This is a genomic window from Fusicatenibacter sp. (assembly GCF_050872605.1).
GTDB lineage: Bacteria > Bacillota > Clostridia > Lachnospirales > Lachnospiraceae > Fusicatenibacter.
On sequence record NZ_JBNMHD010000003.1, the window covers coordinates 57672 to 115342 of the forward strand.

General features: G+C 50.3%; 48 protein-coding genes and 1 pseudogene (2 of these 49 cut by a window edge). 40 read left to right on the forward strand and 9 right to left on the reverse strand.

All coding sequences use genetic code 11. The features are described 5' to 3' along the window. From argB to holA, 9 genes are all read left to right on the forward strand, one after another. On the forward strand, nt 1-819 hold the 3' portion of the coding sequence (gene argB / locus ACY2VT_RS01820; protein WP_461873656.1) for an acetylglutamate kinase. Its footprint begins 78 nt before the window's first position; the window shows 819 of its 897 coding nt (coding positions 79-897); its start codon lies off the left edge, out of view; the stop codon is at nt 817-819. Next, nucleotides 806-1996, forward strand: a complete 1191-nt coding sequence (locus ACY2VT_RS01825) for an aspartate aminotransferase family protein (RefSeq protein ID WP_461878663.1) — start codon at nt 806-808, stop codon at nt 1994-1996. The genes argB and ACY2VT_RS01825 overlap by 14 nt, the downstream gene beginning before the upstream one ends. A 149-nt stretch (nt 1997-2145) precedes the next feature. Then, nucleotides 2146-2577, forward strand: coding sequence for a DMT family transporter (locus ACY2VT_RS01830; protein WP_461878664.1), 432 nt, complete (start codon nt 2146-2148; stop codon nt 2575-2577). A 113-nt stretch (nt 2578-2690) separates the two neighbouring features. Then, nucleotides 2691-3395 (forward strand): helix-hairpin-helix domain-containing protein, encoded by a 705-nt coding sequence (locus ACY2VT_RS01835; protein ID WP_461878665.1) that lies wholly within the window; start codon nt 2691-2693, stop codon nt 3393-3395. A 17-nt stretch (nt 3396-3412) separates the two neighbouring features. Beyond that, nucleotides 3413-4102: a response regulator transcription factor gene (locus ACY2VT_RS01840; RefSeq protein WP_055218609.1), complete on the forward strand. Its 690-nt coding sequence runs from the start codon at nt 3413-3415 to the stop codon at nt 4100-4102. Continuing rightward, on the forward strand, nt 4047-5525 hold the full coding sequence (locus ACY2VT_RS01845) for a sensor histidine kinase (protein WP_461873659.1): 1479 nt from the start codon (nt 4047-4049) through the stop codon (nt 5523-5525). The genes ACY2VT_RS01840 and ACY2VT_RS01845 overlap by 56 nt, the downstream gene beginning before the upstream one ends. A gap of 12 nt (nt 5526-5537) precedes the next feature. Continuing rightward, nucleotides 5538-6461 (forward strand): GerMN domain-containing protein, encoded by a 924-nt coding sequence (locus ACY2VT_RS01850; RefSeq protein ID WP_461873660.1) that lies wholly within the window; start codon nt 5538-5540, stop codon nt 6459-6461. Beyond that, complete coding sequence (locus ACY2VT_RS01855; RefSeq protein WP_461878666.1) at nt 6458-8731, forward strand: DNA internalization-related competence protein ComEC/Rec2; 2274 nt, start codon at nt 6458-6460, stop codon at nt 8729-8731. Before ACY2VT_RS01850 ends, ACY2VT_RS01855 begins: the two co-directional genes overlap by 4 nt. Before the next feature lie 71 nt (nt 8732-8802). After that, nucleotides 8803-9786 carry a DNA polymerase III subunit delta gene (gene holA, locus ACY2VT_RS01860; RefSeq protein ID WP_055227342.1) on the forward strand — a complete coding sequence of 328 codons (984 nt, stop codon included), beginning with the start codon at nt 8803-8805 and terminating at the stop codon, nt 9784-9786. Nucleotides 9787-10014: 228 nt separating this feature from the next. On the opposite strand, the gene rpsT is transcribed toward holA, so the two are convergent. Beyond that, nucleotides 10015-10278, reverse strand: coding sequence for a 30S ribosomal protein S20 (rpsT, locus tag ACY2VT_RS01865; RefSeq protein WP_022462214.1), 264 nt, complete (start codon nt 10276-10278; stop codon nt 10015-10017). A 181-nt stretch (nt 10279-10459) separates the two neighbouring features. Between rpsT and gpr the strand changes: the two genes are divergently transcribed. From gpr to ACY2VT_RS01950, 17 genes are all read left to right on the forward strand, one after another. Next, nucleotides 10460-11347, forward strand: a complete 888-nt coding sequence (gene gpr / locus ACY2VT_RS01870) for a GPR endopeptidase (protein ID WP_238033221.1) — start codon at nt 10460-10462, stop codon at nt 11345-11347. 23 nt (nt 11348-11370) lie between these two features. After that, nucleotides 11371-12693 carry a stage II sporulation protein P gene (locus ACY2VT_RS01875; RefSeq protein WP_461878667.1) on the forward strand — a complete coding sequence of 441 codons (1323 nt, stop codon included), beginning with the start codon at nt 11371-11373 and terminating at the stop codon, nt 12691-12693. A gap of 95 nt (nt 12694-12788) precedes the next feature. Continuing rightward, nucleotides 12789-14603 carry a translation elongation factor 4 gene (gene lepA / locus ACY2VT_RS01880; protein WP_022462217.1) on the forward strand — a complete coding sequence of 605 codons (1815 nt, stop codon included), beginning with the start codon at nt 12789-12791 and terminating at the stop codon, nt 14601-14603. Nucleotides 14604-14691: 88 nt separating this feature from the next. Continuing rightward, nucleotides 14692-15825, forward strand: a complete 1134-nt coding sequence (gene hemW / locus ACY2VT_RS01885; RefSeq protein ID WP_461878668.1) for a radical SAM family heme chaperone HemW — start codon at nt 14692-14694, stop codon at nt 15823-15825. Nucleotides 15826-15947: 122 nt separating this feature from the next. After that, nucleotides 15948-18776: an excinuclease ABC subunit UvrA gene (uvrA, locus tag ACY2VT_RS01890; RefSeq protein WP_461878669.1), complete on the forward strand. Its 2829-nt coding sequence runs from the start codon at nt 15948-15950 to the stop codon at nt 18774-18776. A 168-nt stretch (nt 18777-18944) separates the two neighbouring features. Then, the gene (gene mreB / locus ACY2VT_RS01895) at nt 18945-19943 is read left to right on the forward strand and encodes a rod shape-determining protein MreB (protein WP_461878670.1); all 999 of its coding nucleotides are present in this window, start codon (nt 18945-18947) and stop codon (nt 19941-19943) included. A 6-nt stretch (nt 19944-19949) separates the two neighbouring features. After that, nucleotides 19950-22205: an SF1B family DNA helicase RecD2 gene (gene recD2, locus ACY2VT_RS01900; RefSeq protein ID WP_461878671.1), complete on the forward strand. Its 2256-nt coding sequence runs from the start codon at nt 19950-19952 to the stop codon at nt 22203-22205. A gap of 66 nt (nt 22206-22271) precedes the next feature. Beyond that, a complete protein-coding gene (locus ACY2VT_RS01905; protein WP_461878672.1) occupies nt 22272-22991 on the forward strand; it encodes a ComF family protein in 720 nt (239 codons plus the stop codon). A gap of 241 nt (nt 22992-23232) precedes the next feature. Next, nucleotides 23233-23664, forward strand: a complete 432-nt coding sequence (locus ACY2VT_RS01910; RefSeq protein ID WP_227093941.1) for a hypothetical protein — start codon at nt 23233-23235, stop codon at nt 23662-23664. Next, nucleotides 23661-24830 carry a hypothetical protein gene (locus ACY2VT_RS01915; protein ID WP_461878673.1) on the forward strand — a complete coding sequence of 390 codons (1170 nt, stop codon included), beginning with the start codon at nt 23661-23663 and terminating at the stop codon, nt 24828-24830. Before ACY2VT_RS01910 ends, ACY2VT_RS01915 begins: the two co-directional genes overlap by 4 nt. A 56-nt stretch (nt 24831-24886) precedes the next feature. Next, nucleotides 24887-25774 carry a diadenylate cyclase CdaA gene (gene cdaA / locus ACY2VT_RS01920; RefSeq protein WP_330410111.1) on the forward strand — a complete coding sequence of 296 codons (888 nt, stop codon included), beginning with the start codon at nt 24887-24889 and terminating at the stop codon, nt 25772-25774. Further along, entirely contained in the window at nt 25771-27087 is a 1317-nt protein-coding gene (locus ACY2VT_RS01925) for a CdaR family protein (RefSeq protein WP_461878674.1), read from the forward strand. The genes cdaA and ACY2VT_RS01925 overlap by 4 nt, the downstream gene beginning before the upstream one ends. Before the next feature lie 11 nt (nt 27088-27098). Further along, complete coding sequence (locus ACY2VT_RS01930) at nt 27099-27371, forward strand: HPr family phosphocarrier protein (protein ID WP_022462230.1); 273 nt, start codon at nt 27099-27101, stop codon at nt 27369-27371. Between the two features lie 123 nt (nt 27372-27494). Then, the gene (locus tag ACY2VT_RS01935; RefSeq protein WP_461878675.1) at nt 27495-28589 is read left to right on the forward strand and encodes an LCP family protein; all 1095 of its coding nucleotides are present in this window, start codon (nt 27495-27497) and stop codon (nt 28587-28589) included. Between the two features lie 206 nt (nt 28590-28795). Next, nucleotides 28796-31426 carry a L,D-transpeptidase family protein gene (locus ACY2VT_RS01940; RefSeq protein ID WP_461878676.1) on the forward strand — a complete coding sequence of 877 codons (2631 nt, stop codon included), beginning with the start codon at nt 28796-28798 and terminating at the stop codon, nt 31424-31426. A gap of 104 nt (nt 31427-31530) precedes the next feature. Continuing rightward, nucleotides 31531-32370, forward strand: a complete 840-nt coding sequence (gene larE / locus ACY2VT_RS01945) for an ATP-dependent sacrificial sulfur transferase LarE (RefSeq protein ID WP_461873675.1) — start codon at nt 31531-31533, stop codon at nt 32368-32370. After that, the gene (locus ACY2VT_RS01950; protein ID WP_461878677.1) at nt 32367-32879 is read left to right on the forward strand and encodes a dihydrofolate reductase; all 513 of its coding nucleotides are present in this window, start codon (nt 32367-32369) and stop codon (nt 32877-32879) included. The genes larE and ACY2VT_RS01950 overlap by 4 nt, the downstream gene beginning before the upstream one ends. Nucleotides 32880-32959: 80 nt before the next feature. Here ACY2VT_RS01950 and ACY2VT_RS01955 read toward each other — a convergent pair whose 3' ends face one another. Together ACY2VT_RS01955 and ACY2VT_RS01960 are read right to left on the reverse strand one after the other, a co-directional pair. Next, the gene (locus tag ACY2VT_RS01955; protein ID WP_461878678.1) at nt 32960-34108 is read right to left on the reverse strand and encodes a toxic anion resistance protein; all 1149 of its coding nucleotides are present in this window, start codon (nt 34106-34108) and stop codon (nt 32960-32962) included. A gap of 72 nt (nt 34109-34180) precedes the next feature. Continuing rightward, complete coding sequence (locus tag ACY2VT_RS01960; RefSeq protein WP_461878679.1) at nt 34181-35533, reverse strand: 5-bromo-4-chloroindolyl phosphate hydrolysis family protein; 1353 nt, start codon at nt 35531-35533, stop codon at nt 34181-34183. A gap of 246 nt (nt 35534-35779) precedes the next feature. Between ACY2VT_RS01960 and ACY2VT_RS01965 the strand changes: the two genes are divergently transcribed. Genes ACY2VT_RS01965 through ACY2VT_RS01975 form a run of 3 tightly spaced genes read left to right on the forward strand, consistent with a single transcriptional unit; the run spans nt 35780 to nt 39731 of the window. Further along, nucleotides 35780-36898 carry a DUF362 domain-containing protein gene (locus tag ACY2VT_RS01965; RefSeq protein ID WP_461878680.1) on the forward strand — a complete coding sequence of 373 codons (1119 nt, stop codon included), beginning with the start codon at nt 35780-35782 and terminating at the stop codon, nt 36896-36898. 18 nt (nt 36899-36916) lie between these two features. Continuing rightward, a complete protein-coding gene (locus ACY2VT_RS01970) occupies nt 36917-37909 on the forward strand; it encodes an alpha/beta hydrolase (RefSeq protein WP_461873678.1) in 993 nt (330 codons plus the stop codon). A gap of 13 nt (nt 37910-37922) precedes the next feature. After that, a complete protein-coding gene (locus ACY2VT_RS01975) occupies nt 37923-39731 on the forward strand; it encodes a DUF6320 domain-containing protein (protein WP_461878681.1) in 1809 nt (602 codons plus the stop codon). A gap of 119 nt (nt 39732-39850) precedes the next feature. Here ACY2VT_RS01975 and ACY2VT_RS01980 read toward each other — a convergent pair whose 3' ends face one another. Continuing rightward, nucleotides 39851-40282: a MerR family transcriptional regulator gene (locus ACY2VT_RS01980; protein ID WP_461873680.1), complete on the reverse strand. Its 432-nt coding sequence runs from the start codon at nt 40280-40282 to the stop codon at nt 39851-39853. Between the two features lie 244 nt (nt 40283-40526). Here ACY2VT_RS01980 and ACY2VT_RS01985 point away from each other — a divergent pair, with 244 nt between their 5' ends. Further along, the gene (locus ACY2VT_RS01985; RefSeq protein ID WP_461878682.1) at nt 40527-41501 is read left to right on the forward strand and encodes an AraC family transcriptional regulator; all 975 of its coding nucleotides are present in this window, start codon (nt 40527-40529) and stop codon (nt 41499-41501) included. On the opposite strand, the gene ACY2VT_RS01990 is transcribed toward ACY2VT_RS01985, so the two are convergent. From ACY2VT_RS01990 to ACY2VT_RS02005, 4 genes and pseudogenes are all read right to left on the reverse strand, one after another. Next, entirely contained in the window at nt 41437-42162 is a 726-nt protein-coding gene (locus tag ACY2VT_RS01990; RefSeq protein WP_461878683.1) for a P-II family nitrogen regulator, read from the reverse strand. The genes ACY2VT_RS01985 and ACY2VT_RS01990 overlap by 65 nt on opposite strands. A 27-nt stretch (nt 42163-42189) precedes the next feature. Next, nucleotides 42190-43680 carry a DUF1538 domain-containing protein gene (locus ACY2VT_RS01995; RefSeq protein WP_461878714.1) on the reverse strand — a complete coding sequence of 497 codons (1491 nt, stop codon included), beginning with the start codon at nt 43678-43680 and terminating at the stop codon, nt 42190-42192. A gap of 220 nt (nt 43681-43900) precedes the next feature. Continuing rightward, nucleotides 43901-45154 carry an HlyC/CorC family transporter gene (locus tag ACY2VT_RS02000; RefSeq protein ID WP_461878684.1) on the reverse strand — a complete coding sequence of 418 codons (1254 nt, stop codon included), beginning with the start codon at nt 45152-45154 and terminating at the stop codon, nt 43901-43903. Between the two features lie 237 nt (nt 45155-45391). After that, nucleotides 45392-45520 (reverse strand): annotated as a pseudogene (locus ACY2VT_RS02005) (glucuronate isomerase); the annotation flags it as partial. A gap of 622 nt (nt 45521-46142) precedes the next feature. Here ACY2VT_RS02005 and ACY2VT_RS02010 point away from each other — a divergent pair. From ACY2VT_RS02010 to ACY2VT_RS02050, 9 genes are all read left to right on the forward strand, one after another. Then, nucleotides 46143-47381 carry a glutathione S-transferase C-terminal domain-containing protein gene (locus ACY2VT_RS02010; protein ID WP_461878685.1) on the forward strand — a complete coding sequence of 413 codons (1239 nt, stop codon included), beginning with the start codon at nt 46143-46145 and terminating at the stop codon, nt 47379-47381. Between the two features lie 102 nt (nt 47382-47483). Then, complete coding sequence (locus tag ACY2VT_RS02015) at nt 47484-48389, forward strand: transporter substrate-binding domain-containing protein (RefSeq protein ID WP_461878686.1); 906 nt, start codon at nt 47484-47486, stop codon at nt 48387-48389. A gap of 95 nt (nt 48390-48484) precedes the next feature. Then, the gene (locus ACY2VT_RS02020; protein ID WP_461878687.1) at nt 48485-48985 is read left to right on the forward strand and encodes a GNAT family N-acetyltransferase; all 501 of its coding nucleotides are present in this window, start codon (nt 48485-48487) and stop codon (nt 48983-48985) included. A gap of 15 nt (nt 48986-49000) precedes the next feature. Further along, complete coding sequence (locus ACY2VT_RS02025; RefSeq protein WP_461873692.1) at nt 49001-49753, forward strand: amino acid ABC transporter permease; 753 nt, start codon at nt 49001-49003, stop codon at nt 49751-49753. Continuing rightward, entirely contained in the window at nt 49740-50498 is a 759-nt protein-coding gene (locus ACY2VT_RS02030; protein ID WP_461873693.1) for an amino acid ABC transporter ATP-binding protein, read from the forward strand. The genes ACY2VT_RS02025 and ACY2VT_RS02030 overlap by 14 nt, the downstream gene beginning before the upstream one ends. A 158-nt stretch (nt 50499-50656) precedes the next feature. Beyond that, nucleotides 50657-51775 carry a M20/M25/M40 family metallo-hydrolase gene (locus tag ACY2VT_RS02035; RefSeq protein ID WP_461878688.1) on the forward strand — a complete coding sequence of 373 codons (1119 nt, stop codon included), beginning with the start codon at nt 50657-50659 and terminating at the stop codon, nt 51773-51775. A gap of 359 nt (nt 51776-52134) precedes the next feature. Beyond that, a complete protein-coding gene (locus ACY2VT_RS02040; protein ID WP_461878689.1) occupies nt 52135-53109 on the forward strand; it encodes a 1-aminocyclopropane-1-carboxylate deaminase/D-cysteine desulfhydrase in 975 nt (324 codons plus the stop codon). After that, nucleotides 53106-54053 carry a glycosyltransferase family 2 protein gene (locus ACY2VT_RS02045; RefSeq protein WP_461878690.1) on the forward strand — a complete coding sequence of 316 codons (948 nt, stop codon included), beginning with the start codon at nt 53106-53108 and terminating at the stop codon, nt 54051-54053. The genes ACY2VT_RS02040 and ACY2VT_RS02045 overlap by 4 nt, the downstream gene beginning before the upstream one ends. Next, nucleotides 54050-55270 (forward strand): ATP-binding protein, encoded by a 1221-nt coding sequence (locus ACY2VT_RS02050; protein ID WP_461878691.1) that lies wholly within the window; start codon nt 54050-54052, stop codon nt 55268-55270. The genes ACY2VT_RS02045 and ACY2VT_RS02050 overlap by 4 nt, the downstream gene beginning before the upstream one ends. 95 nt (nt 55271-55365) lie before the next feature. Here the strand turns inward: ACY2VT_RS02050 and ACY2VT_RS02055 are convergent, their stop codons facing one another. After that, on the reverse strand, nt 55366-56718 hold the full coding sequence (locus ACY2VT_RS02055) for an MATE family efflux transporter (RefSeq protein ID WP_461878692.1): 1353 nt from the start codon (nt 56716-56718) through the stop codon (nt 55366-55368). A 78-nt stretch (nt 56719-56796) separates the two neighbouring features. Between ACY2VT_RS02055 and ACY2VT_RS02060 the strand changes: the two genes are divergently transcribed. Then, nucleotides 56797-57671 carry the 5' portion of an AraC family transcriptional regulator gene (locus tag ACY2VT_RS02060; RefSeq protein WP_461878693.1) on the forward strand. Its footprint extends 34 nt past the window's final position, so the window shows 875 of its 909 coding nt (coding positions 1-875); it begins with the start codon at nt 56797-56799; its stop codon lies beyond the right edge, outside the window.

Sequence of the window (57671 nt, forward strand, 5' to 3'; positions counted from 1 at the left end):
ATCATTGTCATCAAATACGGCGGAAGCGCAATGGTGGATGAAGAGTTAAAGAGAAACGTCATCCAGGACGTGGTTCTTCTGAAACTGGTCGGCTTCAAACCGATCATCGTACACGGCGGCGGAAAGGAAATCAGCCGCTGGGTCGGAAAAGTCGGCATGGAACCGAAGTTCGTCAACGGCCTTCGTGTAACGGATGCCGATACGATGGAAGTCGCAGAGATGGTGCTGAATAAGGTCAACAAAGAGCTTGTCACCATGATTCAGTCACTCGGAGTTAATGCTGTCGGCATCAGCGGAAAAGACGGCGGACTCTTAAATGTAGAGAAGAAGCTGTCCAAGGGCGAGGATATCGGCTTCGTTGGAAATATCAAGAACGTAAGCCCGAAGGTGCTGTACGATCTTTTAGAGAACGACTTTCTTCCGGTTGTCTGCCCGGTCGGCATGGATGATGATTTCAATACTTACAACATCAACGCAGACGACGCGGCATGCGCCATCGCTGAGGCGTTAAATGCAGAAAAACTGGCATTCCTGACCGATATCGAGGGTGTCTACAAAGATCCGAAGGATCCGGAGAGCCTGATTTCCGAGCTCCACGTACAGGAAGCAAGAGATCTCATCACAAACGGAAATGTCGGCGGCGGCATGATTCCAAAGCTGCAGGGCTGCATCGATGCGATCGAGAACGGCGTATCGAGAGTCCACATCATGGACGGAAGAATCCCGCACTGCCTGCTGCTTGAGATCTTTACGAACAAAGGAATTGGTACGGCTATTTTAGGGGAAAACAAGGAGAAATTCAATCATGAAGACGAATGAGTATATGGAACAGACCGAGCAGTACGTGCTCCACACCTATAACCGGTTTCCGCTCGTGATCGATCACGGCGAGGGAGTTCATCTGTATGACACGGACGGAAAGGCATATCTGGATTTTGCAGCCGGCATCGCGGTGTATGCGCTCGGCTACAGCAATGATGATTATAAAAAAGCAGTGAAAGATCAGATCGACAAAGTGATCCATGTTTCCAACCTGTTCTACAATGTGCCGATGGGCTCTGCCGCAGAAAAACTCGCGAAGGCATCCGGCATGGATAAAGTATTCTTTACGAACAGCGGTACCGAGTCGATTGAGGGAGCCATTAAGGTGGCGAGAAAATACGCCTACTTAAAAGACGGCAGCAACGATCACGAGATCATCGCGATGAACCATTCCTTCCATGGAAGAAGCCTTGGAGCGCTTTCTGTAACAGGAAATACGCATTATCAGGATCCGTTCAAACCGCTGATCGGCGGCATTAAATTTGCGGATTTTAATGATCTGGAGAGCGTAAAGGCACAGATTACCGGCAAGACATGTGCGATCATCATGGAGACTGTACAGGGCGAGGGCGGTATCTATCCGGCAACGAAAGAATTTTTACAGGGCGTGCGCGATCTGTGTGACGAACACGACATTCTGCTGATCCTCGATGAGATCCAGTGCGGCATGGGAAGAACAGGAAAGCTGTTCGCATGGCAGGATTACGGCGTACAGCCGGATGTCATGACGTGTGCAAAAGCACTTGGCTGCGGCGTTCCGGTCGGCGCCTTCGTGCTGAATAAAAAGACGGCAGAGCATTCGCTCGTTCCGGGAGACCACGGAACGACATACGGCGGAAACCCGCTGGCCTGCGCGGCTGTCAATGCTGTATTTGAATGCTATGAGAAACAGCATGTCGTAGAGCATGTAGCAGAGACGGCTCCGTATCTGGAGAAAAAGCTTGACGAGCTGGTGGAAAAATATGACTGCCTCGCAGCACGCCGTGGAAAAGGCTTTATGCAGGGCCTTGTCGTAACGGGCCGTCCGGTCGGAGAAGTCATCAACCGCGCGATTGAGAACGGACTTCTTGTGATTTCCGCCGGAAGCGACGTTCTTCGTATAGTACCGCCGCTTGTAATTACGAAAGATGACATCGATGAGATGATTGAAAAACTGGAGAAAGCATTACAGTAATGTGAAATAGACAGCCGTCTGGTTTCCTGCGCAGGAGACCGGGCGGCTGTTTTCCTGCTGTCCCTGAGTTCTGTATAAAAACGGGGAAAAAAGGAATAGTATAAAATGTACTCCGGGAGTACATAAAAAAACAGCAGGAGGAAAAATCAATGGCGGGAATTTTAACAGCGCTGCTTTCCGGCGCACTGATGAGTATTCAGGGCGTTTTCAACACAGAGGTGACGAAACAGACGAGTACATGGCTTGCGGCCGGCTGGGTGCAGATCAGTGCGTTTGCCGTCTGTCTTGCGGCATGGTGCATCACCGGGAGGGAGCCCATCGGGGATCTGTTCCGCGTAAAGCCGTGGTATCTGCTGCTTGGCGGGGCAATTGGCGCGTTTATCACGATCACGGTTATCCGGAGTATGGCAGGGCTCGGCCCGGCGAAGGCGGCGATGCTGATCGTCATTTCCCAGCTCGCAGCGGCGTGGCTGATTGAACTGTTCGGCCTTTTCGGTATGGAAAAAACGGATTTCACCGTGCGCAAGCTGCTCGGCATGGCAGTGGCAGTTGTGGGAATTGTAGTGTTTCAGTGGGAATAACGATTAAGATTTCTACTTGTATTTTTATGGTTTCTCCGATACAATAGAAACGTAGTTATGCGTACACAAGGGACCCTTGCGCGTCAGATGCGAAGCGGAAGGGAGTACACAGCATGAAATTGAAAAAACAGCAGAACAGAGGCAGAAAACATGCAAAAATACTGGCGGCGATGCTGGTTTTTTTGCTCTGCGGATGCAACCACAGGGATACAGAATACAAACTGTCAGATAGCACAGGCGGGAGCACGGCGGAAACCGTTTCCGAAAATCAGAAGGAAATGGATGAGGAGCAGACGGTTTCCGGAAAAAGCGCCGGAGAAACCACAGGCATTCCGGAAAAACGTGAGGCACAGGAGGCAGCACCGGAAGAAACGGTGCAGGTTTATATCTGCGGTGCGGTCGCTTCCCCCGGCGTCTACACGCTGCCGGGCGGAAGCCGCGTAGTGCAGGCTGTGGAAGCGGCAGGCGGATTTCTGCCGGATGCTGAAGAAAAAATCCTCAATCTTGCACGGAAAATCGAAGACGGAGAGCAGATCACCGTCTGGACGCGCGAGGAGGCAGAAAACATGGAAATCCCGGAAACGCCGCAGCAGAATACGGGCGGCACGGAGCAGGCTTTCGGTTCCGGTAAAGTCAACCTGAACACGGCCGGAAAAGAAGAACTGATGACACTCTCCGGCATCGGAGAGAGCCGTGCGGATGCCATCATCGCCTACCGCGAAGCAAACGGCCCGTTTGGTTCGATTGAGGAGATTATGAACATTGAGGGCATCAAGGAAAAGATGTTTGAAAAGATAAGGGGTTCTATCGAGGTTTAGAACAAGAAGGAGAAGAAATGGCAAAGAAAGTTCTTGTAGTTGATGATGAAAAACTGATCGTAAAAGGAATCCGCTTCAGCCTGGAGCAGGACGGCATGGAGGTTGACTGCGCATACGACGGCGAGGAAGCACTCTCCATGGCAAAAGAAAAAGAATACGATATGATCCTTCTGGATCTGATGCTGCCAAAGCTGGACGGTCTGTCCGTCTGCCAGCAGATCCGTGAATTTTCCAACGTTCCGATCGTCATGCTGACCGCAAAGGGCGAGGACATGGACAAAATCCTGGGACTGGAATACGGCGCAGATGATTACATCACAAAGCCGTTCAACATTCTGGAAGTAAAAGCACGCATCAAGGCCATCATGCGCCGTGCGGCCCGCCAGGAGCCAAAAGAAGAGAAAGCAAAAGTCGTACAGGTGAAAGACCTGCGGATCGACTGCGAGGGCAGAAGAGTCTTCATCGGAGACCGCGAGATCAATCTGACTGCGAAGGAGTTCGATGTGCTCGAGCTTCTCGTCTTCAATCCGAACAAGGTGTACAGCAGAGAGAACCTGCTGAACATTGTCTGGGGCTATGAGTACCCGGGCGACGTGCGCACCGTAGATGTACATATCCGCCGTCTGCGCGAAAAGATCGAGAAAAATCCAAGTGAACCGAAGTACGTTCACACAAAGTGGGGAGTTGGTTACTATTTCCAGGCTTAAAATCAAAGAAAAATGGAAGTTTCTGCGGAGTCTGCGCTTCCGCATCACGGTGATTCTTGTGATCATCGGCATTGTACCGTGTGTGATCCTTGAGAAGAGCGTCGTAAACAGCTATGAGGACCGTGCGGTATCGGTGCGCAGCATTACCGTAAAAAATCAGTGCGATATTATCTGCAACCAGCTCATCCAGCAGAATTACATGGAAGATCCTGGATCGGATGTCATCAACGGACAGCTCAGTATGCTGACGAATATCTACGGCGGCAGAATCCTGATTATCGACCAGGATTTCCGCGTCATCAAAGATACGTACGATATGGACCGCGGAAAGACGATTATCTCGCAGGAGGTCATCCAGAGCTTTCAGGGCAAGGAGACGAGCCAGTACGACCAGAAAAACAACTATCTGGAAATGACGGTGCGGATTCAGAATACCGAGACGAAGGAGACGCTTGGCGTTATGCTCGTCAGCATTTCGACGGATGAGATCCGTGCGAATATGAAAATTCTGGAGACGAAGGGAATGACGATTCTTTCGATCATTGCGCTTCTCGTGCTGGTCTTTGGCTATCTGCTCGCGGGCATTCTGATGAAGCCGTTCCAGAAGGTCACCCGTTCCATCGAGGACATTACCGACGGCTATCTCGACGAAAGCATTTCTGTTCCGGATTACCTCGAGACAGAGCTGATCACGGACGCATTCAACAAGATGCTGACCCGCGTCCGCACGCTCGACGATTCCCGCCAGGAATTTGTTTCGAATGTCTCGCATGAGTTAAAGACGCCGCTTGCGTCCATGAAGGTTCTGGCGGATTCGCTGAACGGGCAGGAGGGCGTTCCGGTGGAACTTTATCAGGAGTTCATGCAGGATATTACCTCGGAGATCGACCGCGAAAACCAGATTATTACCGACCTTTTGTCGCTGGTCAAGATGGATAAAAAGGTGGCAGACCTCAATATCACCCAGGTCAATATCAACGAGCTGTTAGAGCAGCTGCTGAAGCGGCTTCATCCGATTGCCGCACAGAAAAATGTGGAGCTCATTCTCGACAGCTTCCGCCCGGTCAATGCGGAGGTAGATGCGACGAAGCTCTCGCTGGCGTTCTCGAACCTGATCGAAAACGGCATCAAGTACAACAACGAGAATGGATGGGTGCGTGTATCCTTAAATGCGGATCACAAATATTTCTACGTGACGGTGGCAGACTCCGGCATCGGCATCCCGGAGGAGTCGATTGCGCATATCTTCGAGCGTTTCTACCGCGTGGACAAGTCCCACTCGCGGGAAATCGGCGGAACCGGCCTTGGCCTTGCGATTGCGCGGAGCGCGATTGTCATGCACCGGGGAGCGATCCGTGTATACAGCAAAGAAAACGAGGGAACGACATTTTCCGTGCGGATTCCTCTGAATTACGTGATGTAGGAGGTGGCGCACATGAAACGGATACTTGGCGTACTGCTGGCCGGCGTGCTGCTTCTTAGCGGCTGCGGGCAGTGGCAGAAGAGCCAGAAGGAGTCGGCGTATCACCTGTACTGCCTGGACAAAACCGGCACAACACTGGTGCAGGAGCCGTATGAACCAAAAGAAGGAACGGATCAGAAACTGATCAAGGAGCTGGTTGACGCGCTGCAGGAGAAACCTGCCAAGGACGGAAACCAGGCACTTCTTTCCAATGGGATTTCCATCAAGACGTATACGCTGGAGAACGGGCTCCTTACGCTGAACTTAAGCGGAGAGTACGGGGAGCTTGCGCGGCCGCAGGAGGTTTTGGTGCGTGCAGGACTGGTGCGTACCTTTGTGCAGGTTCCGGAGGTGGAGCGCGTGACGCTTCTGATCGACGGGGATCCGTTAAAGGATTCCAAAGGACGCGAGATCGGAACGATGACGGCGGACAGCTTTCTGGAAAATTCCGGAAGGGAAATTTATCAGTATCAGTATGCGACGCTGACACTGTATTTTGCAAATGAAGCAGGCGATCGTCTTGTGAAGGAGACGCGGCGGGTGCCGTACAGCACGAACATTCCGCTGGAGCGTGTCGTGGTGGAACAGCTCATGAAGGGGCCGAAAGAAGACGGCCACTATGCGGTGTTCCCGGATACGATGAATGTCTTAAGTGTCACGACATCCGACCGGATTGCCTATGTGAATTTTGACAAATCTTTTAAGGATTCTGCGCTTTCGAGTGTGGCGGAGCAGATTCCGATTTATGCGGTGGTGGATTCCATCACGGCGAACTGTAAGGTGGATAAGGTGCAGTTTTCCATCAACGGAGAGAGCGATGTAACCTTCCGTGAAACGATGAAACTCAATCAGTTTTACGAGGAAGACCTGTCTTATCTGGAGGAAAAAGATACATGAGAAAACGGCCCATGTGCCTGGCGTGTCTTGGATTCATGCTGGTGCTTGTGCTGCTGCGGATTGCGGGCGTGCCTCCTGGCACGCCTTTTTCTGACCCAAAATACGAAAACGAAGCGCAGCAGGGCAGGAAGGTGTGGATTGCAGGGACAATTGAAACGTATGAGAAAAAGAGCAGCAGCAACGGGTATGTGCTGCGCGGGGAGGGAAGCAAAGGGAAAATTTATCTGCTCGCAAAGCGGGGAGATCTGCCGGTCGGAGCCGCTGTGCAGGTGTACGGAACTGTAAAAAAGCCGGAAAGCCCGCGCAATCCGGGGATGTTTGATGAGAAAACATATTATGAGGGAAAAGGCTGTGCGTTCTACGTGATTTCGGAGCGGGAGGAAGTTGTGGATGTCGGGCGGTGGAATCTCGGCGAAGCGCTCCGGCTGGCGCGGGAGCGGTGCTGTGCCGTTTTAAAAGAAATGATGCCGGAGGAGGAGGCAGGTGTGCTTTCTGCGATGCTGCTCGGGGAACGGTCAGAACTCACGGAGGAGACGTATCTGGCGTATCAGCAGAGCGGTCTGCTGCACCTGATTTCCGTTTCCGGCATGCATCTGATGCTGCTCGGCATGGCACTCCGACGGCTGCTGATGGCGCTGCATCTGCCGAAAACTCCCGCGTCTCTGGCAGCGGCCGCCGGTATGGTGCTGTATGGCATGTTTACCGGCAGCGGAACGGCGACCGTGCGTGCAGTGGTGATGTTTGCGGTGCGGATGGGAGCTGTCGCAGTGGGAAGGACGTATGATTCCTTAAGTGCGCTCTCCCTTGCGGCAATTCTGATGCTGGCGGAAAACCCCTCGTATCTGGAGCAGAGCGGGTTCTGGCTTTCGTTTGGAGCAGTAACAGCCATTTCCGGGGTTTATCCGGTTCTGGCGGGGGAGAAGGCGGAACGGAAGAGACGCGGGGAAAAAACGGGGCTGGAAAAGCTTGCGGCGAAAGGGAAAGAGGCTGCGATGGTGTACCTTTCCCTGCAGCTTGTCATGATCCCGCTGCAGGCGTGGTATTTTTATGAGATTCCGCTCTTTGCGTTTCTGCCGAATCTGTTTGCAGGAGCTGTCATGACGGCGGTGCTGCTGCCGGGTGCTGCGGGGCTTCTGGCGGGACTGGCAAGCGTGAAAGCGGGAAGTGTTGTTCTGCTTCCGGCGCGGTTCCTGCTCACACTTCTGCGACAGATGACAGCGGCGGTCGCACAGATTCCGGGAAATGTGTGGATCTGCGGTCAGCCGGAAAAATGGCAGATGGCAGGATATGGAATCATTCTGACCGGTCTGCTGGTGATACTGTATGTGCGAAAACGAAAACGGGAGATGAATCCGGATGGGGCAAAACGAAAAGGTGCGCAGGCACGAAGGCGGGAGCGGATGCTCTTTGGTATTACCATGTTTTTTGCCTGTGTTCTGCTTTTTTACCGTCCCCGGGAGACGTTTTCCATTACAGCGCTGGACGTCGGCCAGGGCGATGCGCTTGTGGTGGAGAGCGGCCGTTTTGTGATGCTGAATGACGGCGGGAGCAGCAGTGCGTCTGCGATCGGGGAAAAAAGGATTCTCCCGTATCTGAAACAGCGCGGCATTGCCGCTCTTGATGCCGTTGTTGTCACGCACCCGGACGCAGATCACACGAACGGAATCCTCGAACTGCTGGAGCTGATCGGGGAGCAGAAAACGGCGCTTCGCATCCGCCATCTGTTCCTGCCTGTGTGGATGAAAGGAAGCGAAAAAGAAAATCCTTTTATTTTAGCCGCACAAAAAGCGGGAATTATGGTAGAATATCTAAAAAAGGGAGACGAGATCCGTGCAGGAGAACTCACCGTATCGGTGCTTCATCCGGGAGCGGGCGAAGACTATACGGAAGAGGAAAACGCCGGAAGTGTTGTATTACAGCTTTCCTGCGGTGCCTGCCGCGCACTTCTGACGGGAGATCTGGAGGGAAGCGGAGAAGAAGAGGTCCTGGGGGCGGCAGAGCGGTGCCAGATTTTAAAGGTGGCGCACCACGGCTCGAGAAATTCAACGAGCGAGGCATTTCTGAACCGCATACAGCCGCAGATCAGCCTGATTTCCTGCGCGTGGCCGGGACGGTACGGCCATCCGCACCGGGAGCTGCTGGAGCGGCTTCGTGCCTGCAAAAGCCATATCTACGGAACACCGGTGGATGGAGCCGTGACAGTACAGCTGAAGCGTGACCGCCTGGCGGTTCACGGATACCGGTCGGATGTGGAATTTCCCGTCTCCTGAATGGTCAAAAGCTCCGGCTGCTGCGGCACTGCGCAAACGTGCTTCTGCCGGAACGAAAGAAAGAGGATGGAATGAAAAGCATTTTAGAAGATATCAAAACGCAGAATTTTAAGCAGGCCTACCTGCTCTACGGAGAAGAAGCCTATCTGAAGCATCAGTATAAAAACAAGCTGAAAAACGCACTGCTCCCGGAGGACGACACGATGAATTTCTCACGCTTTGAGGGAAAAGGAACCGAGATTCCAAAAGTGATTGACCTTGCGGAGACGATGCCGTTTTTTGCGGACCGCCGTGTGATTCTGCTGGAAAATACAGGATTTTTCAAAAACAAAGCCGACGCACTGGCAGACTACATGGGATCCCTGCCGGATTATCTGGTGCTGATCTTCGTGGAGGAGGAAGTCGATAAGCGGAACCGTATGTACAAGGCGGTGCAGAAGCAGGGAAGAGCAGTGGAATTTGCTCGTCAGGACGAAAAGACGCTGATGACCTGGGTACTCGGCATGATGAAAAAAGAGGGAAAAAAGATCACGCGCCAGGATATGGAAGATTTTCTGGAAAAGACGGGCACGGATATGGGAAATATCTCGCAGGAGCTGGAAAAACTGCTCAGCTATACGATGGGAAGAGATGTGATCACGCGGGCGGATATCGAGGCAGTCTGCACAACGCAGATTACGAACCGGATTTTCGAGATGATCCGCGCGGTAACGGAGAAGAAGCAGCGGAAAGCGCTCGATCTGTATCAGGATCTGCTGGCTTTAAAGGAGCCGCCGATGCGGATTCTCTTTCTGTTGGCACGCCAGTTCAATCTGCTGTTGCAGGTCAAAGAGCTGCTGGCAGAGCACTGCGATCAGGCGACGATCGCAAAACGGACGGGACTGCAGAGCTTCGTTGTGCGGAACTATATTCCCATGTCGCGCCAGTATGCGGCGGAGGAATTAAAAGCGGCGGTCAATGACTGCGTGCAGATGGAAGAGGACGTGAAGACGGGAAAAATTTCCGATCTGCTGAGCGTGGAGCTGCTGATTACGAAATACAGCAGGGCGGCGTAAGAGCAGAGTTTTCTATAGCAAGACCCGAAAATAATGCAAAAAAGGCAGTGCTGCAGAGCGCGAATTGCAAGGAACAGATTTGAAGGCGTACCGGTACAGGAAAACTGGCCGATACGCCTTGTTCTGTGTTTATCAAAAGATCTGTCGCGGCGCACTCTTTTGGTAAGCATAAAAAAAGAACCCAGCCACATGACGGTATGACTAAGTTCTCTTTGTTTTATATCTTTATTATGCGATTGAGTTTACAGCTTTGCTCAGATTGGATACTTTTCTGGCAGCGTTGTTTTTATGATAAACGCCTTTAGAAGCAGCCTTGTCGATGGTAGAGATCGCATTTACTAATGCAGCAGCAGCAGCCTCTTTATCGTTTGCAGCAACAGCAGCATCTACTTTTTTCATAGAAGTCTTAACTGCAGAACGGATTGCTTTGTTGCGGTCTGCCTTTGTCTGATTTACCAGGATTCTTTTCTTTGCGGATTTAATGTTAGCCAAACTGTACACCTCCAATATTTTTAAAATTAATGTGATTTAAGGGATGTTATTCAATGGAACAGACACGGGCGCTCCACTGAAACATGCTTTATTATCCTATAATATTTCGCATGGTTTGTCAATACATATTTTTGAAAAAATTGCAAAAACTACAACAAAAATACAGGAGAAGGAGAAAAGTATGATAGGAAAGTATAAGATGCGGACAGACCTGGCGATGGAGAATCAGGAAAAATTTGAGCGGGACCATGTGGAGATCTCCGGGGTCGAGATTGAGAAGAAGAAAAGAAAGGCGGAAATTCAGACAACCATTGTAAAAATCACATCGGAGCATGGTGCAAAAATGATGGGAAAGCCGAAAGGGACGTATGTGACGATCGAAGCGCCGCTGCTTTTGACGGCAGACGAGGAGGAGAGCCGGAAAGCGGCGGAGGAGTTTTCCCACTGTCTGATGGAAATGCTGCCGGAAGCGTGCGGATCCGTTCTTGTGGCCGGCCTCGGCAACCGCGGCATCACGCCGGATGCGCTCGGGCCGGAGACGGTGGAGCAGCTCAACGTTACGCGCCATCTCGTGCGCACCTACGGAAAGGAGGGAAGGGAAGTGAGTGCCCTTGCTCCCGGTGTCATGGCACAGACGGGCATGGAGGCAGTGGAAATCCTGCGCGGAACGGCAGAACAGACCCATCCAGATGTGATTCTCGCCGTGGATGCCCTTGCCGCATGTAGTATTCACCGGCTGAACTGTACGATCCAGCTTGCCGACACCGGAATCTGGCCGGGATCCGGCGTCGGAAACCACCGCAATGCCTTAAATCAGGAGACGCTCGGCGTGCCGGTCATCGGAATCGGTGTGCCGACCGTTGTAGGGGCAGGAACAATCGTCCACGATGCCGTCGCAGGTGTTCTGGAATCGCTGGAGGAGTCCGAGATGGATGAATTTCTGGGAGAAGTCATTTCACCGGCGCTCGAAAGCCTTTACGTGACGACAAAAGAGATCGACGAGATGGTCCGCCGCCTGGCCGGGGTTCTTGCGGCAGGTATGAATCAGGCATTTTCCGGGGAACTGTAACATATCATGAATATGGTGATAATATGTGGAATGCCAGGCGAAATGGACAATGGTTCGGATGGGGATGTCTTTTCCTGTCCTGCAGTATACTGCTGTTCCGCAGTGCAGCGGTTCTCCGGAAAAATCATTTCTCAGAGGGGAAAGTTCTGCTGCAGCGGGCGGCAGCACAGGCGGAGCAGTTATCTGTGGATGTGATGATGCCGCTTCTTTTTTATGACGGAAAAGAGGACGGAAGGGGATGGATGGAAAATCTCCTCGCGGCAGTGCGGGATCAGATACCGGCGCTTCGGGAGGGAAGCACGGCAGAAAATACGCTGTCTGCCGGGAAAGAAGCAGCGGAAACGGATACGGCGAAGCAGGATTCGAATCCGGGACCGGGAGCAGAAAGAGGGCAGACAGAATCGAAGGAGCAGGGAACTGAGGAAGATCAAAAGGATGAAACTCAAAAAGATGAAACTCAAAAGGATGGAATGGAAATCACGGAGCCGGAGGAGACCATCGAAACCGGCGGCGCACCGCGTGAAATTCTCTACCCGGAGGCCGACACGATTCAGGAGACAATTTCCCCTGACCTTCTTGCTGACCCGCAGGCGCTCCTGAACCGCTTCTTCGTTGTAGATCCCAACACTTCGGTTCTGCCGGGCGAGATCGACGGCAGCACCCTGCTCGGAAAAGACCTGACCCTGCCGGAAAATGCCGAAGGCCCGCAGATTCTGATCTATCATACCCATTCGCAGGAAACCTTCGCCGATTCCCGTCCGGGAGAAAGAGCGGACACGGTAATCGGCCTCGGTGATGATCTGCAGGAGCTTCTGGAAAAGCAGTACGGATACGAAGTGCTTCATATTACAGAGGCATTTGACATGAAAGAAGGCTGTCTCGATCGGAGCCGCGCCTACAACTACGCGGAGCCGGTCATCGCAGCGGCGCTGGAAGAACACCCGTCCATTCAGGTCGTGATCGACCTGCACCGGGACGGGGTCAATGGTTCAAAACGTCTTGTGACAGAAATCAACGGAAAGCCGACCGCGCAGATCATGTTTTTCAACGGCCTTTCCCGCACGAAAGAAAGCGGCGAACTGACAAGCCTGCCCAATCCGTATCAGGCGGAAAACCTTGCATTTTCCTTTCAGATGGAGTATGAGGCAAAACAGTATTATCCCGGCTTTTCACGCTGCATCTATTTAAAAGGCTACCGCTACAACCTCCATCTCCGCCCGAGATCTGTTCTTCTCGAGGTTGGTGCGCAGACGAATACGGTCGAGGAGGTGAAAAATGCAATGGGGCCGTTTGCGGATATCCTGCATAAGGTTCTGTCGGGCAAAAGTCCGGCATCAGGCGGATAAATTTATCTTGCTTTTTTGAGTGGAATTTCGTATCATACAAAATAGACATGAGATAAAATTGATATTTAACCCGTGAAAAAGCAGGAGGAAAAAACTTGTCAGGAATAGATCAGAGTAAAATTCGTAATTTTTGTATTATTGCCCATATCGACCATGGAAAATCAACCCTTGCGGACCGTATTATTCAGAAAACAGGCCTTTTGACCGAGCGTGAGATGCAGGATCAGGTGCTGGACAATATGGATCTGGAGCGTGAGCGCGGCATCACGATCAAGGCACAGGCAGTCCGTACCGTATATAAAGCGGCTGACGGCGAGGAGTACATTTTAAACATGATTGACACCCCGGGGCACGTCGATTTCAACTACGAGGTTTCCCGAAGCCTTGCCGCATGCGACGGCGCGCTGCTCGTTGTCGATGCATCGCAGGGTATCGAGGCGCAGACCCTTGCCAACGTCTACCTCGCCCTTGACCACGATCTGGATGTGTTCCCGGTCATCAACAAAGTAGACCTTCCAAGCGCCGAGCCGGACCGTGTCATTGCAGAGATCGAGGATGTCATCGGACTGGAAGCGCAGGATGCTCCGCGGATTTCCGCAAAAACCGGCCTGAACGTGGACGAGGTGCTCGAGCAGATCGTACAGAAAATTCCGGCACCGGAAGGTGATCCGACGGAACCGTTAAAAGCACTGATTTTCGACTCCGTCTACGATGCATACCGCGGCGTCATCATTTCCTGCCGTGTGATGGAAGGAAGCGTGAAAAAAGGAACGAGAATCCGCATGATGGCGACAGGCGCTGTCGAGGAAGTTGTCGAGGTCGGCTACTTCGGCGCAGGCCGTCTGATCCCGTGCGACGAGCTCTCCGCCGGAATGGTAGGCTACATCACCGCCAGCATCAAAAACGTGCGCGACACCCGCGTGGGTGATACCGTGACCGATGCCGACCGTCCGTGTGCAGAAGCACTGCCGGGCTACAAAAAAGTCAACCCGATGGTATACTGCGGCATGTACCCGGCCGACGGCGCACAGTACGGCGATCTGCGCGACGCGCTGGAAAAACTGCAGTTAAACGATGCATCCCTCTTCTACGAGCCGGAGACATCGGCAGCACTCGGCTTTGGCTTCCGCTGCGGTTTCCTTGGACTGCTTCACCTGGAAATTATTCAGGAGCGCCTGGAGCGTGAGTACAATCTGGATCTCGTGACGACCGCACCGAGCGTTATCTATAAGGTTCACAAAACCGACGGAACCGTCATTGACCTGACCAACCCGTCGAATCTGCCGGACCCGTCCGAGATTGATTATATGGAAGAGCCGCTGGTAAAAGCAGAGATTATGGTGACGACCGACTACATCGGACCGATCATGGAGCTCTGCCAGCAGAGACGAGGCCAGTATCAGGGAATGGAATACATGGAGACGACGCGTGCGATGCTTCATTACCATCTCCCGCTGAATGAGATTATCTACGATTTCTTTGATGCCTTAAAATCCCGCTCCAAAGGTTACGCGTCATTCGACTACGAGCTGCTCGGCTATGAGAGAAGCGAGCTTGTAAAACTCGATATCCTCGTTAATAAAGAAGAAGTGGATGCGCTGTCCTTCATCGTATTCGAGGGATCTGCCTACGAGCGCGGAAGAAAGATGTGCGAGAAACTCAAAGAAGAGATTCCGCGGCAGCTCTTTGAAATCCCGATCCAGGCGGCTGTCGGATCGAAGATTATCGCAAGAGAAACCGTCCGCGCGATGCGCAAAGACGTCCTCGCCAAGTGCTACGGCGGCGATATTTCCCGAAAGAAGAAGCTGCTGGAGAAGCAGAAGGAAGGTAAAAAGCGGATGCGCCAGGTAGGAAACGTGGAGATTCCGCAGAAAGCCTTTATGAGCGTACTGAAACTGGATGAAAATTAAGAGATAAAAATGAGACCGGCCTGTCGGCGCCGCCTGCTGTTGCGGGAGCGCAGGGGCCGGTCTTTCGATTGTACGGAGGAAAAGCAGAATGAATAAAAAAAGAAAACCACTGGAACTCTATGTGCATATCCCGTTCTGCATCCGGAAATGCGCCTACTGTGATTTTGTCTCGGGACCGGGCACGAAAGCAATGCAGAAGGAGTATGAAGAGGCTCTGCTGGCAGAAATCGATGCGGCGGAAGAGGCGGCAGAAAGCGAAGTGATTTCCGTCTTTTTCGGCGGCGGAACACCATCCGCAGTGGATGCCGGAATGCTCGTCCGTGTGATGGAGAAACTGCGGAGCAAGTACGTTTTTTCAGAGGATGCTGAGATTACGCTGGAGGCCAATCCGGGAACGCTGGACGAAGAAAAACTGAAGTGCTACCGGAAGAGCGGCTTCAACCGGATCAGTATCGGCTGTCAGTCGGTTCACGATGAGGAGCTGAAACGGCTGGGAAGAATCCACACGTTTGCGGAATTTCAGGAGAGTTTTGCACTGGCACGGGATGCCGGGTTTGCGAATATCAACGTGGATCTGATGTCAGGTCTGCCGGAGCAGAGTGAAGAGAAATGGGAAGAGAGTCTTCGGACGATCGCGGAGCTTTCCCCGGAGCACATTTCCGCCTACAGCCTGATCGTGGAGCCGGGGACCCCGTTTGCGGAGCAGAAACTGGATCTGCCGGATGAGGACACAGAACGCGAAATGTATGCCAGAACGGCGGAAATCCTCGCAGAATACGGCTTTTTCCAGTATGAGATTTCCAATTATGCAAAGCCGGGCTTCGCATGCCGCCACAATATCGGCTACTGGAAAAGGACGGATTATCTGGGGTTCGGGCCTTCCGCGGCATCGCTATTCGGAAACCGCCGGTGGGCGAACACGGCAGATCGATCTTTGTATCTGAAAGCGTGCGGAGCACTGGAAAAGATCCGTGAGGATGAGGAAATTCTTTCCCGGCAGGATGCCATGGAAGAATTTATGTTTCTCGGCCTTCGAATGACACAAGGGATCTCGACGGCGGAGTTTGAGGAGCAGTTTGGAAAGGAGATCCATGCCGTATACGGCGGGGTTCTGAAGAAATACGAAGCGATGCATCTTTTACAGGAACACAGCGGGCGCCTGGCTCTGACACGCGATGGGATTTCCGTCAGCAATGTGATTCTGGCAGATTTTCTGCTGTAAAAAGATGATAAAGAAATAGAACAAATGTTTGCATAACGCACGGCAGTGTGCTATAATGGGAGAAAACGAGACAAGATTCCTGTCCCTGCCCGGATGGGGATTCCAATAAAAGAGGAACAGTTATGGCAGAGAAAAAAGAGTTTATCAGAATACGGGGAGCCAGGGAGAACAACCTGAAAGAACTGAATGTCGATATCCCCAGAAACCAGTTTGTTGTATTTACGGGCCTCAGCGGTTCGGGAAAGAGTTCGCTTGCGTTTGACACGATCTATGCAGAGGGCCAGCGGCGGTACATGGAGAGTCTTTCCTCCTATGCGCGCCAGTTCCTGGGACAGATGGAAAAACCGAATGTGGACAGCATCGAAGGCCTGCCGCCTGCTATTTCGATCGATCAGAAATCGACGAACCGGAACCCGCGTTCCACCGTCGGAACCGTGACGGAGATTTACGATTATTTCCGTCTTCTGTACGCGAGAATCGGTATTCCGCACTGCCCGAAGTGCGGAAAAGTCATCAGCCGCCAGTCGGTGGACCAGATGGTCGATCAGATCATGGCACTCCCGGAGCGGACGAAAATCCAGCTTCTCGCGCCGGTTGTGCGCGGACGCAAGGGAAGACACGAAAAGGTGCTCGAACAGGCAAAACGCAGCGGCTATGTCCGCGTGATGATTGACGGCAGCCAGTATGAGCTGTCCGAGGAGATTACGCTGGATAAGAACCTGAAACACAACATTTCCATTATTGTGGACCGTCTTGTAGTCAAACCGGACATTGAGAAACGTCTGACGGATTCCGTCGAGAATGTACTGGATCTGGCGGACGGCCTTCTGGTGGTCGACACGATGGACGGAAATCAGCTCAACTTCAGCCAGAGCTTTTCCTGCCCGGACTGCGGCATCAGCATGGAGGAGATTGAGCCGAGAAGCTTTTCCTTCAACAACCCGTTCGGCGCCTGCCCGAGCTGTGCCGGCCTTGGCTACAAGATGGAATTCGACGAGGATCTGATGATTCCGGACAAGACCGTATCCATCGCAGACGGAGCCATCACCGTGCTCGGCTGGCAGTCCTGCACGGACAAATCGAGCTATACGAGAGCCGTTCTCGATGCGCTGGCAGAGGAGTACGATTTTTCCCTTTCCACTCCGTTCTGTGAATATCCGAAAAAAATCCACGATATCCTGATTTACGGAACGAACGGAAAATCCGTCAAGGTGCATTACCGCGGTCAGCGCGGCGTCGGTGTGTACGATGTGGCTTTTGAGGGGCTGATCAAAAATGTGGAGCGCCGCTACCGCGAAACCGGATCGGATTCTACGAAACAGGAATACGAAACCTTCATGCGTGTGACCCCGTGCCAGGCGTGCCATGGCCAGCGTCTGAAACCGACATCGCTTGGTGTGACGGTCGGAGACAAAAACATTTTTGAAGTAACATCCCTTTCCATCGACAATCTGCAGGAGTTTATGCAGAACCTCGAACTCTCCGAACAGCAGCTGCTGATCGGAAAGCAGATTTTAAAAGAGATCCGTGCGCGAGTGAGCTTCCTCGCGGATGTCGGATTAAACTATCTGACCCTGGCGCGCGGAACGGCATCGCTGTCCGGAGGTGAGGCGCAGAGAATCCGTCTGGCAACGCAGATCGGCTCCGGCCTTGTCGGTGTCGCCTATATTCTCGACGAGCCGAGCATCGGCCTTCACCAGAGAGACAACGACAAACTTCTCGCGACGCTGAAGCACCTGCGCGATCTCGGAAACAGCCTGATCGTCGTGGAGCACGACGAGGATACGATGCGCGCCGCTGACTGCGTTGTCGATATCGGCCCGGGAGCCGGTGAGCACGGCGGAGAGCTGGTGGCAATCGGAACGGCGGAAGATCTGATGAAAAATCCGAATTCCATCACCGGAAAATACTTAAGCGGAGAGCTGAAAATTCCGGTTCCGTCCGAGCGCAGAAAGCCGACGGGCTGGCTGAAGGTAGTCGGAGCAAAAGAGCACAATCTGAAAAATATCAACGTGAATTTCCCGCTCGGTGTCATGACCTGCGTGACCGGAGTCTCCGGATCGGGAAAGAGTTCCCTTGTCAATGAAATTCTGTACAAACGGCTGGCAAGAGATCTGAACCGTGCGCGGACGATTCCGGGTGCACACAAAGACATCATCGGTATGGAACAGCTTGATAAGGTCATCGACATCGACCAGTCCCCGATCGGAAGAACACCGCGTTCCAATCCGGCAACGTACACAGGTCTGTTCGATCAGATCCGCGATCTGTTTGCGGCAACGCAGGATGCCAAGGCACGCGGCTACAAGAAGGGACGCTTCAGCTTCAATGTGAAGGGCGGCCGGTGCGAGGCCTGCGGCGGCGACGGTATCCTGAAGATCGAAATGCACTTCCTGCCGGATGTCTATGTGCCGTGTGAGGTCTGCCATGGAAAACGGTACAACCGTGAGACACTGGAAGTCAAATATAAAGGAAAGAGCATCTACGATGTGCTGAATATGACGGTTGAGGAGGCACTGGAATTCTTCCGGCCGGTACCGTCGATTTTCCGAAAATTACAGACCCTGTACGATGTCGGCCTTTCCTACATCCGTCTCGGTCAGCCGTCCACCACGCTGTCCGGCGGAGAAGCGCAGCGTATCAAGCTCGCAGCAGAGCTGAGCCGCCGCGGCACGGGAAAAACGATCTACATTCTCGACGAGCCGACAACGGGACTTCATTTTGCCGATGTCCACAAACTGGTGGAGATTCTGCACCGCCTGTCCGAGGGCGGAAATACCGTCGTTGTCATCGAACACAATCTGGATGTCATCAAGACGGCGGACTATATTATTGATATCGGACCGGAGGGCGGAGACGGCGGCGGAACCGTGATTGCGTGCGGAACGCCGGAAGAAGTGGCCAAGAGCCCGGTATCCTACACCGGAAAATATGTCGAAAAATATCTCTAAAAAATCCTTTCCATTTTAAAAGGGATTGTATATAATAAGAAGCGGGTTGGGTTCAGAACACATTCGATCCTTTTGTGTTTCGGGTGTTTTGAACCCGAACTTATTCTATACAAATTTCAAACAGATTAAAATAAAGAAAAATAAAAGAGAACAGGAAAGGGGATTACTATGGCTGCAACGACCGATATCGGAATTGATCTGGGGACGTCCAGCATCCTGGTCTATGCCAAGGGAAAAGGCATTGTATTAAAGGAGCCGTCCGTAGTTGCGTATGATAAAGATGCAAATAAAGTACGGGCAATTGGAGAAGAAGCGCGTCAGATGATTGGACGGACACCGGGCAATATTATGGCGGTCCGGCCCATGCGGCAGGGCGTGATCACGGACTTTCTGATCACCGAGCGCATGCTGCGCTACTTTATCCAGAAGGCAATGGGAAGAAGAGCATTCCGGAAACCGAGAATCAGTATCTGTGCGCCGTCCGGTGTGACGGAAGTAGAGCGGAAGGCTGTGGAGGAGGCAACGTACCAGGCGGGAGCCCGGGAAGTGCTGATCGTGCCGGAGCCGGTGGCAGCGGCAATCGGATCCGGAATTGACATTACGAAACCATGCGGAAATATGATTGTGGACATCGGCGGAGGCACGACGGATATCGCTGTGATCTCGCTTGCGGGAACCGTTGTTTCCAATTCGGTCAAGATTTCCGGTGAGACATTTGACCAGGATATCATCCGCTATGTACGGAAAACATACAACGTATTTATCGGAGAACAGACCGCAGAGGCAGTGAAAATCCGGATTGGTTCCGCTTATCCGCGGGCCGAGGAGAAAACGATGGAGATCAAGGGAAGAAACGTCATCACCGGACTTCCGGCGACGATTACGGTTTCCTCCGACGAAATCCGAGGTGCCATTGCCCAGACGACAAACCAGATTGCGGACGCGATCTGTGCCGTGCTGGAAAAAACGCCGCCGGAACTGGCATCCGATGTTTCCGACCGCGGCATTATCCTGACCGGAGGCGGCAGTCTCCTTGCCGGAATGGACGAGCTGATCCAGGAGCGGACCGGCATCAATACCGTGACAGCAGAAAATCCGGCGAGCGTCGTTGCGCTTGGAACCGGCCAGTACCGCGAAGTGATGAATGAATTTGAAAGCCAGTTTTGATAAAAGATGAGTGAAAAAGAAAAAGTAGAAGGCTACGTAGAACACATTATTTTCCGAAATGAGGAGAACGGCTATACCGTCCTGAATCTGAGCATGAAGGGGCGCGAGCTGACATGCGTCGGCACGCTTCCGATGATCGGAGAGGGCGAGCTGATCGAGGCTTCCGGAGATTATATTGAACATGCTGCCTATGGAAAGCAGTTCCGCATTGAATCCTATGAGACGAAAGTCCCACAGGATTCTGTTGCATTGGAGCGGTATCTCGGTTCCGGTGCGATCAAAGGAGTCGGTGCGGCGCTGGCGGCAAGAATTGTACGCCGCTTCGGTGACGATACGCTTCGGATCATCGAGGAAGAGCCGGAGCGCCTCGCGGAGGTAAAGGGAATCAGCGAGCGGAAAGCGCGTGAAATTGCACAGCAGGTGGCAGAAAAAGCCGAAATGCAGAATGCGATGATTTTCCTCTCGGGATATGGCATTGCGCTGAATCTCGGTGCAAAGATTTATCAGCAGTACGGGGACAATGTGTACCGGATTTTAAAGGAAAACCCGTATAAAATGGCGGAAGATATCGCAGGCGTGGGATTTCGGACGGCGGATGAGATCGCCGGAAAAATCGGGATTGCCGTGGACAGCGAATTCCGCATCAAAAGCGGTCTTTCGTATGTGCTGAATCAGGCGACGGCAGAAGGCCATGTCTATCTGCCGGAACCGGTGCTGCTTCGGAGAGGGCAGGAACTTCTCGGCGTAGTACCGGAGCGGATGCAGAAATATCTGCAGGATATGGCAATCGACAAAAAAGCGGTCATCCGCGAGCTCCCGGCCGAACGGGAAGGGGATGAGCCGCTGCGGATTGTGTACGCCAGCCAGTATTATTATCTGGAACTGAGTACGGCGCGCATGCTGCATGAACTGAATATTACATGCGAGGAAGACCGTGAGGCAATCGAAAAGCGGATCGGAAAGATCGAGAAAAAATATCAGATTGAGCTGGATGAGATGCAGAAGACGGCAGTCGTTGAGGCGGCATGCAGCGGTCTTATGATCCTGACCGGAGGTCCCGGAACCGGAAAAACGACGACCATCAATGCGATGATCCATTATTTTGAGGCAGAAGGCCTCGACATTTTCCTGGCAGCGCCGACCGGAAGAGCGGCGAAACGAATGACAGAGGCAACTGGCTGTGAGGCATGCACGATCCACCGTCTTCTGGAACTGACGGGAAATGTGGATGACTCCTCGGCAAATGTGCATTTTGAGCGGAACGCAGATAATCCGCTCGACGCGGATGTCATCATCATTGATGAGATGTCGATGGTCGATATCCACCTGATGCATGCCCTTCTTTCCGCGATTGTGCCGGGAACAAGGCTGATCCTAGTGGGAGACCAGAACCAGCTTCCAAGTGTCGGCCCGGGCAGTGTCCTCCGGGATCTGATCCGTTCGGAATGCTTTCCGATTGTCTGCCTGACGCACATTTTCCGGCAGGCATCCCAGAGTGATATTGTTGTCAATGCGCATAAGATCCATAATGGGGAAGAGGTTATACTGGACAATAAGAGCAAAGATTTCTTCTTTCTGAAACGGTACGATGTCAACGTGATCTGGAAAGTGCTGGTGACGCTGGTGTCCCAGAAACTGCCGCGTTATGTGGATGCCCGCCCGCAGGATATCCAGATTCTGACTCCGATGCGGAAAGGTGCACTCGGCGTGGAAAATCTGAATCAGATTCTGCAGAAATACCTGAACCCGCCCGCACCGGACAAAGCCGAGCGGGAAAATGGAGGTAATATCCTCCGCGAGGGCGACAAGGTCATGCAGATCCGCAACAATTACCAGATGGAGTGGGAAATCCGCGGCATCAACGGAATCGTGGCGGAGCGCGGTATGGGTGTATTCAACGGAGATCTCGGCATGATCCGGAGCATCAACCCGTATACCGAGGTGATCACCGTGGAGTTTGAGGAAGGAAAATTCGCAGACTATACGTTCAAACAGGCGGACGAGCTGGAGCTCGCCTACGCTACAACGATACATAAAGCGCAGGGAAGCGAGTACCCGGCGGTTGTGATTCCGCTGCTCGGCGGCCCGCGCATGCTGATGACGCGGAATCTTCTGTATACGGCCGTGACGAGAGCCAGAAAGTGCGTCACCATCGTCGGAAGTGATGTGACATTCCAGGCAATGATCGGAAATCATATCGAGGCGAACCGGTATACAACGCTCGCCAGAAGAATCCGGGAAATGCAGGAAGAAAACGCGTAAACACGTTTTTCCGGGGCATGGATGCGGCTGCATCCGGCAGAGTGGATAAGGGAAAGCGCAGGTTACATGAAAGAAAAAAATAAAACAGGAAACTGGCTTTTAAACGCAGTTTATCCGAGACGATGTCCCATCTGTGACGGACTGCTGTCACGTGAGGAGCTGTATCTATGCCGGAATTGTGTGGAAAAGATCCATCCGATTCTGGGCGCGCGGTGCAAAAAATGCGGGAAACCCGTGGGCAGTGAGGAAGAGTTCTGCCGGGACTGCAGCAGAACGGGGCACAGCTTCGACCGCGGCTTTGCGCCGTACGGTTACCACGGGGAACTTGAGGCTTCCCTGATGCGGTTCAAATATCATGAACGGCAGGAATACGCCGGATTTTATGCTCACGCGGCGTTTTTCTATGTGGGAAAGCAGATCCAGAGAAGAAATCCGGAGGTGCTCGTTCCGGTGCCGCTTCATCCGGCGAGACAGCGGCAGCGCGGCTACAATCAGGCGGAGGTATTTGCAGAAAAGCTGGCAGAAGAAATGGAACTTCCCATGAATGCCCGCCTGATCCGCCGTGTGAAAAAAACAAAACGCCAGAAAGAGCTTGGTCCCGCCGAGCGGCGGAAAAACCTGGAAGGAGCTTTCGCATTGGCAAAGCCGGGACAGATGAAATACTGCCGGATTCTTCTGGTAGATGACATTTACACAACGGGAAGCACGGTTGATGCCATTGCGTCACTGTTGAAAGTGAATGGAGCAGAACAGGTGGATTTTGTTTGTGCGGCAATTGTAAAATAGTGGTTACTGTTCACTCAGCAGTGAAACACTTGCTGTTTCGCTGCGTAAGAAAGTGATTCAGGTGTGAGCAGCCCTCCTTTTGCGAAGCAAAACTTTAAATGAGGGCAGCGAATGTTACAGTTCGCTGGGTACCAGTGAACTGTAACAAATAGTGTGTGAATATTTTGAGAATAGCTTTCCAATATCGGAAATATATGGTAAAATAAACATAATTTAGAACGGGAAGAGGAGACCAAGAGGCATGTTGGACGAAAAAAGGATTCGTCAGATGACAAAACTGGCTTTTTTCGAAAAAAAAGAAGAAAAAAATGCCTTACGAATCGGCCGTTATTTTCGGAGTGATTACATCGGAAAAGAGCTTCTGAAAAATTTTTTTCTGGCTTCCATCGGATACATTCTGGTACTTGCGGTTGCAGTCTTATATCATATTGAATGGTTGGTGGACGAGATAGACACAATCGACCTGCAGTTTGCAGCGGGGTGTCTGATCGCGTCCTATCTGTGTTTTCTGGCAGTCTATTCCATTGCCGTGTATGTGATCAGCACGATCCGTTACCAGAGAGCACAGAAAAAGCTGAAATGGTATGGAAAAGAGCTGGATGACCTGCAGAACATGTATGAGGAACAGGAAAAAAGCGGGAAGAAATCCGGGCGCAGGAGGAAGGAAACATGACAGTATTGATCGAACTGAAAGAAAAATTAAAAGAGTTTTACGGCTCCTGCAGCGGAATCATACTTCCGATTGTGAAATTTCTGCTCGCTCTTGCTGTATTTCGTGGTATTAATTCCAATCTCGGCTATCTGAAGATGCTGAACAGCATGTATGTGGTATTGATTCTGTCACTGATCTGCGCCATCCTGCCATTGAATGGAATGGTTTTCCTTGCAATGCTGGTGATCATCGGCCACTGCTTTGCACTTCACATGGTAATCGCGGGTCTTGCGGTGCTGGTTCTGCTGGTGCTCTGGTTTCTATATCTTCGCTTTGTGCCGAAGGATGCGCCGGCACTCCTTTTGACACCGCTCGCATTCTGGCTTCACGTGCCATCTGCCGTTCCGGTTGCCTATGGTCTTGCCGGTACGCCGCTCTCCGTATTTTCTGTAGCCTGCGGTATCGTTGTCTACTATATGTGTGAGATGATTCATGGAAAGATGGAGCCTCTGATTCACGCAGCGGAAACACCGGAGATCACGGCGGTCGTACAGGAATTTTTCAACGGCCTCTTCCGCAATGAGGAAATGCTGCTGGTTCTGATGGCCTGCGCACTGACCGTACTTCTTGTCAATGCAATCCGCCACAGCAGTGCGGACTATGCATGGCAGATTTCCATTGTGGCAGGTTCGGTTGCCTATGCGGTTATTATGATTGCCGGAAGCCTGGCACTGGATGTACAGATTGCACTCCCGATGGTTCTGATCGGGGCGGCGGCCGGCTGTCTGGTTGGATTTGTTCTGGAGTTTTTCCTGTTCGGTGCAGACTACACCCGGACAGAATACCTGGAATATGATGACGACGATTATTATTACTACGTAAAAGCCGTTCCAAAATTCAATGTGACAAAGGCACAGCGCCGTGTGACTTATATTCGGAATGAAAAGAAAAAAGAACCGGATCTGACAGACGAGGAACTCGATGCTCTGGCAAATCTTGGACATACAGAAGAATCCGGGAACAGCAGGGATCTTGATGAGATCGAGGAAAAAGAAGAAATAGAAGAAATAGAAGAAATAAACGAAACAGAAGAAATTCAGGAAGAAGAAATTCCGCCGCTGGACGAGGGCGATTATCAGGATGTGGATTATAAGAACATGCTGGAGGACACCTTAAAGGATCTTTAAAAGAATTTTGAAAATCAGAAGAAAACCGGCCGGGGGAAAAGAAAGGAAGTGACAGTGTGCGTGGCGTGTGGAACTGGATTGTCACAAGAACGGCAGACTACGGGCTGCCAAAACAAATTGAACTGATTGATATTGTGCAGATTCTGCTCATTGCATTTTTCGTCTATCACCTGATCCGCTGGCTGCAGAATACAAAGGCCTATACGCTGATGAAAGGTATTTTTCTGATTGGTGTCTTTGTCATCATTGCAAACGTGCTGAAAATGCAGACGATTCTGTGGCTGTTCGGAAACATCGGCGGGGCGGCGATCACAGCGGTTGTAATTATCTTTCAGCCGGAGCTTCGAAGAGTGGTCGAGCAGATTGGAGAAAAGAATCCGTTGTCTGCCATTTCTTTTGCGAGCGGCCAGGAGGAAAATGAACGGTTCAGTGACAAAACCATCAATGAACTGGTAAGGGCCAGTTTTGAAATGGGAGAAGTAAAGACCGGAGCGCTGATCGTCATCGAAAAGACCATCACCCTGGAGGAATATGAAAAGACCGGAATCCCGATTGACGGCGTTCTGACCAGCCAGCTGCTGATCAATATTTTCGAACACAATACGCCGCTGCACGACGGAGCCGTGATTGTACGGAACAACCGTGTCACGGCAGCAACATGTTACCTGCCGCTGTCCGACAACATGGATCTGAACAAGAATCTTGGAACACGCCACCGTGCAGGTGTCGGCATCAGTGAGGTGACGGATTCCTTTACGATTATTGTCTCCGAGGAAACCGGAAATGTGTCGTATGCTTCCGGCGGAGAACTCCACACGGCAGTAACACCGAGCGACCTTCGGGAGCAGCTTCACAAAATCCAGAAGCTCGCGAAAAAGCCGGAAGAGAAGAAAGGATGGCATATCCGCGGAATGCGTCAGAAAGTGGAGGGAGAGAAGAAATGAAAAAGAAAATTCTGGAAAAGCTTCTGAACAATCTCCCTTTGAAAATTCTTTCTATCCTGATTGCCATTGTAATCTGGTACGTTGTGGTCAGTGTGAATGACCCGATTGTAAAAGAGCGTTTTGATGTCCCGGTGCAGGTGACAAACGAAGCCTACATCGCAGCCGGAAAGAAAACGTATCAGATTGCGGAGGAATACCAGACGGTCACCGTTACCGTCACAGATAACAACTCCGTTGTCAGCAGGCTGAAAGCATCGGATATCACCGTTACGGCCGATCTGACCCAGATTGTAACGATGGATACCAACCCTGTTTATGTGCCGATCAAGGCAACGTGCTCGATGGTAAAACAGGAAAAACTGAGCACGGTCACAGCGACAATCCCTGTGGAAATCGAAGATGTGGACAGTGCGAAATTTCCGATCACAATTGACGCAGGAAATACGAAACCGGCAAAAGATTACGAAGTGGGAACGATGACTTCCGATCCGGAGAGCATCACCATTTCCGGCCCGGCGTCCCTGATCAATAAGATCAGCAGTGTTGTGGCAAAAGTAGATGTAACCAATATGCGGAACTCCGGAACCGTCACGGCGGATCTGATGATTATTGATAAAAACCAGGATGAGATGCCGGAATCCCAGATGGAATTTTTGAATTTCGACAACGGCTCCCCGCAGGTGGATGTGGATATTGAACTGTGGCGCCGTGTATCCGGTATTAAGCTGAGTGCACTGTACAGCGGAACTCCGGCAGACGGCTATCAGATTAAAAATATCTATACCACACCGGAGGAAATCACCGTTGCCGGATCCGAGGAGGCACTTGCAAAGCTGGCGGATGAAGGCAATACGATTGAAATTTCGGAAGACTATACCTCCGTTGCGGGACAGCGCTCCGATGTGGAGACGACGGTTGACTTAAGCGATGTTCTCGCCGATGTGACAGATCTGAAAGTATCCTCCAGTTCGTCTGCATCCGTTACCGTTCACGTAACGGTTATGCCGAATGAGAGCAGGGAATTTGAACTTGATGTCGATCAGATCGAGACGAGCAATCTTCAGTCCACTTATACCGTTCTGTATGATCAGACACAGCTTGCAATCCGCATTAAAGCATCGGACAAAAATCTGGCCAAATTAGATACTTCCCAGATCAACGCATCCATAGATCTGAATGGAATGGGTGTCGGGGATTACGAGGTACCGGTAAAAATCACACTGCCGGATGGCTATGAGCTCGTAGACAGTGTCAAAACAACGATTCATATCAAAGAAAAAGCAGTAGCAAATAAAACGACAGGAACAAATTAGGAGGGAAACCAATGGTAAGCGGAAAAGTGACCGTGAAAAATCCAACCGGCCTTCATCTTCGCCCGGCCGGAACCCTGTGCAAACAGGCAATGCAGTTTAAATCATCTATTACATTCCACTACGGAGATGGAAATACAGCAAATGCAAAGAGCGTCTTAAGCGTCCTTGGCGCATGCGTCAAATGCGGAGACGAAATTGAGCTGTTCTGCGAGGGAGAGGACGAGGAGGAAGCTCTGCAGTTCCTTGTCAATTCCATCCGGACGGGACTTGGGGAAGAACTGTAAGGAGAAAGATATTGAAAACAGAGAAAACGGACTGCGCACTTGACAGCAGTCCGTTTTTTGACTATATTATAAACGATATCCGGCTGGAAAATACCGGAAAATAAGAAAATGAAAGAGGTCGTTATGAGAAAAGAATATGATGACGAGGATGAAATCCCGGAAAGACGCCATTCCTCCGGAAAGAAAAAATTCGGCTGGGTCAATGTACTCACCATTCTTCTCGTAGTTGTGCTGGTTGTGCTCGTTGGCGTATACGCCGTGATCAATCATTATTACAGCAAGAGTAATTATGTGAGTGATGATAAAGTTACCATCAATAAATCCCCTGAGGTAGAAGCGGAAAGTATCGGACTGACCGACGAGGAGACAGATGCACTGCAGTCGGAGATTATCGATGAAACGCAGGATATTGAGCTTCCAAACAACAGTGCGGTTTACAACATTCTTCTGATCGGTGTTGACCGGCGTGACAAATCCTGGTATGGAAATTCCGATTCCATGATTTTAATGTCCATCAACAAAGATACCAAACAGATTCACATGACATCGTTTATGCGTGACCTTTATGCAAACATTCCGGATGTCGGTGTAAAAAAACTGAATGCAGCCTGTGCATACGGCGGCGGTCCTCTGGTTGTCCGTACGATTGAGGATAATTACAAACTGCCGATTGATAACTACGCAAGCGTTGATTTTGATTCCATGATTGATATTATCGACGCCATCGGAGGAATTGAACTTTCCCCGAGTGATGACGAGGTTCGGGTAGCAAACAACTATGTGAACGAAATGTGTGGTCTCCGCAATGTGGATGCATCGGCACATCAGTACACAGCAGGCGGCGAGCAGCATGTAGATGGCTATCAGGCGGTTGCCTATGCAAGGATCCGATATGTTGGAAATTCAGATTACCAGAGAACAGAGCGTCAGAGAGAAGTCTTAAGCAAGATGATGCAGAAGATGAAATCATCCAGCGTGACCGAACTGAGTGCACTGGCCGATACGATTCTTCCAAGTGTCACCCACAACATTGACCAGTCTACCTTGATGACACTAATCGGTGAGCTGCCGACGATTCTGTCTTACGATATTGTACAGAGCCGTGTGCCGTACGATGATCTGTATTCCGGCAAGGGCGAGATGCTGGTTCCGGATTTTTCCGCAACGATTGCAAGACTTCAGACAGAAATCTATGGATCTACAACGGTGAATGAATAAGACAAAGACCTTCCTTTAGGACGCGCAGTCAAAAAGGAGGGTCTTTTTTCTCCCTGAAAGAACAGCAGCCTTTGAAGCTGACCGAAAAAACAGAAAAAAGCATAAGAAATTTGTAAGGTATTTTACTGGCAGTAAACTTGAAATACCTGGAAAAATGTAGTAATCTATAAAGTGTATAAGAGCAAACAATGGGAGGATGAATAAGCATGAAAAGAAAGTTTCTGGCAGCGGCCGTGCTTGGCGTGATGGTAAGCGTTACACCAGCAGGTGCGTATGCAGCTTCTACAGAAACAAGTTCATTACCAGTTAACTCGGAAAGCGATGCGGCAGTGCAGAGTGAGGAGAAAGAGGTCACAACGACTCCTGCTGCAACACCGGAAGCAACACCGGAAGCAACACCTGGTGTGACACCAGATGCCTCACCGGCTCCGGACGAGAACCCATCCGAGACACCGGCCACTACACCGGATCCGAGTGAGACGCCGGGTACAAACCCATCTGAGACACCAGCTCCTGCAGAAAGCACTCTGAAAGAGGGTTGGAACAGTGTTGAAAAGGACGGAAAGAAACTGTTTCAGTATGGAGTCCTTGATGAGAATAACAAGGTAACTGCTGCCACTGGAGTGTTGGAAATCGATGGCATTAGTTATGCATTTGATGAAAATGGCTACATGCTGACAGGTGAAGTTGACCTGACAGATGAAGATGGCAAAACCGGAACCTACTATTTTGAGGAAGAAGGGGAAGATCCTGCAAAAGATGAACTTGGTTCTCTGCAGAAGGGTATCTGTGAAGGAAAGGTATTTGCACCGGATCTGAGAAAAAATGAACTTGTTACCATCGAATTTGAGGATGGCAGCATTGATGATTACTACGCAGATGAAGACGGCTATGCCATCTGGAGCACAACACAGAAAGTAGGCAACGTAACATATCTGTTCGGCAATGACGGCACCCGCGTAAAAGAGGCAGGTTTCCAGACTGTTGTCGATGAAAAAGGGGTAACACATACCTACTATCTGAATGCAGACAGCACCGTATCTCTTGGAAACCACACCGTATATCAGCAGGAAGACCGTACCGTAAGCTGGCTGACAGTAGGTTCTACCTGGTATCTGGTAGATGCAGAAACTGGAGAACTCCTTTCCGGCTGGCAAAAGGTAGATACAGCAACCTACTATATGAAACCAGGTTCCTTTGATGCGAACGGAGACATGAAAGACGGAAGCTTCGAGATGGAGACCGGCAATCAGAAAAATAAATCCGGCTGGGCTGAAATTGATGGAAAATGGTACAGCTTCCGAAGCTGGGGCGGCGTACGAACCGGCTGGTTCAATTACGATGGAAATAAATATTATCTCCACGAAGACGGCCATATGGAAGACAATGCACTGAATCTGAATGGAACCTTGTACTTCTTCCGAAGCTGGGGCGGCATGCGCGTTAATGATGTTGCTGAATATGAAGGCAATTATTACTATGTCGGAGCTGACGGAACCGTTTCGACCACAACTGGCTGGAAAAAAATTAAAACCGCAACTCAGACGATCTGGTACTGGACGACGGCAGACAGTGGAAAACTGCTGACAAACTCCTGGCTGGATTACAATGGAAACAGCTATTATCTGAAAGCCAATGGAAAAATGGCTTCCAATGAGTGGCTGGATAACACCTACTACTTCCGCAGCTGGGGTGCAGCTTACAAAAATGCATGGGCAAAAGTCAACAACGTATGGTATTACTTTGACGGAAACGGAAAGAAATACACCAGCGGCTGGCTGACTTACAAAGGAAATAAATATTACCTGAAATCTGACGGAACGATGTTGTCCAATGAATGGCTCGATGGAAAATACTACTTCAAGAGCTGGGGTGGTATGTACAAAAATGAGTGGGGAAAATCCGGAGATAACTGGTACTGGTTCAACGCAGACGGAACCAAACGGACGCAGAAAGGCTGGCTCTTCTATGATAATAACTATTATTATCTGGATGAAAATGGCAGAATGCTGACCGGCTGGGTTTACCATGACGGTAACTATTATTACATGAAGAGCTGGGGCGGCATGGCACATGACGAGTGGATTCTTCATGATAAAAACTGGTACTACTTCAAGAGCTGGGGCGGCATGTATCATGATCAGTGGCTGACACTGAACGGTTCTCAGTATTATTTCCGAAGCTGGGGCGGAAGATATCAGAGCTGCACCGCTACGATCAATGGAAAACAGTACAAATTCGATGCTTCCGGACGAAGAATCACGGAAGGATGGGAGTACATCGGAAAATACCGCCGTTACCGCAAAGCAGACGGTTCTCTGATGGAGGACGTGACAAGCATTTTCAATCCGTCTTCCAAGTATATCACAGTAGACAGAACCCGCGGACGTGTAACCATTTACGGCTACAACAGTGCAACCGGTGCTTACGATACTCCAATCAAATCCATGATCTGCTCCGTAGGAAATCCGATCAGTTACACAGCAGCAGGAACCTATAAAATCGGCTGGCAGTTGAAAAAGAAGCAGATGACAGGTGAAGATTATGTGTGCTGGGCACCATATGTATCACAGATTTATGACGCTGTTTACTTCCATGGCGTAGCAAGCAGCACAGAAGATCTGAATAACATTTCAGCAGTGGACTTCAATTCCCTTGGATCACCGATGTCCCACGGCTGTGTCAGACTGGCTGCAATTGATGCGAAATGGATCTATTATAATGTCAGCAGCGGAACAACCGTCCGCATTGGCGACAATCTGGATTATCCGCTGACAAACCCGACCCGTTATACATGGACTGGCGGTGCTTTTGGAAGCGATCCGACTTACAGCTAAAACAGGAATACCTGCATGAGAAAATCCATCGGGGCAGCAGTGCCGCCGATGGATTTTCTTTTACAAAGACATCGGATATTTTACGGGAAAGGAAGACAGACACGATGGAATTACAGGAAAAGAAAAAAGCATTGCTTGCCAGAATTGATGAGATCACGAAACAGGATCTCTGCCTTGCGTTCTCCGGCGGCGTGGACAGCAGTCTGCTGCTGAAGCTGGTCATGGACGCATCAGCAAAACACGGCACAAAAGTTTACGCAGTAACGTTTCAGACACGGCTGCATCCGCCTTGTGATCTGGAGACAGCGACAAGAGTAGCAAAAGAAGTCGGTGCCGTTCATGAAGTCCTTTATGTTGATGAACTGGAGCAGGAGGCAATCCGCTGCAATCCGGAAAACCGCTGCTATCTCTGCAAGCATCATCTGTTTGGAAAACTTCTGGAATTTGCCCATGCGCACGGCGTGAATCAGGTGCTTGACGGAACGAATGAGGACGATCTGCACGTGTACCGTCCAGGGCTGAAAGCACTGAAAGAGTACGGCGTGATCAGTCCACTTGCAGCCTGTCATGTGACAAAAGCGGAGGTAAAGGAGCTTGCGGCAGAATACGGCGTCTCCGTTGCACACCGTCCGTCCACCCCGTGCATGGCAACACGCCTCCCGTATGGAGCAGAAATCAATTATGATCTGCTGGACCGCATTGCAGAGGGCGAAGCATGGCTGCATACAATGTTTGGAGCAGAAGAAAATCTCCGCCTGCGTGTCCATGGCGATATCGTCCGTCTGGAAATCGCGCCGGAGCGGATGGGTGAGGTGCTGGAAAAACGGGAGGAGATCACAGAATACTTGAAAAATCTCGGCTTTTCCTACCTTACGCTGGATCTGGAAGGATTCCGGTCCGGCAGCATGGATCAGAAAATAAAGCAGAAAGAGGAAACAAAATGAAAGCAATTTTAAGCGCAGACCGTAAATGGGGACTTGGATATCAGGGAAGACTTCTTGTGAGCATTCCGTCTGACTTACGGTATTTTCGTGAGACTACGATGGGACACGTTGTAGTAATGGGAAGAAAAACGCTGGCTACCCTCCCGGCAGGCCAGCCGTTAAAAGGCAGAACGAATATTATTTTAAGCAGTGATCCGGAATGGACTGTCCGCGGCGCAACCGTTGTCCACAGTATCAAAGAGCTGATGGAAGTGTTAAAGCCGTACGAGGACGACGATATTTATGTTGCGGGCGGCGGAGAAATTTACCGCCAGCTTCTCCCATACTGTGATACGGCATACGTCACACGAATTGACATGACGTATCAGGCGGATACCTTCTTTGAGGATCTTGACGAATCACCGGATTGGGAGATGGTAGAAGAGGGCGATGAGCAGACCTGCTTTGATATTGAATTTTATTTCACGGAATACCGAAGAAAGAATGAAAAGGCAGAACGCCCGAGATAAGGGTAAGACAGGACGTAAAAAACGGAGAAACCACAGAAAAAGCGGCTTCTCCGTTTTTTTCATATAGGATACAAAAAGTATCAGTGCTGTCCGCCTGCAGAAAGCTCCAGCATTTTTTTCTTAATATCATTTTCGAGCTGTACCAGCTCAACTTCAGCGGCGGCACGTTTCTGGCGGCCGTCCTCCTGAATCTTCATCACTTCATCGAGGGTAGAGATCAGGCTCTGGTTCGTCTGTTTTAAGGTTTCCATATCGACGATACCGCGCTCAGATTCTTTTGCAGTCTCGATCGTTGCCATCTTCAGATTCTCCGCATTCTTTTTCAGAAGCTCATTTGTCATATCCGAAACCTGGCGCTGTGCTTTGGCAGCCTCAGTCGAGTGATGAACGCCGAGTGCAATGATCATCTGGTTTTTCCAGAGCGGAATGGTGTTGACGAGTGTGGATTGGATCTTTTCGGCCATTACAGAATCGCTGTTCTGAATCATGCGGATCTGCGGCGCTGTCTGGATCGAAACCATACGGGTCAGTTCCAGATCATACAGTTTCTTCTCAAATCGGTTGCAGAGATCTTCGAGATCCTTGGCAGCCTGTGCATCTTCGGCCTTTCCGGTCATCTGCGCTTTATTCTGCAGATCACGGAGTTCTGTGGAACGTACCAGCTCCAGCTTTTTCTTTCCTGCGAGAATGTACATGGTCAGCTCTTTAAAATAATTCAGGTTCTGTGCATACATCTGATCCAGAATGGCAATGTCTTTCAGAAGCTGCCGCTGGTGGCCGTCGAGCACGTCACAGATTTTATTGACATTCACCTCTGCCTTGTCATACCTCGCTTTCATTGCATTGATTTTGTTCGTGCTTTTCTTAAAGAAAGAGAATGGTCCCTTTTCTTCTTCTGCGTCAAACGTTTTCAGCTCTGTCACAACAGAGGTGAGCAGATCGCCGACTTCCCCGAGATCTTTGCTTCTGACGTTCTCCAGCGTTTTCTCGGAAAAGTCTGCCATTTTCTTCTGTGCACCGGCACCGTACTGCAGAATGCCGTTTGTATTGGCAAGATCAATCTGGGAAACAAAGGCATCCACCATGGCTTTCTGTTCGTCGGACAGAACAGAATCATCCATGACCTCTTTATTTTCTTCCGGCTGCTGTACCGGAAGTTCCGGTTCCGGCTCTGGAGCACCGAAACTTAAGCTTGGAATTTCAGTGGTGTCCTTTACAAAATCATTCATGTTTTCTATTCTCCTTTTCTTCGGTACGGAACGTAACCGGTGATTTGATTTCAATTGTATAGCTTTGAATAGTTACATGTGAAGCGGCTCAATATCCTGCTTTGACGGACCTGCCTGATTTGTCAGTCCCTCCTGCGCCAGCATCGTCTGTAGAACAGAGATATCAGAAGAAATATCCCATGCCGTTGTCTGGAACAGATCATCAAGCAGTTTTTCAAATGCGGCATTGATGGTATCCAGTGTATCCTCGATTTCCTTCTTGGTTCGGAGGATATTGTCGCTTTGAATCGGTTCGTTCTCAAAGGAACGGTAAGCGTCGAGCAGCTTCCAGGTTGTCGGCATATAGTAATCCATAAATTTCCGCAGGGCGGCGGCTTCCTTCGGGCGCTTTTTTGCCTCCTCGAGAATCCGGGTAACAACCGTTTCGAGGCGGCTCAGCTTGGCTGTGATGACTTCACCCGGCAGATCCAGGTTGCACTGATGGATCTTCTGAATATAAGATTCACATTCTTCCAGCATCTGCTGGTATTCCGGCGTTACACCGGAGGCTTCCAGCTGTTCACGTGCTTTCTGTTCAGCAATCTGCTGTTCCTTCTGGCTGGCGAGCATTGCGCGGTACTGGTCGTAGCAGTCATTTGTCACCATCAGACAGGTACCATTCTCGTCGAGGTGGCCCTGGCGCAGCATGGATTTATCAATCATGGTCGTAATATCGGTCAGAAGCTCGCCTTTCTCACAGTGCATACTGTCGCAGAGTTCTTTCGTGGAAATATATTCCTTTGTGCCGATCAGCGTACAGATCTGGCGGAAATGGCGGACCAGACGCCGGTTTTTGCTTCCCTTTTTCAGAAGAATGCCGCCGCCGATGGTAAATGCGGCAAAAATAAGAGAAGGAATCAGCGCGCTGCCGTCCGGACCTGCAAATAAGGAATACAGACTAAGCGCTGTGCAGCAGCCGAACAGTCCGGTGACACCCCAGCCGGCGGCCGTCTGAAATCCGCCGACAAGTGCAAGATCGGTGGATGGCATAAAGCGCTCGCGCAGTACACGGCGTTCTTGTATGCGGCTGTTCCATTCCGTATTCTGGGGGGTCTGCCAGGTATGGGAAGGTTTGGGAACCGGGTTCGCGCTCTTAACCGGCATCGTGCCTCCCGGCCCGTAGGAATAGTGATGCGGTCCGGTCTGCTGCGCTGTATTATTAGGGGAAGAATACTGGCTGCTGTAGGAAGTATCTGCGGAATAGCCGCGGGACGGCTCCTGTGTGCCATTTGCACGGAATGGTCCCTTCCGGTTTGGGTAGACAAACTGGTTGATGGTGTCTGAAATCTTCCGGTTTAATTCCTGAAAATCCTGAGAATTTACAGCGTTGTCCACAAGCTTTCCAATACTGTCGCCGACATCCTTTAAATCATCTTCAAAACTCATGTCAGTTCCTTTCTAATGAGGTACTTTTTCTGTGTACCGTCTTCCATTTATTATACAATGCGATTGGAAATCTTACAAGCATACAGTGCTTAATTTTCTATGAAGCTGGAGATGACGGGAATGGTTACAGTTCACAGGAAATGATTTTATTTTTGGATGAGTTGAAAGAAAGCAGTAACTATTATATACTAAAGAATATCGAATGTCAGAAAAAATCAAATCAGAATAAAGGGGCCGCAATACCAAATGAATAAAAACGAAATTATCCAGATACAGGGAATGGAATATAAAGAAATGACAAAACAGCTTTTGAACGAATGTGCCTTAGCTACGCTCATTCCTTCGAAGGTCAGTCTCATCGGTATTAAGCCAAATCTGGTAGCGCCTGTCCCGGCGGAGTTTGGAGGGACGACACATCCGGAGGTGGTTGCGGGGATCATCGAATATCTTCAGGAAAACGGATTTGCTAATCTTCAAATCATGGAAGGTTCCTGGGTCGGGGATAAGACAGAGGAATCGTTTGAGGTCTGTGGATACCGTATGCTTTCAGAACAGTACGGTGTTCCACTTATCGATGCGCAGAAGGAAAAAAGCATGCCGGTGCAGTGTGGTGATATGGAACTTCAGATTTGCGAATGTGCGAAAAAGGTGGATTTTATGATCAATGTCCCAGTCATGAAAGGCCATTGCCAGACTAAAATTACCTGCGCACTGAAAAACATGAAAGGTCTCTTGCCGAATAAAGAAAAACGTCATTTTCATGCCATGGGACTTCATCGGCCAATTGCGCATCTGGGGCTGGGGATTCATCAGGATTTTATTTTGGTGGATAATATCTGCGGAGATCTCGACTTTGAGGATGGCGGTAATCCGTTTATCATGAATCGCCTTTTCGCTGGGTTAGATCCGGTGTTGATCGATGCATATGTCTGCGCGGAACTGCATTATAAGCCAGAAGATGTCCCGTATGTCAAAATGGCAGAAGAGTTGGGCGTGGGCAGCGCTGATCTCACACGGCTTTCAATCCGCCAAATTGGCGAAATTGGTGAAAAAAGAGTGATTCCGGAAAAACGGAAGATCGTGGAACTGCAGGATGCCGTAGAGGAAGTTGAGTCCTGCAGTGCCTGCTACGGCTATCTGATCCCGGCGCTTGAACGGCTGAAGGAGGAAGGACTGCTGCAGGAACTCCACGAAAAAATCTGCATCGGGCAGGGATACCGGGGAAAGAGCGGGGCGCTTGGTGTGGGAAGCTGTACTTCCGGGTTCGCATGCAATCTGAAAGGCTGTCCGCCAACGGATGAGCAGATGTATGAATTTTTGAAGCAGTACATTGCAACTAGACGAAAAACAGAAGCAGAAAAATAGCAACAGAGGAGAGAGCGAATGAAAAAAGCAGTCAAAGCCATTTTAAATGTATTGTCCTACGGCGGAATTGAAGTAGAATCCGCCCGTCGGCTTGCCGATATCAAGAAGCTGGATCCGATCCGTATTTTTCTGCGAAAATTGGATATGGAAATATATAATGGGGACTACAAGGTTCCGATTCGGCTGTTCTTCCCGGATGAAAAAATGGAGGAGCATGGTGCAAAAGAAGCGATTCTGTTCTTCCATGGCGGCGGCTGGACAACCGAGAGTGTGGAGACATACGACCGTGTCTGCGCACGCATGGCGCAGTCAACGGGGCAGATTGTTGTATCGGTAGAATACCGTCTTGCACCGGAGCATCGTTTCCCGACAGGCTTAGAAGACTGCTACGCCGCCGCCCAGGCAATGCTGCGCGGGGAGATTCTGCCGGAGGTAACGCCGGAAAATGTCACGATCATGGGCGACAGCGCAGGAGGAAATCTTGCGGCTGCGGTCTGCCTGATGGCGAGGGACAAAAAAGAACTGCTGCCGGGGAAACAGATTTTGATTTATCCGGCGGTGAATTCCTGTTACACAGAGAAATCACCGTACAAATCCGTGAAAACCAATGGAACCGGATACCTTCTGACCAGTGTCAAAATGGAAGATTATGTAATTCTGTATCAGCGGACCGAAGAAGACCGCAAAAATCCGTACTTTGCACCGGTACTGGCAGAAAATCTGCAGGGACTGCCGGACACGCTGGTACTGACGGCGCAGTACGATCCGCTGCGTGATGAGGGCGAGGATTATGCGAAAAAGCTGAAAAGGGCTGGCAATCTGGTTGAACATCATCGGATCAAGGGCGCATTGCACGGCTATTTTGCGCTTGGCATTGAGCACCTATATGTGCAGGAAAGTTTTCAGTATATGAATGCATTTTTAAAGAAAGAAAAACAGCAGAAAAATGCAGACGAAGAACTGGAAAACATCTCAAAGATGAAGAAACAATTGACACCCGGGAAGGCGTAAGGAGGCATAGAAAATGAAGAAAGAACATTCTTCGCGCTGGAGAAAGCTGGACAACGCGGCACAGGCATTTCCGGCGGCCACCGGAAAAAAGGATACGAGAGTCTTCCGGTTTTACTGCCAACTGAAAGAGGACATCCAGGCGGATCTGCTGCAGAAAGCACTGGAGCAGACAATGGAGCATTACCCGGTGTTTTCCATGGTACTGCGGAAAGGTCTTTTCTGGTTTTATCTGGAGAAGCGCGATCTGCCAGCAAAAGTAGAAGAGGAAAAGCGTCCGCCATGCAGTAAGATTTACGTACCCGACCACAAAACGCTTCTTTTCCAGGTTTCTTACTATAAAACCCGAATCAATTTCGAAGTATTCCATGCTCTGACAGACGGCACCGGCGCGATGCTGTTTCTGAAAGAACTGGTGAGCAATTATCTGATCTTGTGTCATCCCGGGGAAATCTTTTCAAAGGTCAGCGAAGACATGCTGACAGAGACAGATTTCGAGGAGGACAGCTTTTCCCAGTATTACACCGGAAAGAAAAGTGAAAAAGAAAAAAGCCGCCCGGCATACCAGATCAAAGGCGAGTATCTGGAGCAGGAGGAGATGGAAATCACTGAGATTCTGCTTTCTGCGGAAGCAGTTCATAAGTGCGCAAAAGCACATGGTGTGTCGGTAACGGCGTACCTTGCGGCGGCGCTGGTATATGCGGTATATGAAGAAATCCCGAAAAGCAGGCTGAAAAAGCCGGTTTCTCTGATGGTTCCAGCCAACTTGCGTAACTTTTTCCCATCTGCATCGATGACGAATTTCTGGAGCTGGATCGAGATTGCCTGTGATCTTGGGCCGGAGGCATCGTTTGAGGATGTCCTGCAGATCACGGGAGCCGCGATGCAGAAAGAGGCGCTGAAGCAGGAGATTTCTACACGTATGAATGATCTGGTGCGGATCGAGCGGAATCCGGTGCTGCGCGCCGTGCCGCTGGAAATCAAAAATCTGGCGCTGATGGCGGGCACGACGCTCGGCGGACGAAGCATTACGACTGTCTATTCCAATATCGGCCGGATTCAGATGCCGCCGGAGTATGAAACATACATTGAACGGTTCGGATTTTTCACCAGTACCGACAAAGTACAGATGTGTTCCTGCTCCTACGGTGACAGCATGGTGCTTGGAATCACATCTAAAATCGCCGATTCCAATATTGAACGGAACCTGATGCATCTGCTGCAGAAAGAGGGCATTGTCTGTGAACAGGAGGAAAATGATTTTCCGGGACAGAAAGAACAGCCGCACGGGACGGCCAAACTGGGATTGAAAATTTTTTCTTTCACCTGCATCGCAGCTGTCGTACTCTGCTGGATGATGAATTTCCTTGCAACGCCGCAGATGTGGTGGGCAGGTTATGCGACAGCGGGTGTGTTCTGCGCCTGGCTTCTGATCCGGGTGGGATATCAGAAACGGAAAAATCCACTCAAAAACAGTATGTGGCAATTGATCTTTATTATGATCGGTGCGGTTCTATGGGATTATGCGACGGGCTGGATCGGCTGGTCTGTCGATTTTGCAATTCCGCTCGCCGTTCTTCTGAATGGCGCGACGATGCAGATTCTGGCAAGAGCGTACAAAATGGAGGTCAGTGAGTACCTCTTTTATCTGATGCAGTCCGGAGCAGCAGGAATCGTTCCGGCGATCCTGTGGCTGACGGGAACCGTCCGCATCACCTGGCCGTCCGTGATCTGCGTGGGCATCAGTGTTCTGTACCTGATCGGGCTGTTTTTCTTCCGCGGAAAAGATTTTATGCGGGAAATGCAGAAAAAATTCCGGGTATGAAGGGCAAAGGTGATAGAAAAAATAAGAAGAGCAGGTAAGAAAAGTGGATGTTGGTCCCTTTTCTTACCTGCTCTTTTGAAACTTGTGTGTGTCTGCGGCGGAAAAGCCTGGAGAGAAATCTACTGCGCCTTCTCCTCACAGCCACAGGAATCCCACGACGGCATTTCATCCCCATTTTTAATCGCATCGCGAACCGCGCTGTAATACCGCACTTTCTGCTGAATATGCTCCAGATCGGATTCCATGCGCTCGATTTTTTCGCGTGTATTCTGCTCATGTTCCTTGAGAATGGCAACCATCTGGTCAATATTTCCCGGGATATCGTTCTCAAGCCGGAAAAACTCCTGAATCCCCGCAATCGGAAGGCCGGTGCGTTTGAAGCAGAGAATTGCGGTCATGCAGTTAATGTGCTGCTGGGTGTAAATTCGTTTCTTACTTTCGGTATGAATGACATCCGTCAAAAGTCCGATCTCCTCATAATAACGAAGCGTAGAGGCCGGAAGTCCAAAACGCTCGGACATTTCACGAATGGTATAGGTCTGCTGGTCCATGAAAAAACCTCCTTGAACGATAGAGTTTGAATAGTAGAATAACTTCTTAAAGTATACTTTAAGAAAGTGAAATTGTAAAGAGAGAATCTTCGTTACGCTTCACTTGGCAGTGCAGTACTTGCTGTTTTTCTGCGTAGGAAAAGAATATTTATCAGAAAGCGAGAAGAAAAAGTACATTGCTTATTTGCATCAGAATGGAATATAATAGAAAGCAGAAAAAACGTGAAAAATGTGAGGAATCATCATGAAACAGGAAATTATAGCAGAGCTGTCCCGGATCACCGAGGAGGAGCAGGCGATTCTGGACGGAAAGACAGAAGTAGAAAAAGAGCGGTATTCGAGCGGGCAGAAGTTTGTGATGGATGCGGGAAAGCTGCTGGAGCGGGGAAAACTGATTGACATCCGGCCACATACGCGGTTTATCCGTTTCCCTGCACACAGTCACAATTATGTCGAGATAATTTACATGTGTCAGGGAAGCACTGTTCATACGATCAATGGTGACCGGATCGAGTTAAAAACGGGAGAGCTGCTGATTCTGAATCAGAGCGCAGTACAGGAAATTGAACCGGCGAGACATGACGATATCGCGGTCAACTTTTTGATTCTGCCGGAATTTTTCGACCAGACGCTGCAGATGATTGGGACGGAAGAGAATCAGCTGAAGGATTTTATTGTCGGTTGTCTGAAAAGTGGGGAGGCACCGCTTTGCTATCTGCATTACAAAATCGCGGATGTTCTTCCGGTGCAGAATCTGATTGAAAACCTTGTCTGGACATTATTGCATCATCAGAGCAATAAGCGAAGCATCAATCAGATTACGATGGGGCTTTTATTTTTGCAGCTTATGAACTATACCGACCGTGTACAGGTGGGGGAGCAGTATTTTGAGCAGGAGATGCTGCTTGGTGTATACCGCTACATAGAGGAGCATTACCGCGAAGGGAGCCTTTTGGAGCTTTCGGAAGAACTTCACTACGATTTTTATACCTTAAGCCGTATGATCCGCCGCCTGACCGGAAAGAATTATACCGAGCTTGTACAGAACAAGCGCCTGATCCAGGCTGCCTATCTGTTGGAGACAACGAGACTTTCCGTGGCGGACATCAGTGAGCGGGTCGGGTATGAGAATATGAGTTATTTTCATCGGATTTTCAAAGAGCGGTATGGGATGTCACCGAAGAAGTATCGAGTGGAGAAAACGCATCCGATGGCGTAAGACCGCATACATGGGTGACCGGCAGGGAAAAGAGAATGGTTTTTGCTTTTGTGGTCATGCCGGCCTGTTCCATAATGGTCTGCATGATCTGTTTCTTCTTTGCGGTCTCTGTGACGATAAAGATCATTTCTTTTTCAGCAGCGAGTGTAACACCAAAGAATTTTCCCATACCCTCCATACCAGTGCCTTTTGCATGGATTACTGTGCCACCGCCAGCGCCAGCGCTGCGTGCTGCCTGCATGACAGGCTCGGTATATCCCTGGTTTGTGACGGCTACAATCATTTCATATTCTGTATTTTGCAAGATGGTTTCCTCCTTATTCGGTTCAACGTTCAGTTTCTGGGAGAGATAGGTAAACAGTCCACGACTGCCGATACTGCTTAAGGGGATGAGAAATGCGATTCCCGTTCCGGGAATGTCAACATGAAGCTGTTTCCACAAACCATGCTGGATTTCCAGCCACTGTTCCAGTGAGATGAGGGAAAAGAGGATCGCTTTCTCATGGCTTTCCAACCCAAAATAGTCCAGCATGTCATCCCTGACGGTACCACGTCCCAGAGTGACAAACTGAATGTCAATCTGGTGTTCAAGATAAAAATTCAGATATTTTTCGCCCAGTCTGCGGTCTGCCACAGTGAGCATAAGATAAAATGGATGCATCCGAGGGTCCTCCTTTTTGCTCTGTATTTACAGTTCCATAATTTCAAAATCATGCTGAATATCCCAGGTGGTAAGGGATGGTTCCTGCTTCGTGGTGTGCCGTGTACCGAACCGGTAAACCACACCGAGAACCTGAATTGTGATCAACGGTGTCATGGCAACCATAGCGACAATGCCAAATGCGTCAGAGACGATGCTTCCGCCGGCAGCACTGCACGCACCGATGGCAAAGGGAAGAAGAAACGTTGTGGTCATCGGGCCGGATGCAACACCGCCGGAGTCAAAAGCAATCGCAGTAAAAATTTTCGGCACAAGGAAAGAAAGACCCAGTGCCAGTCCGTAGCCCGGGATCAGGAACCAGAGGATCGAAAATCCGGCCAGAACGCGGATCATGGAAAGACCGACAGAGACGGCGACACCGATGGAGAGACTGTAGCGCATGGCAGAAGCGGGGATCGAGCCGGATGTGATCTCCTCGACCTGTTGTGTCAGAACGTGAACAGCAGGCTCGGCCATAACGATAAAGTAGCCGATGAGTGTGCCGACGGGAACGATGAGCCATTTACAGGAAAGTGACATCAAAAGCTCGCCAAGAAGGATACCGGCCGGCATAAAGCCGACATTTACACCTGTCAGGAAAAGAACAAGACCGACATACGTGTAAACCAGACCAATGATAATGCGCACCAGTGTTTTTTGATCAAGTTTTAAGACAGCAATCTGAAAGACAGCAAAAAATGCGATGATAGGGAGCAGTGCAATCGCAATTTCTTTCATATAGGAAGGAAACTCACGATAAAACATCTGCCAGAGTGCGATAGAATCCGCCGGTTCCGCAACAGAGGGCATGAGATAGGTTCCTTCCGGGGAAAAGATCAGTGCCAGAAGAAGAACCGAGAGCACAGGGCCGATGGAGCAGAGAGCGACAAGTCCGAAACTGTCATCGGCAGCATGTTTATCGCTTCGAATTGCAGCAATGCCGACACCGAGGGACATGATAAAGGGAACTGTCATGGGACCCGTTGTGACACCGCCCGCATCAAATGCAACGGCCAGAAAGTTGTCGGGGACAAAGAAGGCGAGAAGAAATACGATCAGGTAAAAGAAAATTAAAAGCCGGGAAAGTGAGATACCAATCAGCATGCGAAGTAATGCGACGACCAGAAAAAGACCGACGCCGCAGGCAATCACCAGAATCAGCACAGAGTTTGGAACCGAAGGAACCTGTTCGGCCAGCACCTGCAGATCCGGTTCTGAGATAGTAATGATGAATCCAAGAAAGAAAGACAGGGGCAGAACAATCTGTAGTTTCCGGGAACGCGTCATGGCAGTTCCCACGCGTTCGCCGATGGTCGTCATGGACAGATCCGCTCCGAGGGTAAAAAACATCATGCCAAGAATCAAAAGAACAGATCCGATCAGAAATGATGTCAGAACACCGGACGGAAGAGGGGCAAGCGTGAAGCCAAGAAGCAAAACAATAACGATAATCGGCAGAACTGCTTTCAGGGCTTCCATCAGTTTTTCCTGTAGATTTGTTCGGTGAAATTTAAGCAACAGGCAGACCTCCTTTTAAGTTGGTTATGATTCCATGATACCATAGAGGAGGTCATTTGCGCTACGTGTCAGATTATAAAATTTTTGTAACCATTCAGAGCCATGCGAAATTGAGATACAGAACATACAAAAACGGATCGAGATGTTCGATCCGTTTTTGTATGCAAATCATATCAATCGCTTACTGTTCGTTTTCTTCTTTGGGGAGCCGCACAATCCGTACTTTGTCGACTCTGCGGTCTGCCATTTTCAATACAGTTACATCAAGCCCGTCTGAGACAAAATGATCGCCCTCTTTCGGTACACGTTCAAGAATTCCCATAATCCAGCCACTGACAGTGAATACATCAAATTCCTTGTCAATATCGAGTTCTTCATACACCTTGTCGATGCTCGCAGTTCCTGTCACAAGGTATTCGGTGTCGGAAACCTTTTGGATTTCCTGTACAACCGCATCATGCTCATCCCAGATTTCGCCGACGAGCTCTTCGAGGATATCTTCCATGGTGATGATACCGTCTGTGCCGCCGAATTCATCGATGATAATGGCAATATGCGATTTCTTCGCCTGCATTTTTTTCAGCAGCGGGCCGACCTTCGTATTCTCGGTTACAAAGAGCGCCGGGCGGATGATGCTGCTTAGCGGTTTGTTGGTGTGGTAAATGTGGTTGTGGAAATCCTTCTGATACACAATTCCCACAATGTGGTCGATATCATCATCATACACCGGCAGCCGGGAAAATCCGGTGTCGGAGAAAGTCTTAGCAATCTCGGATTTCGTCGCATCGAGCGGAATGCCGATGACGTTGACACGCGGAGTAAAAATCTCTGCGGCCTCCATCTCCATGAAGCCGATTGCATTCTGAATCAGATCGCCTTCCTGGTCGTCGATGTCGCCCTCCTGGGTCGCCTCCTCGACGATGGTCATCAGCTCCTCGTCGGTGATGCCGTGGGTTTCCGAGGATTTGAAAATGCAGGAGAGAAGCTTCTTCCATTGAGAAAAGAGGAATGTCACCGGTGTCAGGAGCAGCATCAGAATATGAAGAAACGGCGCTGAAAATTTCGCGAACACTTCCGGGGATTCTTTTGCAATACTTTTCGGGGAAATTTCGCCGAAGATCAGGACCACGATAGTGGTTACGATCGTGGAAACCGTCGCACCGGAGTCGCCGCCGAGAAGCTTGATAAAAAGCACCGTGGCAAGGGAGCTGAGTCCGATGTTGACGATGTTGTTGCCGACGAGAATCGTGGAGAGCAGCTTGTCAAAGTTCTCCAGCAACTTTAACACCAGTTCCGCCCGCTTGTCGCCTTTTTCTGCCATATTTTTCATGCGGATGCGGTTCAGCGAGGTGAAAGAAGTCTCCGTCGCCGAAAAGTAGGCTGAGAGCGTGACGCAGATAAGAATGATGATGAGTGACACAATGTCGCTGTTCATTTGTTTTTCCTTTCTTAGAAAACCGGGACACGATGCAAAAATGTACAAAAAGACATAACCTATCTTGAATCTGGCGGAATCAAAGATAGATTATGTCTCCGTTTATCAAATCATGAAAATAAAGCATCGTCGAGGCATACTGCCTGAGTCGTCCATGTTTCTGTAATCCTTTCGTTGATCAGTAATCCCTTTTATTGTACGGTATGTGGGAATAATTGTCAATAAGGCATGCGAAAATCACAGGAAATATGAAACAGCATTGTTGTAGCTGATATTTTCCACCATCTCTTTCAGAAACTCCAGGTTCGCCGGGTACTCCCCGTTTTCCACCCAGTTTCCAGCCATGCTTGCAAGCATCGGGGCAAAGGCGAAATCGTTCATGCGAAAATCCTGCTGGCTGTGGAACTTCAGATTGCGGATGTGGGCGAAGTGGATGCGTCCTTTTAAGGAACGGATCATATCCGGCGGATCTGCTATAAGGTAACGGTATCAAATTTTGAGCACATTGCAAAAGTTGCGGCGGTTGGCCGGGAAAAAGCAAAATCAGCCTACAGGTGTGATAAGTAATATCTTTCTGGTATGACTAACCAATAGGAAAAACCTATAAGTGATTCATCAAAATAACAATTACCAAAAGGCGTTTTAGGGGTTGCGCATAGAAAAAATATGCATTATAATATGCCATGTAATCGAGAAACACATAAAACATATCGACTTAGTAGGAAAGGAGAACAGCAAATGAAAAAAACAGACAACAGACGAATGCAGGAGAACAGAATGATGGAGATGTGTTGTTGCTGTTGCTGCAGCTCCAATCAGAAGAAAGAAAAATAAGAAACATTCGCAGGCAGAAAAAGCATAGCAAAAATTGCATGTGCGGGCAGGCCGGAACGAATGCCTGCTGTTTTTTTAACCTTTTTTAAAAGAAATGCGAATGAACAACATAAGAATAGATAATAAACAGACATAGAAAAACGGAGGAAAAAACATGAGCGGATGCGGATGCAGCTTCACCCCAGTTGAAAATAAAGAAACCGAAGAAATCAAATACACCGATGCACTGGCAGAACAGTTTGCAGCAGAAGTCGGAGTAGACCCAAGACCAAATGAAACCCTTGTAGAGATCGATGAGCGCGGCGCTTTCATCCGTCAGCCAAATGCATTTATCCAGCCATTCGGCGATAAAGAAGGCGACCTGAAAGCAGAAGCAAACCGCTTCGGGATCTACTGGGCAACCGGATGCAACTGGTCCAACCGTCCGATCATCGTGCGGGAGCTTTTAGGACTGCAGGATGTGATCTCGGAGACGAGAGTTTCCCCATCCGGCGAGACAAACCGTTACGGACATGCATTCGGACAGTATCCGGATTTCAAGGATCCGGCGACAGGCGCTTACTTCTTAAGTGAGTTCTATAAAAGAGCAAACCTGGACTTCAAAGGAAGAGCAACGACACCGACCCTGGTGGATGTCAAAGAGAAAAAGGCTGTGAACAACGATTATCACCGCCTGACGAACTACCTCGAAGTGCAGTTCCGTCCATTCCAGCCAAAAGATGCGCCGGACCTGTACCCGAAAAAATTCCGGAAAGAGATCGATGAGTTTAACGACTGGCTCTTCCCGCATGTCAACAACGGCCATTACCGCATGGCATTCTGCCAGTCACCGGAAGCATACGATGAGGCATACGAAGATTTCTATGAATCCCTCGATAAGCTGGACAAACGGCTGGAGACGAACCGTTTCCTGTTCGGCGACTACATCACCGACAGCGATGTCCGCGCTTACGTCACTCTGATCCGTTGGGATGTCAGCTACTTCCACAATGTAGGACCGGTGAAGAAACCGATTCGTGATTACAAAAATATCTGGGGCTACTTAAAAGAGCTGTATGCGATCCCGGCCTTCCGTCACGGAAGCGATCAGCAGGTGCTGGCACTTTCGAGACCTGGAAAGAAATTAGGCGAGGTTCTCTTCCGCGGATACAACGAACGAATCCTTGCAAAAGTAGATTTCGAGAAGCTGATGGCAGATGATGGATCGAGAAGAACACTCAGCAAAACACCGGACGAAGTATTCCTTCGCCATCCGGAGGGAGAGACCTACGAGGATTACGCAGGAGAAATCTCAAAAACGATCTGGAACAGTCCGAAATGGGAAGACAGAAACCCGAAGAACGGTGTACTTTCCGTGGATGCATCGATTAATCCGCTGAAAGGACTTTTATAAGAAAATAAAACAGAAGAATCCGGGGCGCCTTGGTGGAACACTCTCAGGCAGCCGGGGCGCGGCCGGAACTGAAAAAAACGAGGAAATGAGGAGGATTTTATTATGAAAAAGACAAAGAAATTCTGGGCAGTACTGGCAGCGGCGGGCCTTTTGGCAGCAAGCTTTGCAGGATGCGGAAGCAATGCATCAGCAAGTGCAGGAAGCAGCAGCGGTTCCGCAGCATCATCTTCCGCAGACTCCGGTGAGAAAAAAGTGATCAAAGCTGTAACAAGCGGCACACTGGCACCGTACTTTTACGTAAATGATGACAACGAGCTGACCGGTGTCGATATCGATATCGTAAAAGAAGTGTTCAACCGCCTTCCGCAGTATGAACTGAAAATTGAGCAGGCAGATGCACTGCAGGGTGTGCTGAGCGGTCAGTACGACATCGCAGTCAACAACTATGGATATACCGATGAGAGAGCAGAATCCTACTACTTCTCTTTACCATATAAAACCAGCTTCAACGAATACATTCAGAGAACCGGCGATGAGCCGCTGACTTCTCTTACCGATCTGGCAGACCGCGGATACAAAATTGAGCTGAGTGCAGGAAGCCTTACCGCAAATGCACTGGAAAAATGGAATGCAGACAACCCGGATCACCAGATCAATATCGTATATTCCAATGCAAACTTCCAGGTCCGCTACCAGCACATCGTAGATGGAACCGCTGATGTGGCAATCGACGACGGACCGATCATCGACAACCTGCTTCCGCAGTTCGGACTGGAAGGTCAGCTGGAAGCAAACGAGATCGACGAGGAGACCGAAGATTTCCTGTTCCCGCAGAACAATACTTATTTCCTGTTTGGAAAGAACGAAGAGGGCGCAGCACTCCGCGAGGATGTTGACAAAGCCTTAAAAGAGATGAAAGAGGACGGAACCCTTTCCAAGATCACAACCGAGTACCTCGGCGTGGACACCAGCCCGGACGAGAAATACTTTGATGAGACACCAAACTAGTACATCGTTTTCGAAATAAAAACAGAAGAGATTACAAAACAGACGGGAAGCGGATCGAGAACATCCGTTTCCCGATTCTAAAAGGAGCGAAAAACATGGCAGAAATTTACCGGGTAGAAAAGGGAAGCGAAGAGTGGAAATACAAAGCATACGATTACGTCAGAACCGATGCTTTCTGTTTCGGACAGAACATTCCGATTGAACTGGAATTCGGACAGGACGAGAGCAAAGATGATCTGCAGGCGATTCTGCTGACAGAAGATCACAAGCCGGTAGCCGGCTGCCGCATCGCATTGCCGGCAGAGAAGACAGGAAAAATCGAGCGTGTCTGTGTTGTCAGAGAAAAACAGAAAAGCGGATACGGCCGCGTGCTGATCGAAGCCGCTGAGAAATGGCTGAAAGAATATGGTGTCGATCACATCGTCATCACGAGCCAGGACCGCGCCGCAGGCTTTTATGAGAAATTAGGCTACAAACTGAATCCGGACGTCGACCTGTCGGTATACGACCACCATGCACCGAAGAAAGACGAAGAGCCGAAAAAGCCGAAGAAAAATCTTGGCTTTACCTGTGTACTGGTAGAAAAATACGTGTAAGAGAGGAAAAAAATCATGGGAAAATTATTTGACGTTTCACTGGTATTTTCATCCATACCAGAATTGCTGACAAAGCTGCCGATCACGCTGGAACTGGCCGTGGTTTCTATGATGATCGGACTGGGACTGGGACTTGTGATGGCGATCATCAAAATGAAAAAAATCAGAGTGCTGACGCAGATTACGAATCTTCTGATTTCACTGCTCCGCGGCACGCCGGTCATCGTACAGCTGTACGTTGCGTTCTTTGGTATTCCCATGATGTTCAAGGCAATCAACCAGCAGTTCGGAACGAATCTGGCGGTTGCCAATATTTCCGGTTTTGTCTATGCAATGATCGCTCTGGGACTGAATCAGTCGGGCTTTATGGCTGAGATTATCCGTTCAGCCCTGCAGTCCGTTGACCCGGGCCAGATCGAAGCAGCGCATGCGCTCGGCATGACATATCCGCAGACACTGCGCCGCATCATTCTGCCGGAGGCCTTTGAGGTTGCACTTCCGACCCTTGGAAACTCTTTTATCAGTATCATCAAAGGAACGTCTCTTGCCTTTACCTGCGCTGTTGTCGAGATTACCGCACAGGGCCAGATTATTGGAGGAAGAACGTATCGCTACTTTGAAGTTTACGTTTCACTGGCCATCATTTACTGGCTGGTAACGCTGGTGATCGAGCAGATCATCCGCGTAATTGAAAATAAAATCCGGATTCCGGACCAGGTAGAGCTGGCGTCCGCAAACGGGGAGGGTAAGAAAAATGATAAAAATTGATCATTTATCCAAAAAATATAACGACAACGTGGTGCTCGACGACATCAGCCTCGAGATCAAACAGGGCGATGTTGTGGGAATCATCGGTCCTTCCGGAACCGGAAAATCAACGCTTCTGCGCTGCGTTAACCGCCTTGAGACACCGGAGAAGGGAACGGTGACGATCGGGGACAAGGTGATCGACCTTTCCGAGCGGAAACCGAAAGAGCTTCTGTATTTGAGACAGAACACAGGAATGGTGTTCCAGCGGTTCAATCTGTTTGAGAAGAAAACCGCACTGGAAAATGTGATGGAAGGCCTGATTGTTGTCAAGAAGATGAAAAAAGACGAGGCCAGAGCCATTGCATTAGAAGAACTGAAACTGGTCGGCATGGAGAAATGGGCAAACCACTATCCGAAACATATGTCCGGCGGACAGCAGCAGAGGGTGGCGCTCGCAAGAGCCCTTGCCATGAAACCGCAGATTCTGCTGCTCGACGAGCCGACTTCAGCCCTTGACCCGGAGCTGGTTGGAGAGGTTCTGGATGTTATTAAAAAAGTTGCGGCACAGGGATATACAATGCTTCTGGTTTCCCATGAGATGAACTTTATCCGCCATGTGTCGAACCGTGTGATCTTCCTTGATAAAGGACACGTAGTAGAAGACGGAACTCCGAAGGAAGTCTTCGAGCATCCGCAGAATCAGAGAACGAGAGAGTTCTTCAGCAAGATGCATATTATGGCGCAGCCTGAGTATGTTATTTAAATTGAGCAGTGCCGGAATGCAGTGAAGCAGGAAATTTTGTGCTCGCACGAAATTTTCTGTTTTATTCTCTTTTGATAGGGCGAAAGCCCGCAGCCCAGGGAAGCGAAGCTTTTCTGGGCCGCACTGCGGACGCAGCCAAAGAAAGAAGGTAGTTGGATATGATAGATGAAAAAAGAATCGGGGAGTTTTTTGCAGAGCTGGTGTCGATTGATTCGCCGTCTCTGCAGGAGCGCGAGATGGCAGACACTCTGAAAGTAAAATTCGCCGAAATCGGAGTGAATTTTACAGAAGATCATACACAGGAGCAGATCGGTTCGAATGCGGGCAATCTGTTTGCACGCATCCCGGGCAGTATTGACGGTGTGCCGGTTCTCTTTGCCGCCCACATGGACACGGTGGAGCCCGCAAAAGGGAAAAAGGCTGTTTTCCACGATGACGGAACCGTAACGAGCGACGGCACAACTGTTCTCGGCGCCGATGATCTGGCCGGTGTGACCGCGATCTATGAGGCCGTGCGCCACATCACTGAGGCAGGAGCGCCGCACCGCCCGATCGAAATCCTGATTTCAACTGGTGAGGAGCTGTACTGCAAAGGTGCGAATGCCTTCGATTACAGCCAGGTGCAGGCAAAAGAAGCGTACGTTCTGGACCTGAGCGGGGCAATCGGCGCGGCAGCCTATGCAGCTCCGACCCTTGTATCTTTTAAAGCAGAAATCCAGGGAAAAGCCGCCCATGCAGGTTTTCACCCGGAGGACGGCATCAACAGCATCCAGGCGGCTGCACGTGCAGTCGCACAGCTTCCGCAGGGCCACGTGGCAGAGAGCACCACAGCCAACATCGGAAAAATCGGCGGCGGTTCCGGCACCAATATCGTTTCGGAGAGCTGCGTGATTGAAGGCGAAATCCGAAGTCTGAACCACGAGACGGCGATGGAGCTTCTGGAAACGTATCACAGAACCTTCCAGCAGGAGGCAGAGAAGATTGGTGCGAAGCTGGTCTGGGAAGAAAAGCTGAATATCCATGCCTATGAGACACCGCTCACCAGCGCCGCCGCAAAACATTACGAGAGCGCCGTTGCAGAAGAAGGCCTGACCGCTGCATTCGAAAAAACTTTCGGCGGCAGCGACAACAACGTCTTTGCACAGCACGGCATCGAAGGGCTTGTCATCGCAACCTCGATGAATCAGGTACACAGCTGCGCCGAGTACACAAAAATCCCGGAGATAGCCCAGGTGGCGCGGATTGTGGCCAATCTTGCCGCACCGCAGGAAGCCTGAACAGATCCCGGATGAAAAAACAGAATACGTAAAAAATCCCCAAAGCCCGCCGGCAGATGTGAAAACAAAAACCGGCGGACTTTTCCTGTTTCCGGCACGGCTTGCCACGCAGAGAAAAATAGTCTATAATAGGGAAAAGCTTCCGGTACATGCCGGAATTTAACACCAGTAGACAAGAAGTCCCCCGCTTCTAAAGCGGTGGGATGAATTGTTAAAAGAAACATAACGGCAGTGGCGGGCGGAGAAAAATCGGGATCCTCCACTGACATGAGGCAAGTCACAGTCGAACTATTTTCGACATGTCAGACTCCGTGAAAATACCGACTGTGAGTTGAAACAAGAATAAAAGAGGAAAAACAATGATACGTACACCAATTCAGAAACTGGAATTTCCAAACGACAGAAACGTCCGACTGTACTGCAAGAGAGAGGATCTTCTCCCATTTTCCCTGGGCGGAAACAAAGTGCGGATTGGACGCGCCTTTTTCCGTGACATGCAGGAGAAAAACAAAGACTGCATGATCATTTACGGAAACAGCAGATCCAACCTCTGCCGTGTGCTGGCGAACCTGTGCTGTGCGGAAAAGATTCCATGCTATATGATCTGTTCTTCCGAAGAAAACGAAGAACACCCGATCGAAACCAACAACAGCCGTCTGATGAAATGGCTCGGAGCCGAAGTCATTCCGTGCAGAAAAACAGAGATTGCACAGACCGTCGAGCAGACGATGAACCGTTTGTCAGAAGAGGGATATCACCCATATTATATTTTCGGCGATAAATTCGGAACGGGCAATGAAGGCACACCGGTACAGGCTTACGTGGACGGCTACCGCGAGATTCTTGCGTGGGAGAAAGAACAGAACATTTCTTTTTCTCATATCTTTGCGGCATCCGGAACCGGCTCGACCCAGTGCGGCCTGGTAAGCGGAAAACTGCTCGAGCAGGGAACGGAGCAGATCATCGGTCTTTCGATTTCATCCCGCGAGTACGACCGCGCCATCCGCATCATGAAGAGCGGCATTTCCGATTATTTTGCGAAGAATCATCTCATGCTGCCGGAAGGATGGGAGAGTGAACTTCATCTGGAAATGGGATACCGCCAGGGCGGATACGGCCAGTACGATGAGCGGATTTTACAGGTGATCCGGGAAGAGTTCTGCCGGAACGGCCTTCCGCTGGATCCGACGTACACCGGAAAGGCATTCTGGGGAATGAAGCAGTACATAGAAGAACATCAGTTACAGGACTGCGATGTGCTTTTTATCCATACCGGAGGCACGCCGCTGTTCTATGACTGCATTCTGAACGATACCGATGGAGGGAAAAAATGAAACTGATTTCAATAGTCATCCCATGCTACAATTCCGAGGCAACGATCCGGAAAGTTGTAGAGATGGTGATGGAAGAATTCAAGAAAATGGACGGATATGACTGCGAATTTGTCCTGGTGAACGACGGTTCCCCGAAAGACAATACGTATGGGGAGATCAAGAAGCTTGGCGAGCAGTACCAGAATGTCAAAGGCATCAACCTGCTGCGCAATTTTGGCCAGCACAATGCGCTGATGGCGGCACTCCACTACACCGAAGGAGACTTTATTCTCGGCATGGACGATGACATGCAGACACATCCGTCCCAGATCAGCAAACTGATCCACAAGATGGAAGAAGGATACGATCTGGTTTACGGCTGCTATCCGAAACGGAAAAATTCGTTCCTGAAAAATGTCACCAGCAAACTGAACGAAGTTTCCTCCCGGATTCTTCTCGGACGGCCAAAAGACATCGTTTCCAGCAATTTCTGGATGATTACCCGCCAGATCAAGGACGAGGTGGTAAAATACGACAGCTTCAATCCCTATATTGACGGCATTTTCTACCGCACGACACACAAAATCGGAAATGTAAAGGTGGAGCATTTCAAACGTGCAGTGGGAACTTCCAACTATACGTTAAAGAAACTGATCAAATTGTGGCTTGCCTACTGGAACTATTCTGTAATTCCGCTTCGCATATCGTCCGTTCTCGGCGGAATTTCCGCAGCCGGCGGTTTTCTGGCAGCCATCATGATTGCCATCCGAAAGCTCATCGATCCGACAGTGATGGTTGGCTGGTCTTCGACGATCTGCGCCATCGTTGTCTTTTCCGGATTGATTCTGATGGTGCTCGGCATCATCGGAGAATACCTCGGAAAGATGATTCTGATTCTGAACCGCACGCCGCAGTATATTGTGCGGGAAACCATTAACGTATCTGATGAGGAAGAAAAAAAGTGAAAAAAATCATGATTTTAGGCGCCGGTATTTACCAGGTGCCGCTGATCCGGACTGCACGCAGAATGGGTCTTTACACGATCGTAGTGAGTATTCCCGGCGATTATCCGGGGTTTGCACTTGCAGATAAAATTTATGAACTGAATACGCGGGATAAAGAAGCGATTCTTGCGGCGGCGGAAAAAGAACAGATCGACGGAATCTGTACATCGGGAACCGATGTGGCCGTCAGCACAATCGGCTATGTCTGTGAAAAGATGCATCTGTCCGGCATTCCGTATGAGGCGGCGGAAATTCTGACCGATAAGGCAAAGATGAAAGACGCATTCCGGCAGGGCGGCGTTTCCGCGGCAGACGGGATGCGGGTAAGAAGCGCAGAGGAGGCACAAAAAGCCGCAGAACAGCTTGGATACCCGGTTGTCGTAAAACGGGTGGACAGTTCAGGAAGCCGCGGAATTACCGTGGTGGAGCATTCCGGACAGATCGAAGAAGCGTATGAAAATGCGAGAAACGGTTCGGCAAGAGATTATGTGCTGGTTGAAAATTTCCTCCGCGGAATGGAGATCGGCGCGGATGGATTTGTGCAGAACCACAAATTAGTCTTTCTGGCACCGCACACGAAATTTGTATACCGCGGCGCACACACGACCGTTCCGGTCGGCCACGCATTTCCGTATGGATGCAGCGGGGCACTGCGGGAAGAAATTGCCCGCCAGATGCAGATGGCTGTCACCGCGTCCGGTGCCGATCAGTGCTCCGTCAATGCGGATGTCTTTGTGGACGGCGAAAAGGTCTGGATCATTGAGATGGGCGGAAGAACCGGAGCAACCTGCATTCCGGAGCTGATTTCAACGTATTACGGATTTGATTTTTATGAGCAGATGATCAAAAGCGCCCTCGGGGAAGAAACAGACTTTCAGCAGACGGAAAGCTGTCCGTGCATGGCAAAGCTGCTGCTGAGCCCGGTAAGCGGAACCATCACACAAATTGACCGGGATCAGATCGAACGTCTGCGTCAGGAAGGGCTGGAGCTTGTCCTGGATTATCCGGAGGGGCATGAAGTTTCTGCCATGGCAGATGGAACTGACCGGATCGGCCATGTGATTGTAAAGACGGACCGGGAAGCGGAACTGGATGAGCAGATGAAGCGGGTGTACCGCTGTATCTGGATTGATGGAAAAAATCTGGAGACAATCTGGGAAGAGAAAACAGCAAAATAAAAAACCCGGAATCTTTTCAAAACCTCAGAAGAGGAGCGAAAGGATTCCGGGTTTTGCGTTGCCAGGCATATCAATATCCGGTGGATCAATTTTGATTACACTGTTTTTACAGGCTTCATCATCATCCGATAGTAGACTGGAATCAGCAGTGCAACCGCACCGAACCAGGCAAGCGGGCTTGCGATGCAGACGGCAGTGTAGCCTAAGAAGCGTGACAGCCAGACGGTAGCAGCAAGACGCATCACAAGCTCGATCATGCATGCGGCAAACGGTGCGCGTCCGTTCTGCATACTCTGAATCGAGGTGCGGTAGACGGCGAGAAGGCCGAGCAGGAAGTAGAACGGCGCTTCGATCGTCAGGAATGCATCGGAGTAATGGTAAATTTCTGTGGTCGGATTCGAAAGAAACAGTTCGACGATCGGATGGCGCAGCAGAAGAATACCGATGCACATCAGAATGTTGAACGCTTCGGTCTGGATCAGCGAAGCGCGTACGCCGAGGCGGATACGGTCCTTCTTACCGGCACCGAAGTTCTGTGCAACGTAGTTGGAGATCGCCGTCATCATGGCATTATTCACAAGGACGGAGAGCTGGTCGGCTTTGGAAGCTGCCGTGTAGCCGGCAACCGCAGCCGTTCCAAGAGAGTTGACAACAGCCTGCATCGCGAGCTGGCCGATACACATGACGGACATCTGAAAGCCCATCGGAAAGCCGGTTTTCAGGTGAAGAACAGCAGCTCCTTTCAGGTCGTGGAAATCCTCACGGCGCAGGTGCAGAATCGGGAAATTTCGAAGTCCGACAACCGTGCTGAAAACGGCGGAGAGGAACTGCGAGAGAATCGTCGCCCAGGCAGCGCCCGCAACGCCCATGTGCATCGGAACGATGAACACGATGTCGAGGATGATGTTGAGCACCGACGAGAACACCAGAAAATACAGCGGTGTTTTGCTGTCGCCGAGTGCGCGGAGCATATTGGAAATCATGTTGTAGAACACGGTAGCGCCGGTGCCGAGCAGAACGACGAACATATAGGCATTCGCTTCCTCTGCGATGTCATCCGGAATCTGCATCCAGACGAGAATCTGGCGGGAGAGCAGACAACAGACGAGCGTCAGCACAACGGTGAACGCGATACTCAGCAGCGTGGAAACTGCGATGCTTTTGCGCATGCCCTGTTCATCCTTCGCGCCGCACCGCTGGCCCAGGCAGATGCCAAAACCGCCGGTGAAGCCGTTGATGAAACAGAACACAAAGTAAATGATAATGCTGGTGGAGCCGACCGCGGCGAGCGATTCAGCACCGAGCGTCTTTCCGACGATCACGGAATCTGCCAGCGTATAGAAGAGCTGGAACAGATTGCCGAGGATCACCGGAATGGAAAATTTTAACAGCGACCAGAACGGACTTCCGGTCGTCAGGTCCATTTCTCTGGAACGAGAGCGAGACATAATATCCTCCTTCTTGCATCCGGCGGGATGCACGATTATAATATAATACAGAAATTGAGATAAGGGGGAGAATTGCAGATGGCAAAGAGAAAGATTCTGGTGGACGATACCAGGCGCGAACTGGAAGAGCACGGAACAGAAACCTTTCCGCTGACGGTCAACCACGACGATCTGTGGATGTTCGAGGGAAAAACTGTGCCGATCCACTGGCATCAGGAAATCGAGATCAGCCTTCCTCGTGAGGGAAAGGCAGTCTATCAGATTTACCAGAACAGCTATGAAATTTCACCGGGAGACGGGCTGCTTGTGAACCGCAATGTGCCGCACAGCTGCCATTCGCCGAACAACGAAAGGGCAAAGTACACAACGATCCTCGTGCGCCCCGATTTTCTGTACGGCGATTTCGGAAGCGATGTCGAGCGCAACTGTTTCCGGCCGTTTCTGCAGAATTCCGCGGGTCCCTGCCTGTGCATTCCGGGGACGGAAGCGTGGGGGAAAGAGGTGCTGGAAAAGCTGGAGAAGGTCGATACGCTGTTCTACGAAAAGCCGTACTGCTATGAGCTGAAAATCAAGGGCCTTCTGTGTGAAGCCTTCTTCCTGATTCTGGTACATCAGCAGAAATACCAGACGCCGTTTGTCCCGGCCAATCAGGTGGAGCTTGCGCGGCTTGCACAGATGCTGGACTATATCCATACACATTCAGAATCCGTGATTTCGCTCGAAAAGCTTGGTGAGCAGGTGCATCTGTCCCGCGAGGTCTGCTGCCGTCTCTTCCGGAAAATGACAGGAAAGACGGTGACGCAGTATCTCGAGGAATACCGTGCGTCCAAAAGCCTGCCGCTCGTCGAAAGCGGCCAGTACTCCATGACACAGATCGCAGATCTGGTGGGTTTCAGCAACGCCAGCCGTTTTGCCGCCGCCTTCCGGCGCCAGTTCGGCTGTAATCCCGGAGA

Excerpts from the sequence above, each read along its gene's own strand:
- ACY2VT_RS01825 (WP_461878663.1), top strand. The coding sequence starts at position 806 with ATGAAGACGAATGAGTATATGGAACAGACCGAGCAGTACGTGCTCCAC.
- ACY2VT_RS01830 (WP_461878664.1), top strand. The coding sequence starts at position 2,146 with ATGGCGGGAATTTTAACAGCGCTGCTTTCCGGCGCACTGATGAGTATT.
- ACY2VT_RS01835 (WP_461878665.1), top strand. The coding sequence starts at position 2,691 with ATGAAATTGAAAAAACAGCAGAACAGAGGCAGAAAACATGCAAAAATA.
- ACY2VT_RS01840 (WP_055218609.1), top strand. The coding sequence starts at position 3,413 with ATGGCAAAGAAAGTTCTTGTAGTTGATGATGAAAAACTGATCGTAAAA.
- ACY2VT_RS01850 (WP_461873660.1), top strand. The coding sequence starts at position 5,538 with ATGAAACGGATACTTGGCGTACTGCTGGCCGGCGTGCTGCTTCTTAGC.
- ACY2VT_RS01855 (WP_461878666.1), top strand. The coding sequence starts at position 6,458 with ATGAGAAAACGGCCCATGTGCCTGGCGTGTCTTGGATTCATGCTGGTG.
- holA (WP_055227342.1), top strand. The coding sequence starts at position 8,803 with ATGAAAAGCATTTTAGAAGATATCAAAACGCAGAATTTTAAGCAGGCC.
- gpr (WP_238033221.1), top strand. The coding sequence starts at position 10,460 with ATGATAGGAAAGTATAAGATGCGGACAGACCTGGCGATGGAGAATCAG.
- ACY2VT_RS01875 (WP_461878667.1), top strand. The coding sequence starts at position 11,371 with ATGTGGAATGCCAGGCGAAATGGACAATGGTTCGGATGGGGATGTCTT.
- hemW (WP_461878668.1), top strand. The coding sequence starts at position 14,692 with ATGAATAAAAAAAGAAAACCACTGGAACTCTATGTGCATATCCCGTTC.
- uvrA (WP_461878669.1), top strand. The coding sequence starts at position 15,948 with ATGGCAGAGAAAAAAGAGTTTATCAGAATACGGGGAGCCAGGGAGAAC.
- mreB (WP_461878670.1), top strand. The coding sequence starts at position 18,945 with ATGGCTGCAACGACCGATATCGGAATTGATCTGGGGACGTCCAGCATC.
- recD2 (WP_461878671.1), top strand. The coding sequence starts at position 19,950 with ATGAGTGAAAAAGAAAAAGTAGAAGGCTACGTAGAACACATTATTTTC.
- ACY2VT_RS01905 (WP_461878672.1), top strand. The coding sequence starts at position 22,272 with ATGAAAGAAAAAAATAAAACAGGAAACTGGCTTTTAAACGCAGTTTAT.
- ACY2VT_RS01910 (WP_227093941.1), top strand. The coding sequence starts at position 23,233 with ATGTTGGACGAAAAAAGGATTCGTCAGATGACAAAACTGGCTTTTTTC.
- ACY2VT_RS01915 (WP_461878673.1), top strand. The coding sequence starts at position 23,661 with ATGACAGTATTGATCGAACTGAAAGAAAAATTAAAAGAGTTTTACGGC.
- ACY2VT_RS01925 (WP_461878674.1), top strand. The coding sequence starts at position 25,771 with ATGAAAAAGAAAATTCTGGAAAAGCTTCTGAACAATCTCCCTTTGAAA.
- ACY2VT_RS01930 (WP_022462230.1), top strand. The coding sequence starts at position 27,099 with ATGGTAAGCGGAAAAGTGACCGTGAAAAATCCAACCGGCCTTCATCTT.
- ACY2VT_RS01935 (WP_461878675.1), top strand. The coding sequence starts at position 27,495 with ATGAGAAAAGAATATGATGACGAGGATGAAATCCCGGAAAGACGCCAT.
- ACY2VT_RS01940 (WP_461878676.1), top strand. The coding sequence starts at position 28,796 with ATGAAAAGAAAGTTTCTGGCAGCGGCCGTGCTTGGCGTGATGGTAAGC.
- larE (WP_461873675.1), top strand. The coding sequence starts at position 31,531 with ATGGAATTACAGGAAAAGAAAAAAGCATTGCTTGCCAGAATTGATGAG.
- ACY2VT_RS01950 (WP_461878677.1), top strand. The coding sequence starts at position 32,367 with ATGAAAGCAATTTTAAGCGCAGACCGTAAATGGGGACTTGGATATCAG.
- ACY2VT_RS01955 (WP_461878678.1), bottom strand. The coding sequence starts at position 34,108 with ATGAATGATTTTGTAAAGGACACCACTGAAATTCCAAGCTTAAGTTTC.
- ACY2VT_RS01960 (WP_461878679.1), bottom strand. The coding sequence starts at position 35,533 with ATGAGTTTTGAAGATGATTTAAAGGATGTCGGCGACAGTATTGGAAAG.
- ACY2VT_RS01965 (WP_461878680.1), top strand. The coding sequence starts at position 35,780 with ATGAATAAAAACGAAATTATCCAGATACAGGGAATGGAATATAAAGAA.
- ACY2VT_RS01970 (WP_461873678.1), top strand. The coding sequence starts at position 36,917 with ATGAAAAAAGCAGTCAAAGCCATTTTAAATGTATTGTCCTACGGCGGA.
- ACY2VT_RS01975 (WP_461878681.1), top strand. The coding sequence starts at position 37,923 with ATGAAGAAAGAACATTCTTCGCGCTGGAGAAAGCTGGACAACGCGGCA.
- ACY2VT_RS01980 (WP_461873680.1), bottom strand. The coding sequence starts at position 40,282 with ATGGACCAGCAGACCTATACCATTCGTGAAATGTCCGAGCGTTTTGGA.
- ACY2VT_RS01985 (WP_461878682.1), top strand. The coding sequence starts at position 40,527 with ATGAAACAGGAAATTATAGCAGAGCTGTCCCGGATCACCGAGGAGGAG.
- ACY2VT_RS01990 (WP_461878683.1), bottom strand. The coding sequence starts at position 42,162 with ATGCATCCATTTTATCTTATGCTCACTGTGGCAGACCGCAGACTGGGC.
- ACY2VT_RS01995 (WP_461878714.1), bottom strand. The coding sequence starts at position 43,680 with ATGGAAGCCCTGAAAGCAGTTCTGCCGATTATCGTTATTGTTTTGCTT.
- ACY2VT_RS02000 (WP_461878684.1), bottom strand. The coding sequence starts at position 45,154 with ATGAACAGCGACATTGTGTCACTCATCATCATTCTTATCTGCGTCACG.
- ACY2VT_RS02010 (WP_461878685.1), top strand. The coding sequence starts at position 46,143 with ATGAGCGGATGCGGATGCAGCTTCACCCCAGTTGAAAATAAAGAAACC.
- ACY2VT_RS02015 (WP_461878686.1), top strand. The coding sequence starts at position 47,484 with ATGAAAAAGACAAAGAAATTCTGGGCAGTACTGGCAGCGGCGGGCCTT.
- ACY2VT_RS02020 (WP_461878687.1), top strand. The coding sequence starts at position 48,485 with ATGGCAGAAATTTACCGGGTAGAAAAGGGAAGCGAAGAGTGGAAATAC.
- ACY2VT_RS02025 (WP_461873692.1), top strand. The coding sequence starts at position 49,001 with ATGGGAAAATTATTTGACGTTTCACTGGTATTTTCATCCATACCAGAA.
- ACY2VT_RS02030 (WP_461873693.1), top strand. The coding sequence starts at position 49,740 with ATGATAAAAATTGATCATTTATCCAAAAAATATAACGACAACGTGGTG.
- ACY2VT_RS02035 (WP_461878688.1), top strand. The coding sequence starts at position 50,657 with ATGATAGATGAAAAAAGAATCGGGGAGTTTTTTGCAGAGCTGGTGTCG.
- ACY2VT_RS02040 (WP_461878689.1), top strand. The coding sequence starts at position 52,135 with ATGATACGTACACCAATTCAGAAACTGGAATTTCCAAACGACAGAAAC.
- ACY2VT_RS02045 (WP_461878690.1), top strand. The coding sequence starts at position 53,106 with ATGAAACTGATTTCAATAGTCATCCCATGCTACAATTCCGAGGCAACG.
- ACY2VT_RS02055 (WP_461878692.1), bottom strand. The coding sequence starts at position 56,718 with ATGTCTCGCTCTCGTTCCAGAGAAATGGACCTGACGACCGGAAGTCCG.